Origin of the sequence: Streptomyces sp. NPDC048191 (assembly GCF_040652655.1) — a bacterium.
GTDB lineage: Bacteria > Actinomycetota > Actinomycetes > Streptomycetales > Streptomycetaceae > Streptomyces.
The window spans coordinates 1-40961 of sequence record NZ_JBEZMO010000049.1 but is presented as its reverse complement, the minus strand read 5'-3'; the positions used below and the strand labels follow the sequence as shown (position 1 = coordinate 40961).

The 40961-nt window shown below is 69.6% G+C and carries 41 protein-coding genes, 5 pseudogenes and 1 riboswitch; of the genes and pseudogenes, 20 read left to right on the top strand and 26 right to left on the bottom strand.

What is annotated here, in order from left to right; all coding sequences use genetic code 11:
• A partial coding sequence (locus tag AB0D93_RS39685) for a zinc ribbon domain-containing protein (RefSeq protein ID WP_362131020.1) occupies positions 1-211 on the top strand: 211 nt, incomplete at its 5' end.
• 61 nt (positions 212-272) lie between these two features.
• Here AB0D93_RS39685 and AB0D93_RS39680 read toward each other — a convergent pair.
• Positions 273-1172, bottom strand: a complete 900-nt coding sequence (locus AB0D93_RS39680) for an amidohydrolase family protein (RefSeq protein ID WP_362131017.1) — start codon at positions 1170-1172, stop codon at positions 273-275.
• A 452-nt stretch (positions 1173-1624) separates the two neighbouring features.
• Here AB0D93_RS39680 and AB0D93_RS39675 point away from each other — a divergent pair, with 452 nt between their 5' ends.
• The 6 genes from AB0D93_RS39675 to AB0D93_RS39650 all read left to right on the top strand — a co-directional run bounded on the left by AB0D93_RS39675 (position 1625) and on the right by AB0D93_RS39650 (position 8695).
• Positions 1625-1951 carry a putative quinol monooxygenase gene (locus AB0D93_RS39675; protein WP_362131014.1) on the top strand — a complete coding sequence of 109 codons (327 nt, stop codon included), beginning with the start codon at positions 1625-1627 and terminating at the stop codon, positions 1949-1951.
• 682 nt (positions 1952-2633) lie between these two features.
• Entirely contained in the window at positions 2634-3653 is a 1020-nt protein-coding gene (locus tag AB0D93_RS39670; protein ID WP_362131011.1) for a LacI family DNA-binding transcriptional regulator, read from the top strand.
• 198 nt (positions 3654-3851) lie between these two features.
• Complete coding sequence (locus AB0D93_RS39665; RefSeq protein WP_362131007.1) at positions 3852-5210, top strand: extracellular solute-binding protein; 1359 nt, start codon at positions 3852-3854, stop codon at positions 5208-5210.
• A 52-nt stretch (positions 5211-5262) separates the two neighbouring features.
• The gene (locus AB0D93_RS39660; RefSeq protein ID WP_362131004.1) at positions 5263-6204 is read left to right on the top strand and encodes a sugar ABC transporter permease; all 942 of its coding nucleotides are present in this window, start codon (positions 5263-5265) and stop codon (positions 6202-6204) included.
• Complete coding sequence (locus AB0D93_RS39655; RefSeq protein ID WP_362131001.1) at positions 6201-7067, top strand: carbohydrate ABC transporter permease; 867 nt, start codon at positions 6201-6203, stop codon at positions 7065-7067. Before AB0D93_RS39660 ends, AB0D93_RS39655 begins: the two co-directional genes overlap by 4 nt.
• A gap of 26 nt (positions 7068-7093) precedes the next feature.
• Entirely contained in the window at positions 7094-8695 is a 1602-nt protein-coding gene (locus AB0D93_RS39650) for a glycoside hydrolase family 13 protein (RefSeq protein WP_362130998.1), read from the top strand.
• A 252-nt stretch (positions 8696-8947) separates the two neighbouring features.
• On the opposite strand, the gene AB0D93_RS39645 is transcribed toward AB0D93_RS39650, so the two are convergent.
• The 6 genes from AB0D93_RS39645 to AB0D93_RS39620 form a co-directional block, all read right to left on the bottom strand.
• Entirely contained in the window at positions 8948-9937 is a 990-nt protein-coding gene (locus AB0D93_RS39645) for a zinc-dependent alcohol dehydrogenase family protein (protein ID WP_362130994.1), read from the bottom strand.
• Positions 9934-10803, bottom strand: coding sequence for a carbohydrate ABC transporter permease (locus AB0D93_RS39640; protein ID WP_362130991.1), 870 nt, complete (start codon positions 10801-10803; stop codon positions 9934-9936). Before AB0D93_RS39640 ends, AB0D93_RS39645 begins: the two co-directional genes overlap by 4 nt.
• Positions 10803-11765, bottom strand: a complete 963-nt coding sequence (locus AB0D93_RS39635; RefSeq protein WP_362130988.1) for a sugar ABC transporter permease — start codon at positions 11763-11765, stop codon at positions 10803-10805. The genes AB0D93_RS39640 and AB0D93_RS39635 overlap by 1 nt, the downstream gene beginning before the upstream one ends.
• Positions 11766-11849: 84 nt before the next feature.
• The gene (locus AB0D93_RS39630) at positions 11850-13214 is read right to left on the bottom strand and encodes a sugar ABC transporter substrate-binding protein (RefSeq protein ID WP_362130985.1); all 1365 of its coding nucleotides are present in this window, start codon (positions 13212-13214) and stop codon (positions 11850-11852) included.
• A 161-nt stretch (positions 13215-13375) separates the two neighbouring features.
• Entirely contained in the window at positions 13376-14137 is a 762-nt protein-coding gene (locus AB0D93_RS39625; protein WP_362130981.1) for a DeoR/GlpR family DNA-binding transcription regulator, read from the bottom strand.
• A gap of 744 nt (positions 14138-14881) precedes the next feature.
• Positions 14882-15988 carry a HoxN/HupN/NixA family nickel/cobalt transporter gene (locus AB0D93_RS39620; RefSeq protein ID WP_362130978.1) on the bottom strand — a complete coding sequence of 369 codons (1107 nt, stop codon included), beginning with the start codon at positions 15986-15988 and terminating at the stop codon, positions 14882-14884.
• 26 nt (positions 15989-16014) lie between these two features.
• Positions 16015-16204: riboswitch (cobalamin riboswitch) on the bottom strand.
• An 80-nt stretch (positions 16205-16284) separates the two neighbouring features.
• Between AB0D93_RS39620 and AB0D93_RS39615 the strand changes: the two genes are divergently transcribed.
• Positions 16285-16692: a metalloregulator ArsR/SmtB family transcription factor gene (locus tag AB0D93_RS39615; RefSeq protein WP_362130974.1), complete on the top strand. Its 408-nt coding sequence runs from the start codon at positions 16285-16287 to the stop codon at positions 16690-16692.
• A gap of 206 nt (positions 16693-16898) precedes the next feature.
• On the opposite strand, the gene AB0D93_RS39610 is transcribed toward AB0D93_RS39615, so the two are convergent.
• Together AB0D93_RS39610 and AB0D93_RS39605 are read right to left on the bottom strand one after the other, a co-directional pair.
• The gene (locus tag AB0D93_RS39610) at positions 16899-17606 is read right to left on the bottom strand and encodes a hypothetical protein (RefSeq protein ID WP_362130971.1); all 708 of its coding nucleotides are present in this window, start codon (positions 17604-17606) and stop codon (positions 16899-16901) included.
• A 146-nt stretch (positions 17607-17752) separates the two neighbouring features.
• On the bottom strand, positions 17753-18127 hold the full coding sequence (locus tag AB0D93_RS39605) for a hypothetical protein (protein ID WP_362130968.1): 375 nt from the start codon (positions 18125-18127) through the stop codon (positions 17753-17755).
• Positions 18128-18613: 486 nt separating this feature from the next.
• Here AB0D93_RS39605 and AB0D93_RS39600 point away from each other — a divergent pair, with 486 nt between their 5' ends.
• From AB0D93_RS39600 to AB0D93_RS39585, 4 genes are all read left to right on the top strand, one after another.
• Positions 18614-19273 (top strand): ricin-type beta-trefoil lectin domain protein, encoded by a 660-nt coding sequence (locus tag AB0D93_RS39600; RefSeq protein WP_362130965.1) that lies wholly within the window; start codon positions 18614-18616, stop codon positions 19271-19273.
• Positions 19274-19526: 253 nt separating this feature from the next.
• Positions 19527-20273, top strand: coding sequence for an aminoglycoside phosphotransferase family protein (locus tag AB0D93_RS39595; RefSeq protein WP_362130962.1), 747 nt, complete (start codon positions 19527-19529; stop codon positions 20271-20273).
• Positions 20274-20486: 213 nt separating this feature from the next.
• A complete protein-coding gene (locus AB0D93_RS39590; protein ID WP_362130959.1) occupies positions 20487-21050 on the top strand; it encodes a GNAT family N-acetyltransferase in 564 nt (187 codons plus the stop codon).
• A gap of 40 nt (positions 21051-21090) precedes the next feature.
• Positions 21091-21654 (top strand): dihydrofolate reductase family protein, encoded by a 564-nt coding sequence (locus tag AB0D93_RS39585; protein ID WP_362130956.1) that lies wholly within the window; start codon positions 21091-21093, stop codon positions 21652-21654.
• A 103-nt stretch (positions 21655-21757) separates the two neighbouring features.
• Here AB0D93_RS39585 and AB0D93_RS39580 read toward each other — a convergent pair whose 3' ends face one another.
• Positions 21758-22039 (bottom strand): hypothetical protein, encoded by a 282-nt coding sequence (locus AB0D93_RS39580; RefSeq protein ID WP_362130952.1) that lies wholly within the window; start codon positions 22037-22039, stop codon positions 21758-21760.
• Positions 22040-22740: 701 nt separating this feature from the next.
• Here AB0D93_RS39580 and AB0D93_RS39575 point away from each other — a divergent pair.
• Positions 22741-22862, top strand: a pseudogene (locus AB0D93_RS39575) (IS110 family transposase); the annotation flags it as partial.
• A 16-nt stretch (positions 22863-22878) separates the two neighbouring features.
• On the opposite strand, the gene AB0D93_RS39570 reads toward AB0D93_RS39575, so the two are convergent.
• The 5 genes from AB0D93_RS39570 to AB0D93_RS39550 form a co-directional block, all read right to left on the bottom strand.
• The gene (locus AB0D93_RS39570; RefSeq protein WP_362130949.1) at positions 22879-23493 is read right to left on the bottom strand and encodes a GAF domain-containing protein; all 615 of its coding nucleotides are present in this window, start codon (positions 23491-23493) and stop codon (positions 22879-22881) included.
• Positions 23456-24079: an ATP/GTP-binding protein gene (locus AB0D93_RS39565; protein ID WP_362130947.1), complete on the bottom strand. Its 624-nt coding sequence runs from the start codon at positions 24077-24079 to the stop codon at positions 23456-23458. Before AB0D93_RS39565 ends, AB0D93_RS39570 begins: the two co-directional genes overlap by 38 nt.
• Positions 24057-24446 carry a DUF742 domain-containing protein gene (locus AB0D93_RS39560; RefSeq protein ID WP_362131027.1) on the bottom strand — a complete coding sequence of 130 codons (390 nt, stop codon included), beginning with the start codon at positions 24444-24446 and terminating at the stop codon, positions 24057-24059. The genes AB0D93_RS39565 and AB0D93_RS39560 overlap by 23 nt, the downstream gene beginning before the upstream one ends.
• A complete protein-coding gene (locus tag AB0D93_RS39555) occupies positions 24446-24838 on the bottom strand; it encodes a roadblock/LC7 domain-containing protein (RefSeq protein WP_362130944.1) in 393 nt (130 codons plus the stop codon). Before AB0D93_RS39555 ends, AB0D93_RS39560 begins: the two co-directional genes overlap by 1 nt.
• Positions 24839-24912: 74 nt before the next feature.
• The gene (locus AB0D93_RS39550) at positions 24913-26382 is read right to left on the bottom strand and encodes an ATP-binding protein (RefSeq protein ID WP_362130941.1); all 1470 of its coding nucleotides are present in this window, start codon (positions 26380-26382) and stop codon (positions 24913-24915) included.
• 892 nt (positions 26383-27274) lie between these two features.
• On the opposite strand from AB0D93_RS39550, the gene AB0D93_RS39545 reads away from it, so the two are divergent.
• Together AB0D93_RS39545 and AB0D93_RS39540 are read left to right on the top strand one after the other, a co-directional pair.
• Positions 27275-27490 carry a DUF6417 family protein gene (locus AB0D93_RS39545; protein ID WP_362130939.1) on the top strand — a complete coding sequence of 72 codons (216 nt, stop codon included), beginning with the start codon at positions 27275-27277 and terminating at the stop codon, positions 27488-27490.
• Between the two features lie 323 nt (positions 27491-27813).
• Complete coding sequence (locus tag AB0D93_RS39540) at positions 27814-28554, top strand: alpha/beta hydrolase (protein WP_362130936.1); 741 nt, start codon at positions 27814-27816, stop codon at positions 28552-28554.
• 446 nt (positions 28555-29000) lie between these two features.
• On the opposite strand, the gene AB0D93_RS39535 is transcribed toward AB0D93_RS39540, so the two are convergent.
• The gene (locus tag AB0D93_RS39535; protein ID WP_362130934.1) at positions 29001-29321 is read right to left on the bottom strand and encodes a hypothetical protein; all 321 of its coding nucleotides are present in this window, start codon (positions 29319-29321) and stop codon (positions 29001-29003) included.
• Positions 29322-29347: 26 nt separating this feature from the next.
• Here AB0D93_RS39535 and AB0D93_RS39530 point away from each other — a divergent pair, with 26 nt between their 5' ends.
• Entirely contained in the window at positions 29348-29689 is a 342-nt protein-coding gene (locus AB0D93_RS39530) for a helix-turn-helix domain-containing protein (RefSeq protein ID WP_362130931.1), read from the top strand.
• A gap of 443 nt (positions 29690-30132) precedes the next feature.
• On the opposite strand, the gene AB0D93_RS39525 is transcribed toward AB0D93_RS39530, so the two are convergent.
• The gene (locus AB0D93_RS39525; protein WP_362130928.1) at positions 30133-31161 is read right to left on the bottom strand and encodes an aldo/keto reductase; all 1029 of its coding nucleotides are present in this window, start codon (positions 31159-31161) and stop codon (positions 30133-30135) included.
• Between the two features lie 106 nt (positions 31162-31267).
• On the opposite strand from AB0D93_RS39525, the gene AB0D93_RS39520 reads away from it, so the two are divergent.
• Entirely contained in the window at positions 31268-32206 is a 939-nt protein-coding gene (locus AB0D93_RS39520; RefSeq protein WP_362130925.1) for an AraC family transcriptional regulator, read from the top strand.
• A 200-nt stretch (positions 32207-32406) separates the two neighbouring features.
• On the opposite strand, the pseudogene AB0D93_RS39515 reads toward AB0D93_RS39520, so the two are convergent.
• From AB0D93_RS39515 to AB0D93_RS39500, 4 genes and pseudogenes are all read right to left on the bottom strand, one after another.
• Positions 32407-32699 (bottom strand): annotated as a pseudogene (locus AB0D93_RS39515) (DUF1330 domain-containing protein).
• A gap of 33 nt (positions 32700-32732) precedes the next feature.
• Positions 32733-34166 (bottom strand): MFS transporter, encoded by a 1434-nt coding sequence (locus AB0D93_RS39510; protein ID WP_362130922.1) that lies wholly within the window; start codon positions 34164-34166, stop codon positions 32733-32735.
• Positions 34163-34525 carry a MarR family transcriptional regulator gene (locus AB0D93_RS39505; RefSeq protein ID WP_362131024.1) on the bottom strand — a complete coding sequence of 121 codons (363 nt, stop codon included), beginning with the start codon at positions 34523-34525 and terminating at the stop codon, positions 34163-34165. The genes AB0D93_RS39510 and AB0D93_RS39505 overlap by 4 nt, the downstream gene beginning before the upstream one ends.
• 143 nt (positions 34526-34668) lie before the next feature.
• Positions 34669-34934 (bottom strand): annotated as a pseudogene (locus tag AB0D93_RS39500) (IS5/IS1182 family transposase); the annotation flags it as partial.
• Here AB0D93_RS39500 and AB0D93_RS39495 point away from each other — a divergent pair.
• Entirely contained in the window at positions 34881-36074 is a 1194-nt protein-coding gene (locus AB0D93_RS39495) for a relaxase domain-containing protein (RefSeq protein WP_362130919.1), read from the top strand. The pseudogene AB0D93_RS39500 and the gene AB0D93_RS39495 overlap by 54 nt on opposite strands.
• Here AB0D93_RS39495 and AB0D93_RS39490 read toward each other — a convergent pair.
• The 4 genes and pseudogenes from AB0D93_RS39490 to AB0D93_RS39475 all read right to left on the bottom strand — a co-directional run.
• A pseudogene (locus tag AB0D93_RS39490) lies at positions 36075-36242 on the bottom strand (ISL3 family transposase); the annotation flags it as partial. It lies immediately after the preceding gene.
• 117 nt (positions 36243-36359) lie between these two features.
• Positions 36360-37865, bottom strand: a complete 1506-nt coding sequence (locus tag AB0D93_RS39485; protein ID WP_362130917.1) for a UbiD family decarboxylase — start codon at positions 37863-37865, stop codon at positions 36360-36362.
• Positions 37840-38442, bottom strand: coding sequence for a UbiX family flavin prenyltransferase (locus AB0D93_RS39480; protein ID WP_362130915.1), 603 nt, complete (start codon positions 38440-38442; stop codon positions 37840-37842). Before AB0D93_RS39480 ends, AB0D93_RS39485 begins: the two co-directional genes overlap by 26 nt.
• 29 nt (positions 38443-38471) lie before the next feature.
• The gene (locus AB0D93_RS39475) at positions 38472-39344 is read right to left on the bottom strand and encodes an NAD(P)H-binding protein (protein ID WP_362130912.1); all 873 of its coding nucleotides are present in this window, start codon (positions 39342-39344) and stop codon (positions 38472-38474) included.
• Between the two features lie 161 nt (positions 39345-39505).
• On the opposite strand from AB0D93_RS39475, the gene AB0D93_RS39470 reads away from it, so the two are divergent.
• Positions 39506-40402, top strand: coding sequence for a LysR family transcriptional regulator (locus AB0D93_RS39470; RefSeq protein WP_362130909.1), 897 nt, complete (start codon positions 39506-39508; stop codon positions 40400-40402).
• 102 nt (positions 40403-40504) lie between these two features.
• Here the strand turns inward: AB0D93_RS39470 and AB0D93_RS39465 are convergent, their stop codons facing one another.
• On the bottom strand, positions 40505-40639 hold the full coding sequence (locus AB0D93_RS39465) for a hypothetical protein (protein ID WP_362130906.1): 135 nt from the start codon (positions 40637-40639) through the stop codon (positions 40505-40507).
• A 30-nt stretch (positions 40640-40669) separates the two neighbouring features.
• Here AB0D93_RS39465 and AB0D93_RS39460 point away from each other — a divergent pair.
• Positions 40670-40961, top strand: a pseudogene (locus AB0D93_RS39460) (hypothetical protein); the annotation flags it as partial.

The window sequence follows — 40961 nt, the reverse complement described above, 5'->3', positions numbered from 1 at the left end:
CGCGCACACCACGATGGACTGCGCAACGTGCGGAGCGAGAACCAAGCACGCACTGCCTCTGGCGATGAGAACGTATGCCTGCACCGTGTGCGGAGCTGTGTCCCCCAGGGACAAGAACTCCGCGCGCGTGATGCTGGTCCGGGCAGGTTGGAACCCGGACGGTGTGGAGGGCGTAAGACCACCGGGGCCGCCGGCCCAGGTGGCAGCCTGAGCCGTACATCCCCACTCAACCCTGGAGGGTAGAGAATCCCCTCCCTCATGGTGGGGAGCCTTCAAAGTCCGAACAACCATGCCGCGTTGTCGTGGCATACGGCCCGCAGCCACTCCTGTCCGAGATCCAGGCGTTCCAGGGCGTTGAGCTGGTGGACGTAGGAGTAGGGGATGTTGGGGAAGTCGGAGCCGAGCAGGACGCGGTCGCCAAGGTCGGCGAGGCGGGGCAGGGCACGGCGGGGGAACGGCATGAAGTCCTCGGTGAAGTCGGTGAACGCCATCGTCGTGTCGAGGCGTACCTCGCCGTACCGTTCGGCGAGGCCGAGGAACTCCTCGTACTCGGGCATCCCCAGATGCGCCACGATCAGTCGCAGGTCCGGGTGCCGCGCCAGTACGCGCGCCACCGGCTCGGGTCCGGTGTACTTGCCGGGTGCGGGGCCGGAGCCGCAGTGGATCACCACGGGAATCCGCGCCTCGGCGAGCAATCCCCAGACTGGCTGGAGGAGTTCGTCGGCAGGATCGTAAGCCCCCACCTGTACATGCGCCTTGAACACGCGCGCGCCCGCTTCGACGGCCTCGCGGACGTACGTCTCGACACCCGGCTCGGGGAAGAGAGTCGCGGTGTGCAGACAGTCGGGGGTACGGCGGGCGAAGTCGGCCGCCCATCCGTTCAGCCACCGGGCCATGCCGGGCTTGTGCGGATAGAGCATCGCGGTGAAGGCCCGGACGCCGAACTCCCGGAGCAGGGCTGTGCGCTCCGCCTCCCCTTTCCGGTAGGAGATCGGCCACTCGATGCCTCCCAGCAGTGGTCCGCTCGTGTCGAAGTAGTCCCAGACCTTGTGCAGGACCCGCTCGGGCATGAAGTGCGTGTGGACGTCGATCAGCCCGGGCAGGCCGAGCCGGTCCCAGAAGGAACGGACCTCATCGGCCTGTTCGCCGCCGGAAGCCGCGTCCTCGCTCATGGCCGCCGGCACTCCCGTGGCTGCACTCGGCCTTGGTGATCCGGGGCCGTGGGCGCGGTCGGGTTCGGTGGAGCCGGCAGGGGCGAGGGGTGCCTTGCGGTGATCGTCCATGCCGCCCACGATCGACCCTGGTGGGGGAGCGGGTCCACCCTCGGCCGCAACGGGAGGATGAGGGGTACGTCACCCGGGCCAGGGCGGTGTGGTGCCGCACGAGGCCTCCGCCCGGGGCCTGACGATCGGTGTCACGGGCCCGAGTGGACGACCCACTGAGCCGGCGGGGCGGCACCGGCGGTTCCTCCATGGGCGTCAGGAGGTGCCGGCGGCGCCCGTCTCCGTCGTGGCCGGGAAGAGCCGTGGAGGACGGTCGATGGGCCAGGCTCCTCGCGCTACCGCACGGTGGCCGTCCGTCGTCCTACGATGGGTGAAGATCACATGTGACCAGGGAGCGTGAAATGATCTTCATCACGGCCAAGTTCCGGATCAAGCCGGAGTACGCGGAGAGGTGGCCCGAGATCTCCCGTGAGTTCACGGAGGCCACTCGCAGTGAGCCGGGCTGTCTGTGGTTCGATTGGTCCCGCAGCCTCGATGATCCGACCGAGTATGTGCTCGTCGAGGCGTTCCGCGACGGTGACGCCGGTGCCGCGCATGTCCAGTCCGACCACTTCAAGTCGGCGCAGCAGACCCTGCCACCTCACCTGGTCGAGACGCCGCGAATCGTCAACGCGATCCTGGAGCAGGATGACTGGTCCCTGCTCGGGGAAATGGCCGTCCAGAGCTGACGGAGTCGCGGAGGGGCGGGAATCATGACGGCCACCTCCTCCTCCCGCGCCAGGACATGTCACCCACCGCCGCCCTGTGCGTGCGGTGCCCGGGCCTCACCCACCGCCTCGAACGCTCGGCATGGGAAACGGTTACGGCGATGCCGGGCCAGGCCGCCTCTACCGCGCCGAGGGTTGGACTGGTGGGGCTCTCCCGGGCGTTCGCCCTCGCGGTCGTCCGGGCTGGCGCGACGGTGAACAAACATCTCGACTCCCGCTGATGCGGCGGCACGGCGGAGGAGATCGCGGCGTGTGTGCTGGTCCTGGCGCACGAACCCGTTGTACGCAACGTCCTCTTTCCATGCGCTGGGCCGTAGCCTTGAGGACGACCTTGCCGACGCTGTGGCTCTGGCCGAGGTCGACGCTGGGCCCCAGCGGGACGAGCCGTCGGTGCCTTCCCGGTAGCTCGACGAACCGGAGTCCGGGATGCTGTGCCGGGGTCGATCGAGTTCGGGACCGGGAACAAGGGGTGCTCCTCGGGACCGAAACCGTCGTGAGGCGTGCCGCCGCGTCCAGCACCGTATGGCCCGCGCCGCGTCGGCTGACCTGCTCGCGGCGATCGTCCGAGGCGCTTGCTGCAAGATCTGACGAATTTTTGCGCCAGACCGTAAGCGGATTGCGGATCATGCCCTAGGCTTGAGCCATGACACGACGACTTGCCGAGGTGGCCAGGAAGGTCGGGGTCAGCGAGGCGACGGTCAGCCGGGTGCTCAACGGCAAGCCCGGTGTCTCCGAGCAGACCCGCGAGGCCGTGCTGACCGCCCTGGATGTGCTCGGCTACGAGCGTCCGACCCAACTGCGGGGCGAGCGCTCGAGGCTGGTCGGGCTGGTCCTGCCGGAGCTGCAGAACCCCATCTTCCCCGCCTTCGCCGATGTGGTCGGCAGCGCACTGGCGCAGCAGGGCTACACGCCGGTGCTGTGCACGCAGACGGCGGGCGGTGTCTCCGAAGCCGACTATGTGGAGCTGCTGCTCCAGCAGCAGGTCTCGGGCGTGATCTTCTTCGGTGGCCTGTACGCCCAGGCGGAGTCCCCGCACGAGCACTACGAGCGGCTGTCCCGCCGCGGCCTGCCGACGGTGCTGATGAACGCCGCCATACCCGACCTGGACTTCCCGCAGGTCAGTTGCGACGACGCGGTCGCGGTGGAACAGGCCGCCGGACACTTGCTGTCGCTGGGCCACCGGCGGATCGGCCTCGTACTGGGACCGCCCGATCACATGCCGTCGCGACGCAAGCTGGCGGCGGCTCGCACGGTACTGGAGAGGGCCGGGCTGGAGTTGGAGGAGGCGGATGTCGCGCACGCGCTGTTCTCCCTGGAGGGCGGTCAGGCCGCGGCCGCGCGCCTGCTGCAGCGGGGTGTCACCGGCGTCATCTGCGCCTCGGACCCGCTGGCCCTGGGGGTGGTGCGCGCTGCCCGCAGGCGCCGGCTTGACGTGCCCGCGGACGTGTCGGTCATCGGTTACGACGATTCCTCTTTCATGACCTGCACCGATCCGCCGCTGACCACCATCCGTCAGCCCATCGAGGCGATGGGCCGCGCCGCCGTGGAGCTGCTCGTGGGAGAGCTGGCCGGCGCCAAGGTCACCCACGACGAGCTGCTCTTCGAGCCGGAGCTCGTGGTGCGCGGATCCACCGGTCTGGCGCCGAGAGAGCCCAGCCGCTGACAGAGCGCCAACCAACAGCTGTGACAAGGGCCGTACCCCCTGGGGTGCGGCCCTTGCGTTGTTCACGGCGCGCCGCATCACGCTTCCGCGTTGGATTTTTGCAATCTTCCGTCGAGATATTGCGGCGCAGTCAAGGTCAGTGCTTAAGTGAGGCGCGCCACATCCCACGCACTCCGCCCATGAAGGGGTCTTCCACCCATGCGCAGATCCGCAGCGCTGCTGATCGCCGGCGCTCTCACCCTGACCGCTGTCGCCTGCTCCAGCTCCTCCGACGGCGGTGCCAAGTCGAGCGATGGCAAGATCACGCTTTCCATCGACTGTGCCCCGCCGAAGAGCCGACCGACACAGCGCAAGCAGTGGGCCGATGACGTCGCGGCCTTCGAGAAGCTGCACCCGGACATCACCGTGAAGAGCATCGACACGTTCCCGTGCGAGACGCCGGAACTGTTCACGGCCGCGCTCAAGGGCGGCACGGAGCCCAACGTCTTCTACACCTACTTCACGGACAAACAGCAGGTCCTGGACGCCGGCCAGGCAGCCGACATCACGAAGTACGTCACCTCCGAGAACCTGCCGGTGAAGGACGACATCATGTCCTCGGTGTGGGACACCCAGAAGGCCGACGGGAAGATCTACGGCATACCGCGCACCAACTACACCATGGGTGTCATCATCAACCGGAAGCTCTTCCAGAAGGCCGGACTCAACCCCGACCAACCGCCGCAGACCTGGGTCGAGGTCGAGGCCGACGCCAAGAAGATCACCGCCCTGGGCAAGGGCATCGCGGGCTACGGCGACTACAGCGCGGGAAACAACGGCGGTTGGCACTTCACCGCCGAGATCTACGCCCAGGGCGGCCGGATGGTGAGCGACGACGGCACCACGGCGGCCTTCAACAACGCCCAGGGCCTGGCCGTGCTGCAGAACCTGCACAAGCTCCGCTTCGACGACAACGTCATGGGCAGCACCCAGCTCTACAAGTGGGGCGACCTCCAGAAGCAGATGGCCGCGGGCAAGCTGGGGATGTACATCGCCGCACCTGACGACATCACCTACATGGTGCAGAGCCTCGGCGCCCACTACGAGGACTTCGGCATGGGCCCGGTCCCCGGCCAGAACGCACCCGGCGCCGGCACCCTCACCGGGGGTGACGACTACATGTTCAACGTCAAGGACACCCCCGAGCAGATCAAGGCCGGGATCCAGCTGCTCAGTTACCTGTGGCTGACGGAGGGGCAGGGCCAGCAGTACAACTACCCTCGCTCCAAGTCCTCCGGCCAGGCGGTCGGACTGCCCCAGCCGCAGCTGTTCCAGGGCGCCACCGCCACCAAGGACACCCAGCTCAAGGCCGCCAACGCCACCATGTCCGTGAAGGCCTTCGAGCCCTTCGTGAAGGCCAACGTCCCCGGCGTCACCGAACCCGGCAACGCCCAGGCCATCTACAAGATCCTCGACACGGCGATGGCGTCCACGCTGACGAACCCTCATGCCGACCTGCAGAAGGTGCTGGACACCGCCGAGCAGCAGGTCAACCAGGTCCTCGCCAACGCCCAGTAGTCGCAGGGGGCGCCAGGCCCCGGGACGAGCAGCCTCCCCAAGGAGATCGACGATGGCGGTCGCGACCGCATCCTCCGGAACCGACGCGCCGCCCGCCAGGGCGGCCGACCGGACCGCGGCACTGCGCAGGTCCGTTCAGCGCAACCTCACCGCACACGGCTTCCTGATCGGCGCGGTGCTCTGTTTCGCCTGCTTCCAGTGGTATCCCATGGTCCGCGAAGTGATCATGAGTTTCCAGAAGGCGAAGGCGGGCAGGACCACCTGGGTCGGCCTGCACAACCTCGACCAGATCGTGAACGACCCCAGCTTCTGGCCGGCCTGGCGGAACACCGCCGAGTTCACCGGCCTGGCCCTGCTGTTCGGCTTCGCGCTGCCGTTCGTCACGGCCGTGGTGATGAACGAACTGCGGCACGCACGGGGTTACCTGAGGATTCTGGTGTACCTGCCGGTGATGCTTCCGCCGGTGTCCTCACTGCTGCTGTTCAAGTACCTCTACAACCCCGAGTACGGGCCGATCAACCGGTCGCTGCAACTGCTGCACCTGCCCACCTCCGGCTGGCTGCAGTCCCCGGACATGGCGATGCTCGCCGTCGTCATCGCCTCCACCTGGATGAACATGGGCAGCGCCACACTGATCTACCTCGCGGCGCTGCAGAACATACCCGGTGAGCTCTACGATGCCGCCGAACTGGACGGAGCGGGACTGCTGCGGCGCGTGTGGCACGTGACGATCCCACAGACCCGGCTCATCCTCTCGCTGATGCTGATGCTCCAGATCGTCGCCACCATGCAGGTCTTCGTCGAGCCCTTCATCCTCACCAACGGCGGCCAGGGAGTGGAGGGTTCGACCACCACCGTCGTCTACCTGATCTACCAGTACGCCTTCAACTTCTCCAACTACGGCGCCGCCTGCGCCCTCGGGCTGCTCCTGATGCTGGTGCTCGCCGGGTTCTCGGTGATCTACGTGCGACTCAACCGGAGGCTGGAGTCATGAACGACACCCGCACTCTGATCAATCCAGCCCAGCTGAACCGCACGCTCTACCGCGCCACGCTGATCCTGGTCGTCGCCGGCTTCACGCTGGCCTTCCTCGGCCCCCTCTACCTGCTGGTGACGGGCGGACTCAAGGGCACCACCGAGTCCATCCAGACCCCGCCCACCTTCTACCCGCACCACATCGAGGCCGCCAACTACAGCGACGCGTGGACTCGCCTCAGCATCGCCCACCTGCTGCTCAACACGCTCTGGTACGCCGTCGGGGCACTCGCCTTCCAGCTCGTCCTGGACGTCGCCGCGGCCTACTCGCTGTCCAAACTACGGCCGGCGCTCGGCAACGCGATCCTCGGCCTGATGCTGGCCACCCTCATGATCCCGGCCATGGTGCTGGTCGTCCCGCAGTACCTGACCGTGCTGGATCTGCCGCTGATCCACCAGAACCTGCTCAACTCCCCTTGGGCGATCTGGCTCCCGTCGGTGGCCAACGCCTTCAACATCTACCTGCTGAAGCGCTTCTTCGACTCGGTGCCCCAGGAACTGCTCGACTCCGCCGCCATCGACGGCGCCGGACCACTGCGCACACTGCTCTCCATCGTGCTGCCCATGTCCCGGCCGATCATCGGTGTGGTGTCCATCTTCGCCCTGGTCAACGTGTGGAAGGACTTCCTCTGGCCGCTGCTGGCCGAGCCCGACCCGACCAGGCAGACGCTCAACGCCGGCATCTACTCCCTCTCCCTGGGCGTGCCGGAGAACGTGCTGATCGCCGCCTCGGCCATCTCCGCCGTGCCGACGGTGCTCTTCTTCCTGATCTTCCAACGCAACATCATGTCCGGGCTCACCGCCGGCAGCCTCAAGGGCTGACACCGTCTTGCGAGGAGACTTCTACCGTGCACCAACCCCACGAGTGGTGGCGTGGCGCCGCGATCTACCAGATCTACGTGCGCAGCTTCGCCGACGCGGACGGCGACGGAACGGGCGACCTGGCCGGCGTACGGTCGCGGCTGCCGTACCTCGCCGAACTCGGTGTCGACGCGCTCTGGTTCACCCCTTGGTACGCCTCACCGATGGCCGACGGCGGCTACGACGTCGCCGACTACCGGTCCATCCACCCGTCCTTCGGGAGCATGGGGGAGGCCGAGAAACTGATCGACGAGGCAAGGGCGTCGGGTATCCGCACCATCGTCGACATCGTCCCCAACCACGTCTCCGACCGGCACCGCTGGTTCGAGGAAGCACTCGCCGCAGGCCCCGGCTCGCCGGAGCGCGATCGGTTCTGGTTCCGTGAGGGGCGAGGCGAGCGGGGCGAACTTCCTCCGAACAACTGGATGTCGCAGTTCGGCGGCAGCGCCTGGACCCGTGTCCCGGACGGCCAGTGGTACCTGCACCGCTTCGCCTCCGCCCAGCCCGACCTGAACTGGCAGCACCCCGAGGTGCGCCGGGAACACGAGGAGGTACTGCGCTTCTGGTTCGACCGCGGCGCGGCCGGCGTCCGCATCGACTCCGCCGCCGAGGTCATCAAGGACGCGGCGCTTCCCGACCTGGTGGACGGCGCGGACCCGCACCCCTACCTGGACCGCGACGAGATCCACGAGGTGTACCGGGTCTGGCGCAAGGTCGCCGAGTCCTACACCCCGCCGCGCGCCCTGATCGGTGAGGTCTGGCTGCCCGACCCCGAGCGCTTCGCCCGCTACCTGCGCCCCGACGAACTGCACACAGCCTTCAACTTCGGTTTCCTCACCTGCCCTTGGGACGCCGTGCGGCTGCGCGAGACGATCACGACCACGCTGGCCGTGCACTCGCCCGTCGGCGCGCCCGCCACCTGGGTGCTGGCCAACCACGACGTGACCCGGACCGTCACGCGCTACGGCCGTGCCGACACCGGCTTCGACTTCGCGGCCAAGGCCCACGGCACCCCCACCGACCTGGAACTGGGCACCCGGCGCGCCCGGGCGGCAGCGCTGCTGAGCCTGGCCCTGCCCGGCTCCGTCTACCTCTACCAGGGCGAGGAGCTCGGCCTGCCCGAGGTCGAGGACCTGCCGCACTCGGTCATCGAAGACCCGATGTTCCACCGCACCCAAGGCGCCGACCCCGGCCGGGACGGCTGCCGCGTGCCGCTGCCGTGGAGCGGTGACGCCCCGCCGTTCGGCTTCGGCCCCGAGGGCACGCAGCCCTGGCTGCCCCAGCCTCGGCACTGGTCGGCGGTGACGGCGCAGCAGCAGGCGGCGGACCGCGACAGCATGCTGACCCTGTACCGCACGGCACTGCGCCTGCGCCGGAGCGAGACCGCCCTCGGCGACGGGCGGATGACCTGGCTGCCCAGCGGCCCCCAGGTCCTCTCCTTCACCCGGGACCCCGGCTTCGGCTGCGTCGTCAACCTGGGCCCGGAGCCGGCACAGCTGCCACCGCACCAGCAGGTCCTGCTGAGCAGCGCACCGCTGACGGACGGGCAGCTGCCCACCGATACCGCGGTCTGGCTGCGCCTGTCCTGACCCGCACGCGGCCCGCCCCTTCGGTGGCGAAGAACGGCCGCAGCCCTGGCGGTCGTGACCGTGACGGCCGGGCTCACCGTCGTGCCGGCCGACGTTGTGGCGGCGGCACCGACCGGATGCCGCCGGTGAGACGCAGGCCGCGCCGGTGAACCCGCGCCGGGCCGGTGCCCCCGTCCTGGTCGCCGGTCGTGGAGCCGACCTCGGCTTCCGGGAGCACGAAGCGCGGCCCGCGTCCGTGGGCGGTGGGCCTGGTCACGGCAGTACCTGGATCTTCCGTCCCTTCCCGGCCTGGAACTGCCGCAGGGCCTCGGCGTAGTCCGCCAGCGGCAGCCGGTCGCTGATGAAGATCTCCGGGTCGAGCACGCCACCCGCGAACAGTTCGGCGGCGCGCTCGTAGCTGTGCAGGACCGCCATCGAGCCGGTGATGGTGATCTCTTCGTTGTAGATCCGGTACGGGTCGATGGTGGCCCGGGTCGCGTAGTCGGCGACGCCGAACTGGAGGTACGTGCCCCCCTTGCCCACGCGGCCGAGGGCGTCCTGGATGGCGTGGGCGTTGCCGGTGGCGTCGATGACGACGTCCCAGCCCCGGGGGCGTTCGATCGCGTCGGCGGTCGTCACGGCATTGCTGCAGCCGAGCGTGCGCGCGGTGGCGAGCCGGTCCTCGTTGATGTCGACCATGTCGACGGTGGCCGCGCCGGTGCGCTTGGCGAGTTCGAGCATCATCAGGCCCATGGTGCCCGAGCCGTAGATCAGCACATTGCTGGCGAGTGTGGAGCGCAGGATGTCGTAACCGCGTACCGCGCAGGACAGCGGCTCGATGAGGGCGGCGTCCTCGGAGCGGACGTGCTCGGGCAGTTTGACGCAGTTGGCGGCGGGGGCGGCCGTGTACTGTGCCGCGCCGCCGGAGACGGTGACACCGATGGCGTTCCAGTGCTCGCACATGTTGCCGCGCCCGATACGGCAGTAGTGGCACTCGTGGCAGTACAGAGAGGGGTCGACGGCGACCCGGTCGCCGACGGCCAGGCCGCGTACGCCGGAGCCCAGGGCGACGACCTCGCCGGCGAACTCGTGCCCGGGAACGATGGGCAGCGTGGGTGCGAACTCACCCTGCAGGATGTGGAGATCGGTGCCGCACAGGCCGCAGGCGGAGACCCCGATCACCACCTGCCCGGGGCCGGGTGTGGGGTCGTCGACGGACTCGACGCCGACCTGGCCGGGCGAGTGGATGACGGCGGCTTTCACTTGACTGCTCCAAGGGACAGGCCCTGGACGAGTTTGTCCTGGGCGGCGAATCCGGCGATGAGGACCGGCAGGGAGACGCACACGGCGGCGGCGCACACCTTGGCCAGGAAGAGGCCCTGGCTGGTGACGAAGCCGGTGAGGAACACGGGTGCGGTGCCGGCGACGACGCCGGTGAGCACCCGGGCGAAAAGAAGTTCGTTCCAGCTGAAGATGAAGCAGATCAGCGAGGTGGCGGCGATGCCGGGCGCGACGACCGGGGCGACGATCCGGGCGAGGACGGTGGGCAGTCCGGCGCCGTCGATGGAGGCCGCCTCCAGGATCTCGACGGGGACCTCGGCGAGGAACGAACGCATCATCCATACCGCGATCGGCAGGTTCATCGAGGTGTAGAGGATGATCAGCAGCGCGACGTTGTCGAGCAGGCCGCTGTTCTTGGCGATCAGGTAGATGGGCAGCAGTCCGGCCACCGCGGGCAGCATCTTGGTGGACAGGAAGAAGAACATCGCGTCCGTCCACTTGCGCACCGGCTTGATGGACAGCGCGTAGGCGGCCGGGATCGACAGCACCAGCACCAGGAGCGTCGACATGAGGCTCGCGGAGAAGGAGTTGATCAGGGGCGGCCAGGGGGAGACGCCGGTACTCGCGCCGAAGAACTCCCGGTAGCCCTGGAGGGTCAACGGTGCCCCCAGGCTCGGTGGGTTGGTCGCGGCGTCGGATTCGCTGTGCAGTGAGGTGAGCACCATCCACGCGACCGGAAGGAAGAACACGACTCCGCAGAGCCAGGCCAGCAGGCCGAGTGCGCCGCGGCGGCGCCGGGCCGTGCCGCCGGGGCTGCCCGTGGGGTGGGGGGCCATGGTCGCGGCCATCAGCGGGTCTCCTCTCGGAGCAGTGACGAGACGGTCCTGAGCGCGAAGCTGCCCACGAGAAGGGAGCAGAGGACGACGATGACGCCTTCCGCGGAGGCCTGCCCGTAGTCATGCGCCTGGTAGAAGGTCTCGTAGACGGTGTAGGGCAGGTTGGCGGTGCCCAGGCCGCCGCCGGTGAGCGTGAAGACGGCGTCGAAGTTCTGCACCACATAGATGCTGCCGAGCAGTGCGGCCAACTCGAGATAGCGGCGCAGGTGCGGGAAGGTGAGGTAGCGGAAGACCTGCCAGGTCGTCGCACCGTCCACGCGGGCCGCCTCGACGGCGTCCATGGGGCGGCTCTGCAGCCCGGCCAGCAGGATCAGCATCATGAAGGGCGTCCACTGCCAGATCAGCGATGCCTCCACGGACATCAGCGGCAGCGAGGACAGCCAGTCGGGCTGCGGTGCGTTGTCGCTGCCGAACAGGCTCCACAGCCAGGTCAGTGTGCCGTCGATCAGCCCGTAAGTGGCGTTGTACAGCGCGTGCTTCCACAGCAGCGCGGAGGCCACGGGCACGACGAGGAACGGTGTGATCAGCATGGTGCGGACGATGCCGCGGCCGCGGAACCGACGGTCGAGGAGCAGGGCCAGCCCCAGGCCCAGTACCAGGCTGACCAGCACCACGGTCACCGTCAGGATGACGGTCGTCAGGAGGGAGGAACGCAACTGCGGGTCGGTGACCGCGTCCTGGTAATTCCGCAGCCCCGCGAAGGCCCGGTTGCCCGGGTCGAGGGCGTTCCAGCGCATGAACGAGATCACCAGAGTGCCGACGAACGGCAGCTGGGTGACCACGATCATGAAGATCAGGGCCGGGAGCAGCGGGGCCCGCCGGGCCCATGCCCCTCGGGATCGCCGTGGGGGTGCCGCCTGTTGGGCGGTCTGCCGTGCCCGGGTACGCCTGGTGAGCGAGTCAGTGAGGGTCATCGGTGTGTCTCCGCTGTGCTCCCGCCCCCGGTCCCGCGTGGGCGGGACCGGGCGGTCGGGAACGTCGGGTGGATCGGGCAGGGATCACTTGGCCGCGTACTTGGCGGCGACCTTCTCGGCGAGCGCCTGGCTGGACTTCAGTGCCTGATCGACACTGGTCTTGCCGGCGATGGCGGAGCTGATCTGCTGGGAGACCTGCGTGCCCAGGTCGGTGAACTCGGGGATGCCGACGAACTGGATACCGGGCGCGGGCCGGGGCTGCACACCAGGGTTCTGCGGGTCGGCGGCCTTCAACGCGTTCGCGGTGGCCCCTGCGAAGGCCGACGCCGCGGCGACGTACTGGGGGTTGGTGTAGGTGGAGCTCCGCTTGCCCGCCGGGACCCGGGACCAGCCGAGCTTCTTGCCCACCAGGTCCTCGTACTGCTTGCTGGACGCCCAGGAGATGAACTTCCAGGCGTCGTCCTGGTGCTTGCTCGCCTTCTGCAGGCCCCAGGCCCAGGTGTAGAGCCAGCCCGAGCTCTTGGTCTGGTCGACCGGCGCGGGAGCGTAGCCCATCTTCCCGGCCACCGGCGAGCCGCCGGCTTCGAGCGACCCGGCCGCGGAGGTCGCGTCGTACCACATGGCGACCTTGCCCTGCTCCATGTCATTGAGGCACTCGGCGAACCCGGACTGGGGAGCGCCCGCCTCACCGTGGGCTCGCACGAGGTCGACGTAGAACTTGGTCGCCTTGGTGAAGGCGGAGCTGTCGACCTGGGCCTTCCAGTCCTTGTCGAACCAGGTGCCGCCCATGGTGTTGACCACCGTGGTCAACGGGGCCATCACCTCGCCCCATCCCGGCAGACCACGCAGGCAGATGCCCTTCATCCCGGACTTGGCGCCGTCCGCCTTGGCGGCCAGGGCGGCCACCTGCCGCCAGGTGGGGTTGGCCGGCATGGTCAGCCCCTTCTCCTTGAAGACGTCCTTGCGGTACATCAGGAAGGACGACTCACCGTAGAACGGCTCGGCGTATATCTGGCCGGACGCGGTCAGCGACTGCTGCATGGCGGGCAGGATGTCGCTCTGGTCGAAGGCGGTGTCCTTCTTCGCATACGAGGTCAGCGGGGCGAGCCAGCCGTTCTTGGCGTAGATCGGTGTCTCGTAGTTGCTGATCGTCGCCACGTCGTACTGGCCGGCCTGGCTGGAGAAGTCCTGGGTGATCTTGTCACGGACGTCGTTCTCCGGCAGCACCGTGAAGTTGACCTTGATGCCGGTCTGCTTGGTGAAATTGGCCGCCGTGAGCTTCTGCAGGTCCGCCATCTGCGGGTTGTTCACCATCAGTACGTTGATGGAGTGCGAGCCGGAGCCGCCCCCCGCGCCGCCGGCGCCCGCGCATGCCGTGAGCAGCGCGCCGCACACGGCGAGCGCGCCGAGCGGCACAGCGCGCCGCAGAACAGTCGGTCTTGAAGTCATGATCGTCCCTTTCATGAAATGTCGGGTGTAGGCAACAAGGGGGAGGGGGTGAATATGGGCTCGGACATGCGGCGGGTGTTGCGGCTGCGTGGGCAGCGGGTGCCGTCGGGGCGGCTCCGGCGAAGTCGTCCCTGGCGGTGGGGGATTGCGGGCTGAGCGGGTCAGACCCGGTGGACGCGGGGTCCCATCAGTGAGTAGCGGTGTGCCTCGGCACTGGACAGCCCCATGTCGGTGACGATCGCCTCGAAGTCGCCCACGCCGGCGAAGCGGCAGAAGCTGCTCGCGCCGAACTTGCTGTGGTGCCCCATGAAGACGCGTCGGCGCGACACTGTCAGCGCCTTGGCCTTGACGTCGGCCACAACCGGATCGGGGGTGGTCAGGCCAAGCTCCCGGGAGATCCCGTTCGACCCGAGGAAGGCCAGGTCGATCACGAATCGCTCGAGCATGGCGCACGCCCATGAGCCCACCGTGGCCAGGGTCCGCGACCGGACCCGGCCTCCGAGGAGCAACACGGTGACGTGCGGAGAGTCCACGATCGCGGCTGCTGTGGACAGTGATGCGGTGACCACGGTCAGGGGCCTGTCGCCCGGGAGGAGCGCGGCGAGGAGCTGCGGGGTGTAGCCCTCGTCCACGAACACGGTCTCCGCGTCACCAAGGAGCTTGACCGCCTCCGCGGCGATGCGGCGATTGTCCTTGACGTGCAGGGCCTCTCGTTCGGGGAGGCCCGTCTCGAAGCCCGCGCCCTCCACGGGGTAGGCGCCGCCGTAGGTGCGGCGGAGCAGGCCCCTGCGTTCCAGGACGCTGAGGTCACGACGGATGGTCTCCGGCGCGACAGCCAGATCGACGGCCGTGGTGGTGACCTCGACACGCCCCTGGTGACGGGCGAGCGCGAGAATCCGGCTCTGACGCTCCTCGGCGTTCATCGCTCACCTCGCCTTCCATACCCGGTCCGGGCACGGCGCGCCCGGTCTTGCCGCACATTTATACCAATCGCCTTTTGCAGCAAACCCGCCCACAATGGGCCTGAAACCGCCCGATGATGCCTGGAGTGATTGAGTGAATCCCCAGGTCAGGGCGCCCGCAGTGAGTTTTGCCCGTTTGCCGGTGCCCGTGTGGGCCGCCTGCAGTGCCCGGTTCGGGCGGACGGCGAAGTGCGGCTGCCAATGATCACGGGCCCGGCAAGAGGTCCGCGAACCGCGAGGGCCCGCTCCGCACGACGTGTCCGCGGAGCGGGCCGGTGTTGGCGCCGCGTGTTCATCAGGCGCATATCGGCGAGTTGGAGACGGTGTCGGGTGGGCTCGTCCGAGGCGGGTGTTCCCAGTCCTGGGGACTGCGGAGGGGGAGAGCGGCCGGTGGCGTACGTACCGCTGCCGTCGGCCCGGGTCTGCAACGTGAGTCGACGGCGAACGCAGCACGTGCCCGGCAGCAGGGCACCGGCCGGCCAGGGCAGACTTCGGCGCGCAGGAGGCGGCGCCAAGCAGGGCCCGTACCCGCTGGGGCACCTCCCCGCCGGTGACAGCGGGGGCGGCGCGGCCGCCCCCCGGCGACGGCCGCCCGGTCGCCTGCCTGCGTGGCGGCCTCCTCATCCGGCCGGCGCTCCAGGACGAAGGCACCTGCTCCTGGGCAGCCGGCGCCGACTCCTGGCCGAGCCGTCGGGTGCTCCTCGGTCAGCCGGCGTCAGCGGTCCGGGCGTTCCAGCGGTCCTCGACCTTGGCGAGGCGCCAGTACGCGATGGCCATGGCCCAGACCACCACGAACAGGCCGACGATGACGTAGCCGACGTTGTCCAGGTTCAGGTCCGCGATCCAGCCGGTGACACCGTCGTCCAGGCCGAGCTTGTCGTGCAGCACGCCGACCAGCTCGATGGTGCCGACGAAGAAGGCCACCACGATCGACAGGCCGGTGATGGTGAGGTTGTAGAAGACCTTGCGGACGGGGTTGGAGAAGGCCCACTGGTAGGCGAAGTTCATGAAGGTGCCGTCGAGGGTGTCGAACAGGCTCATGCCGGCGGCGAAGAGCAGCGGCAGGCACACCACCGCGTACCAGGGCAGTCCGGCGGCGGCGCCGTTGCCGGCCAGGGCGAGGAGCAGCACCTCGGTGGTGGTGTCGAAGCCGATGCCGAAGAGGAAGCCGAGCGGGAACATCTGGCCGGGCCGGCGAATGGACTTGGTGAGCCGGCCGAGGAGACGGTTCATGAAGCCGCGCGACTCGAGGTGGGCCTGCAGCTCGGCCTCGTCGTAGCGGCCGACGCGCATCGCCCTGAAGACGCGCATGATTCCGAACAGCGCGACCAGATTGAGGGCGGCGATGAGATACAGGAAACTTCCGGAGACCGTGGTGCCCACGGTACCGAGGACTTGGTGGGTTCGCGAGCCGTCGTTCATCAGCGTGCCCGCGAGCTTGGCGCCGCCGGCGACCAGCACGGCCATGACGACCACCACGCTGGAGTGCCCGAGCGCGAACCAGAAGCCCACCGACACCGGACGCTGACCGTCGGCCATCAGCTTGCGGGTGGTGTTGTCGATCGCGGCGATGTGGTCGGCGTCGAACGCGTGCCGCATACCAAGGGTGTAGGCCGTGATGCCCAGCCCCACTCCGAACGCCTTGGAGCCGACCTCGTAGTGGTGCGGGACCACGAGCAGGAAGAGGATCCCGAAAGCCACGACGTGCAGAGCGACGATCACGCCCAGGAGGCCGGCCGTGCGGAGGGTGTCCTCACGGCGCCAGCGGAAGGAAGGGGCGTCGGTTTCGGGCACGCCTCGGGACACGGTCATACAGTCACGCTCCAGCACCTCGTGGATCAGTCTCGTGCTGTCGTGGCCGGTCTCCTGGCTGACGGGTCATCGTGCCCGCCCCTGCCTTCCCAGCCGTGAGGCCAGTGGCAATGCATGGGTGGGAACTCCCCGATCACAGTGGCGAGGGCCGCTCCGGACTGAGCCTTTGAGGGGCTGTCACCGGTCTTCCCGAACACCACGACCCGCCCACCCTAGAAGGCTGAAGACGGAGGCTGCAAGATTGCACAACTGATCAGGTGTCCGGCTGGAGCGCCGGCGACTGCGATGATGAGGGCATGCATCTCGTCCCCGCGGAACGTGCCGGGCAGCGGATCATCGACGACCATCGGGTCTGCGATGCCATCGCCGCTGTCGGCGCGCCCGAACGCGTGCGCGCTTGGGCCGACCGCTTCTCTCTGCTCTCCGATCCCGGGCGCCTGTCCCTGCTGCTGGCTCTCCATGAGGCGGGCGCCATCGCCGTCTCCGACCTGGCCGTCGCCACCGGCATGCGGGACACGGCCGTGTCCCAGGCCCTGCGCCTGTTGCGGACCGCCGGCATCGTCCAGGGCGAGAAGGATGGCCGAATCGTGCGCTACCGGCTCATCGACGGCCCGATCTCAGCTTTGCTGGAACACTGCGCGTCACGCGATACGAACGTCGGCAGCACGCCGTCAGGAGGAGCGAGTAGCACGGGAGGACAGTGAGGACCCGTAGCTGCGCGCAGTCGCGGCGAGCCGTCCGCAGGACCAACCGCGGCGGTTGCACACGAAGTCGGCCGAGCCCACGATCGGGCGCCGGCGCCAACTCGGCCGCCCCAGAGGCCGCTGTCCCAGGGGCTTGCAGCACACCGCTGCCCGGACCTGGAACAGGCGCTACGCCCTACAGGTCCGGGCAGGGTCCCGCGATGGGGTCAGCTGCCGTCTCCGGTGTCCGAGCCTCCGGTGTCCGAGCCTCCTGTGTCTGAGCCTCCGGTGTCCGAGCCCCCGGTGTCGGTTCCTCCGTTGTCCGTTGCGGCGGGTGCTCCGGTGTCCGTGCCTCCGTTGTCGGTTGCGGTGGGGGCCCCGGTGTCCGTCGCGGTGGGGGCTCCGTTGTCCGTTGCGGTGGGAGTTCCGTTGTCCGTTGCGGTGGGGGTTCCGGTCTCCGTCGCGGTGGGGGACCCGGTCTCCGTCGCGGTGGGCGAACCGGTCTCCGTCGCGGTGGGCGAACCGGTCTCCGTCGCGGTGGGCGAACCGGTCTCCGTCGCGGTGGGGCTCGGCTGTTGCGGCGTGGGGCCGGTCTCGGGCGGACTCGTGGCCGGCGCCGGTGATGTCTCGGTCGGACGGGGCAGTGACGGTACGACGATGATGGCCGGCGGGTTCTTCGGTATGGGAACCCGCACGAGGACGATCACGATGACGTCACGGCCGTTGTGGCGTGCGTGTCGCTTCTTGACCTCGTAGCAATGGATCGCCTTCGGTTCCTTGTGCGTCCGGTAGCACTTGATGACCTTGGCGCTGGGCGCGCGATCGGGTGCCTTCGTCGCCGCACCGGCGTCTGTTTCCGCCATGGCCCAGGCGCCCGCCACCAGGCAGGAGGTGGCCGTCACTGCGACACCGATTTTCCTGAGTTTGTTGTCCATTTTTCAAACTCCCGTTCGTGTTGGCTGCGGGGACACACGTGAGCGTCACTTCCGGTCCTCGGGAGATCCAGCGGCAACAAACCCAGCCAGGACGAGGACTCTTTTCCTGCGGACTCCGCGGTCGTCATCCCCCCAAGCGGGTGGTGTCACGGAATTCGGTTCCGGGTTTTGATTTCGAGGGTGGCGTCCAGCTTGCGGCCGTTGGCGCACTTCCCGCCCAGGGCATAGGAGGCCGGCGGGACGGAGTTCGGGATCCGCAGTGTGCCCTGGACGTCCTCCGGGTGGGTCTGGCCCCGGGACGTCAGACGCACCGTCCCGGCGTCGAGCACCTGGGCATAGACGATGGCCGAGCTGTTGCTGCCGCATTCCGAGCTGTTGAGGTTGACCGTACTGCCCGGATAGGCGGGGTTCGGTGTGACCTCCAGGAGGCCGAAGTCTCCTGCGTACGCGGTGGTGTTCGGGATGGCCAGTAGTGCCGTAGCCGCAGCCGCTGCTGCAGGGAAAAGGCGTGCCGTCCGCATCCCGTGCTCCTCTCGCGTGGCTGAGCCGGGGGGCCTGCCGCGCAGCCGGAGAGACCGGCCCCTGTCTCCAGCACACGTGTGGGAGCCGCAGTCCGCACATCCGGGGCTCGCGCTGCGTGTTGCCTCGAATACAGGGCAGGGCTCGCGGTCGTGTCAGCAAAGGCCTACAGGCATCCCACGTATCCGAGGGCGGGGTCACCCATTCGGGCTAGTCTGGCTTCGCAGACCGCCCCACGCAGGGCGCGGTCGTCACCCTCACCGACGAGGAGGCCGGGTAGACGTTGACGACCTGGCCGGACGGGCCACCCTCGCGTGCGTGAGCCCGTACACGGTGAGTGACGGGAGTGAAGCCCCGAGCTGGAGGGGCGTGACGGCGGTGCCCAGGGTGCAATGGAGACACAAGCGGCTAGCCGACCGTGTCTACGAAAGACTCGGGAACGGGAACGGTCAGCCTTTCTCCTGTCGCTCAGAGAAAAGACCCCCGCCATGTCTCGTATCGCCAGGACCCTGAGCCTCGTGCTCATCGGTGCCGTCGGAGCCTTGGCCTGCGGGCTGTCGCCGGTCAGAGCCTCCGCAGACAGCGCCGATCCCTGCGCCCAATTCGCGAACGGCTGTCCGCCGTTTTCGAACCCCCATGACCCGCCTGATCTGAGTGGCCATGGCCAGCTCTGGATCATCAAGAGCGCCTGGACCACCGACCTGGCCATAACGGTGAACGGCCGCAGTGTCAGCCTCCAGCCGAACACGGAGCAGCACAGCCAGATATTCCGCTTCGTGAAATACCCTTCCGGCGTCTACATGATCCAGCTTTACAGGACTCTGGCAGAAGTACAGCTCGGGACCCCGAGATTGTGCCTGAAACAGCTGGGCTCCGACCGCGATGGACCTCCGGCGGTGCTGGACCAGTGTGATGAGGAGGACAACTACCAGTACTGGGAGGTCGAACCCAACCCTTCCGGCTTCTTCTGGATCAGGCGGTCCACCGGGGCTCTCAGCTGCCTCGACGCAGACAACCCGATGCTGACCGCACCCTCCCCAGGGGCCCGCCTTCTGACCTGGGGTTGTCATGACTTTGGGGCCCGGAATCAGGCGTGGGCCTTCCAGAGCGTGTCCGATCCAGGTTTGCGGCCGCGGCCGATCCACTGACAGCACGAATCGGCCACGCAGCGCCTTGACGGAGTCGACGCGGAGGCCGGGCAGGTGTCGACGGCGTGGCCGGGGGAGTCGTAGCCGTCAACTCCGCCGCGTCGAGGGCCTGGTGCCCGCATCACAACGCGCCGGTCGATGCGGGCGCCGATCTCCTCGGAGGTGCAACGAACATCTGGGACGCGGTCAGCCGCGCGATCGCACGCGACAAACCCGGCGACGCCGGCGATCATCCCCGGGATACTGGTCGCCCATGGATGAGGTCAAAGTCGTCGTCGCTCATTCCGAGCGTGCGACTCTGCGCGTCGGCGACGTGTTCCTGAAGGTGGACGCCGATCAGGCGCGTATCGACGTCGAGGTCGAGGCGATGTCCCTCGCGCCGGTGCCGACCCCCGAGATCCTGTGGCGCAAGCCCCCCGTGCTCGCGATCGCCGCACTCCCCGGGACGACGCTTGGGCGCCTCGGCGGGCCGTCGACCGGGTCGCCGGCGGCGTGGGCCGCGGCGGGCGCCGCCATCCGGAAGCTGCACGACGCGCCGCTGCCGTCCCGGCCGGGCCGGGCCGGCCGGAGCATCGTCGCGCTGGCGGCGGAACTCGACGACGAGTGCGAGTTGCTCGTGACGAACGGAGTCCTGCCCGCCGACCTGGTCACCCGCAACCGCCAGGTCGCCGAGGCCGCGCTCCGGCCGTGGACTCCGGCGTTCACGCACGGCGACCTGCAGATCGCGCACGTCTTCTTCGACGGCGACGAGGTCACGGGCATCATCGACTGGTCCGAGGCGGGCCAGGGTGATGCCCTGTACGACCTCGCCACCTTCACGCTCGGACACGAGGAGCACCTCGACGACGTCATCGCCGGCTACGGCAGCGACATCGACCTTGACGTGATCCGCGCGTGGTGGTCGTTGCGAAGCCTGCTGGCGGTTCGCTGGCTGATCGAGCACGGTTTCGACCCGACCGCGCCGGGCTGTGAGGTCGATGTGCTGAGATCCCGCATGTGAGGGTGCGCGGCCCGACCGCTGCGAGTCCCGATCCTTCGAGGCAACGGGCAACGGGCAACGGGCAACGGGCAACGGGCAACGGGCGACAGGCAACGGGGAGAGGCACGGCATCAGGCCGCACCCGTCTCTCCATCCTGCGACGTCATGGCAAAGCCCCGAGTTGTCGAGGAAAACCGTTGGGCTGCCCGGACTTGCTTCAGGCATGATCGACCAGTGGACGCCTACCTGGAGACCGAGCGCCTGACCCTGCGCCGCTTCACTGCCGATGACGCGGACCTGCTGATCGAGCTGGACAGCGACCCGGCGGTGATGCGCTACCTGAGCGGCGGCAAACCGACCGCGCCGGAGCTCGTCCGCGAGCGCTACCTGCCGAACATCCTCGCCGGTTACCAGAAGTGGGGCGGCGACCTCGGCCTGTTCGCCGCCCACGAGAAGGACGGCGGCGCGTTCATCGGCTGGTTCATTCTGCGTCCCGAGCCGGAGGGACCGCTGGACGAAGTCGAACTCGGCTACCGTCTGCGGCGGGCGGCCTGGGGCAAGGGGTATGCCACCGAGGGCTCGCGGGCCTTGCTCGGCAAGGCGTTCACGGAGCTCGGTGTGCGCATGGTCTGGGCTGAGACGATGTCCGTGAACCACGGTTCGCGCAACATCATGGAAAAGCTCGAAATGATGCTCGCGCGCACCATCCCCACTCCCTCCGACATGGAGATGGTCGAGGGCTCCGAGCAGGGAGGCGTGCGGTACGAGATCACCAAGGAGCAATGGGAGCAGCATTGACGTCAACGCGCCGCGCCGGTACGGGTACCGGTGACTTCTGATGCGCAGCGTGACCTATTCGATGAGCGTCTCACTTGACGGCTACATCGTCGGGCCGGACGGCGGCTTCAACTGGACGGTGCCCGACGAGGAGGTCTTTCGCCTCGCCACGGACGAGGTGCGAGAGGTCGGCGTCCACCTGTTGGGGCGACGGCTGTACGAGACGATGCTGTACTGGGAGACAGCCGACCAGAATCCGTCGCTCGCATTCTCGACGCTCGAGTTCGCCGGGATCTGGAAGTCGCTCCCCAAGGTGGTGTTCTCCACCACCTTGTCGGCGGTCCAGGGCAATGCCCGGCTGGCCCGCGGCGGCCTGGCGGAGGAGATCGAGCGGCTGCGAGCCGCTCCGGGGAAGGGTCACATCGCCATCGGCGGCGCGACTCTCGCCGCCGAAGCGGCAGCGTTGGATCTGATCGACGAGTACCGGGCCAGGGTGTACCCGGTGCTGGTTGGCGGTGGCATTCCGTTCTTCCCCCAGCGCGAGCGCCGCGTGGATCTCGAACTCGTCGACACCCGCACCTTCAGCTCGGGAGCCGTCTACCTCCGCTACCGCGTGGTGCGCTAACCGGCTCGTCCACGCTTCCCCAGGGACGAACGGGCCAGCCGGAGGGCAGGTTGTGAGACCCCCCGATCGGAGCGCTCAGCCTTCCGGTGCCGGGCCTTGTCCACTACCAGGTGGACGAGCAGTCCTCGTCGTTGGGGTAGGAGTTGTCGCAGGCGAAGAGCTGGACCGTGGACTCGTCGGAGTAGGAATACGTCTTGCCCTCGGTGGGCAGGTACTTGGTCTTGTCGCTGGTCCAGAGGACCACGTAGACGGAAACGCCATGGCTGGCCGCGGTGAAGCCGTAGTGACCGTGGTAGCGGCCGTCCGAGTTGCGGTACCAGGTCCTCCAGACCGTCGCCGTGCGCTTGCCGTCCGGCAGCCACAAGGTGGTGGACCGGTAGGTCATCGGCTGGAGGGCCGTATGAGGCGCCGTCACCGCTGCTTGAGCCGGAACTGTCGCACCCATCAGTGCGGCCGCGACACCGAGTGCACCTACCGCACCGGCACATCGCCTGATCGTCTTCCGCATGCTTCCCCCTTCGGATCGAGTCCCTGCGTGGGACGTCACTTGGGTTCATGCTCCACAGCCGTGCTCACGGCTCACAGTGGCGGCCGGTCAAAAGGCGCGTTTTTGGGAAGTCCCACGTCCTGACCTGCGCTGACGAGGCGTGGGGTGGCATCCGCGCGGGACGGCGGAAGGCGGCGTTTCGGTCCGGGTGGACGCAGGCGCTGGTCATGCAGGCCGAGAACACACCACGGTCACCGCCCGAGCCGGCTCCCACGTGGTGGGCCCGGTGAACGCAACCGCCACAGCCCTCCACCACGCCGACATCGCCGTCGTCGTCACGAACGGCCACATCACCCGCGACGCCAACCCGTGGCCAGCGTCACCGCATCCCGCTGCACGAACTGCGGCGGCTACCGGCCGTACGGCGACACGGGAAACCCCTGCGCCTGGCCCGAGGCGCGTCGTCCTCAACGTCCACGACGAACTGAGTACGTGGGGCAGCCGGGGCCGGGGTTCCCGCACCCACTGCCGTACAGGTTGCGCGTCTGTACGGCCGTCGGTGCAACTCCCGAACCAAGGCACAGACCGCGCCCCTCCCCGTGGACGCCGAGGCCGATGCCGGCCACCTGGCCCCGGCAGCCGGACCGATCCCCGCGACTCCGCACGACGGACCGGGAACCCGCACCGGCCCAAACACTTCAGCCCTCGTCTGCGCAGAGTCCTCTCGACTGCGCCGGTCAGCTGCGACGGTGCGCCGACTCCTCCAGCCGCTCCACCAGTTCGGCTGCCATCGCCTTGATGGTTTCCAGCCCCTTGCGCCCCCACGGCTGTGGATCCTGGTCGACCACGCAGATCGTCCCGAGCACCACGCCGGTGCTGTCTATCAGCGGCGCGCCCAGGTAGGAGTGGACGCCTATCGCGTCGACCACCGGGTTGCCGGCGAACCGCGGGAAGTCCCGGATGTCCTCCAGCACCAGCGCCCGGCGGCGCTTGACCACGTGCGGGCAGATGCCCATGTCGATGTCGCGGGGCATGACGCGGCCGGGCACCGGGTCCTCCAGCAACGGCGGTCCCACGTGGACCGTGCCGTCCTGGGCGGCGCTGTACAAGCCTGCGAAGTACTGGCGGTCGGCGTCGAGGAAGAAGTTGACCCCGGCGTAGCAGCCGCCGGTATGGTGGGCCAGTTCCCGTGCGAAGGCGTCGAGTTCCGCATCCGGACGGGCGTCGATGCCCAACTCGCGCAGCCGCTCGGAGCGGGCACGCACCTGTGGGTCCTCCGGGGGGAGGAGCAGGTGGCGCAGGGCGATCCCGGATTCAGGCCCGGATGAGGGGTTGGTCGGTGTCCCTGCCATGGGAACTCCTTGTCGTGAGCAGATGCTGAATCAGTTCGAGCAGCACACGGATGCCCGAGCTCTGGACGCGGGCGTCGCACAACACCACCGGCACCTCTGGGCTGAGGTCGAGCGCGGCCCGCACCTCCTCCCCGCGGTAGCGGTGGGCGCCGTCGAACTCGTTGACGGCAACGACGAAGGGCATGCCACGCCGCTCGAAGAAGTCCACCGCCGCAAAGGAGTGGTCCAGCCTGCGGGTGTCGGCGAGAACCACCGCCCCGAGCGCTCCCTCGGAGAGTTCGTCCCACATGAACCAGAAGCGCTCCTGTCCGGGGGTGCCGAACAAGTACAGGACATGGGACGGACTGAGCGTGATCCGGCCGAAGTCCAGCGCCACCGTGGTCGTGGCCTTGTCCTCCACTCCGTCCAGCCGGTCCGTGGCGGCGCTGACGGCCGTCAGCATCTCCTCGGTGCTCAGCGGCTCGATCTCGCTGAGCGCGTTGACGAGGGTGGTCTTGCCCACGCCGAACCCGCCGGCGATCAGCACCTTGATCCCCACCGGCAGGACTTCGGCGGGCAGCAGGTCACAGTCGTTTGAGGAGGCCATCGCGTACCGCTTCCAGGAGGTCCCGATCAGGTTGTGCGTCGCGGCTGCCCGGGGACGCCGGTGGCGCATCTCCTGCGACCACCGCACCTCCCTCGGCCAGATCGGACAGCAGCACCTTGACCACGGCGGCGGGCACCTGCATCCGGGCCGCGACCTCGGCGACGCTCACCGGCCGCTCGCACAGCGCCAGCACCTGCGCATGGTCCAGTCCGAAGGCACCGTCCGTCTGGGCGCCAGTGGCCCGCACCATCGTCACCAGCGTGAAGTGGGACGTGGCTCTGGTCCGGCCGTCGCTCACCGTGTAGGGACGGATCAGCCGCCCGGCCGCTTCGTTGACCAGCGGTCCGTCCGGGAGGACCGGCGCCATCATCCCACCGGGTGCCGGGGCGGCGTGGCCAGGTGCGGGCGCACGCTCTTCACCATCATCCCCATCTCGTAGCCCAGCACCGCCGCGTCCGCCTCACGTCCGGCCAGCACCGCCAGCACCGCGCCGTGCCCGGCGGCCGAGACGAACAGCAGCGAACTGCTGAGCTCCGTCACGATCTGTCGTACGTCCCCGCCGTCGTCGAAGTGCCGGCCCGCGCTGCGCGCCAACGAGTACAGCCCGCTGGCGAGGGCGGCCAGCTGGTCCGCGGCGTCCTCGTCGAGCCCCTCCGCTGCCTTCACCAGCCCGTCCGAGGACAGCAACAGGGCGCTTCGTGCGTGCGGCACCCGGTTCACCAGACCCGTCAACAGCCAGGAAAGGTCTTCGCTCGCCACGATCGTGTACTCCTCTTCGACGGAAGGAAACAGCTTGCTGGACGGGGCCCCGGGCCTTGAGGGCGGCATGGCTGTCAGGGCGTCTCCGCTTCCTCGGCCCTGCGCAGTCCGGTCTGGAATGCGGCCATCAGCCCCGGGTCGTGTGCGATGTCCTCGGAGGTACCGGCGCTGGGGACCGGGTGCGGCCGTTCGGCGGGGCGGTCCTGGCGGCGGCGCTGAGGCAGCTGCGGGCGGTCGGCCTCGCTGTCGGAGGTCACCGGGATGGGCTGGCGTTCGGATTCGGATACGCGCGGATCCCCAGCGACGGCCATCTCGGTCGCCCCGGGGTCCTCCGCCTCGGCCTCCACTGCGTCCTGCACTGCCGCGTCAGGGGTCGGGACGGTGTGGTGCGCGGGCGCGGGAGCTGTCGGCTGAGGGCCGAGCAGTGCGCTGGGCAGCACCATGACGGCCTGAGTGCCGCCGTAGACGTTGCTCAGCAACTGCACGGCGACGTCGTGCCGCTGGGCCAGGACGGAGACCACGTACAGGCCGATCCGGCCGTCCTGCAGCAGCTCGCCGACGGAGACCTTGTCGGGTGCGCTCAAGACGGTGTTCATCTGGTTGCGCTCTGCCGGGGACATGCCCAGGCCCCGGTCCTCGACCTCGATCGCCACCCCCGCGGCGACGGGCTCCACCCGCACGTGCACGGTGGTCTGGGGCGGCGAGAAGATCGTCGCGTTCTCCAGCAGCTCGGCCAGCAGATGGACGACGTCGACCACGGCGTGGCCGCTGACCGTTCCCTCGATGGGCGGGACCAGCTTGACCCGGGCGTACTGGTCGATCTCGGCGACGGCGGAACGCAGCACGTCGGTCAGGCCGACGGGGCGGGTCCACTGGCGGTGTGTCTTCGCGCCGCCGAGCACGGCCAGGTTCTCGGCGTAGCGGCGGATCCGGGTGGACAGGTGGTCTACCCGGAACAGCCCCTTGAGCAGGTCGGGGTCCTCGACCTCGTTCTCCAGGGTGTCCAGCAGGCCGATCTCGCGGTGCACCAGCGATTCGAGGCGGCGCGCCAGGTTGGCGAACACCTCGAACTGCTCCAGCCGGGAGGCGTGTTCCACACCCACCGCACGGGCGGCGGTCTCGAGCAGAGCTGCCTCCGCCTCCTGCCGGGCCGCAGCGATCTCGAACCCGAGGCGGGAGAGTTCGTCCGGGCCGGTCGGCGGCGGCAGTTCCGGCCGACGCCGCACAGGGCGCTCCCCGGCCCGCAACCGGCGGCACAGCGACTCCAGTTCCGTTCGGCCGTCGGCTGTAGCACGGGTGAGCTCAGCCAACTCGGCACGGTTCCGGTCGGCCGAGCGGGACAGCTCCGCCCAGTGCTCGGTGACTGCTCGTGCCTCCGCCGCAGCCCGTATGCCCGCGATCCCGGCCGCCATGGCGCCGACGAGGACCACGCCGCCGAACACCGCGCCCTGGCCCGCCCGGTCCAGGTGGCCGTCGCTGACCAGCGCGGTGGCCACGGCACCGGTCACGGCGACCACGCCCGGCGGCAGCACGGATGACAGCACCAGACGCCGCCTCAAGGACCCGGCTCGCGACTGGGCCGGCACATGGGAGGGCGCGGGCGACGTCGGCCGGTCGTCCGGCGGAATGGAAGGATCAGGCATAAAAGTCCCCGGACAGTACGATGATCGGGTCGAGCGCGCACGTTATCGCGCACCAGGACCTCGGTGTCAGCCCCTGGCGCGTACAGAAATCGAACCGTTGTCCTCAGGCGACGGCTGTCACCAGCAGTCTGGGAGACAATCGCCACGCCTCCACGAGAAAGTCGCCACGCCTCCACGAGCCATCCGTGCCGTCGATGTCGGCGTCCCTCGTCGCCACTGCGCCTGCCGGACGACGGCCGAGGTGGCCCGTCGAGCGTCCGTCGGGAAACGGCCGCTGGTGCAGGCCGTGCCCCCTGAGCCCGCACGCGTCGGTGATCTTTCGTCTGTTCGGGCGCGGTCGCCGGGGCGCGGCTCGTAGCGTCGTCGCATGGGTGCCGGTCGCGCGAGGGGCGGGGTGGGCTGCATGCGGGACAGGAAGGCGTGGTTGGAGGCGCTGAGGGTTCTGCGCGACCTGGAGCGGGAAGCCGAGTGGGGCTGGGTGCCTTCCGGTGACCTGCGGCCGCATCATCAGCAGGGGGGTGGAGACCGCCGTCGGACACGGCTTGGTGGAGCTGGCGGATGTATTGATCCGCGCGGAACTGTCCGCTCATGCGGGCCGGCCCATCCTGTGGGCGGCTCGGCTCACCGCGTGCGGCCATGACGTTCTGACGTACGCCGACGCAGTCCCCACCCTGCCCCCACAGCAAAGTCCGGCCGAGGGTGAGCAGTTGGTCGAGCTGCGGCCGGCGGAGATGGGGGCGCTGCGCGTCTACGTGGGCCTGGAGACGCGGCTGCGGGTGCCGCGGCCGAGGGTTTGGCGGAGCGGGTGCGCACGGCGTGCTTCGACCGGCCCGGCAACCGCTGGCAGTTGTGCCTGACGCCGGCGCAGACCGAGTCGGTCGCCTATGCCTTCCACCTGCGCGCCATGGGCGGCTCGGTCGCGGAAGCCAACCGGTTCGGCCGACAGTACGGTGTCGCCTTCCGCGCCGACCGGCCCGCCGGCACGCTGCGCCTGAATCACCCGAGCTGAGCCCCGAGGCCGGCGACAACACCAGTACATGAGGCTGGGGGCGTCGGTCTGCGCGTCCTGCTCGTTGTTCCCTAGAAGCGACAGCGCGGCGCGCCCAGCCGGCGCAGGGCCTCGCCTCGGGAAGTCGTGACGAGGCCCCCATCAGCTCTGCAAAAACCGATTGGCGGACCACGGCAGCCGCTGCTACTTTCGCGGAGGCCGTGCGAGAGAACGAGGAGGTGGTACCCGTGAACGTATCGACATGGGTGCTCTCCTGCGGGGTCACGGTCGGGCGATAGGTCGTCCGGGAGCGCCGTTCAAGCGCACTCCCGAAAGGCACGACCATGGCCCTTCACTTCACTTCCGAACAGCGCCTCGACGACGGCGTCCTCGAACGCGAATTCACCCTCGGCGAGATCCCCGGCATCCTGTGGACGCCCACATCCGCGTCCGCCCCGGTGCCGCTGATCCTGCTCGGCCACCCCCCGCTCGGGCTGCACAAGATGTACCCCCGACTTGCGGCGCGGGCCCGGCAGGCCGCGGCCGACGGCTTCGCCGCGGCCACCATCGAGCTTCCCGGCAGCGGTGAACGGCCCCGCTGGGCCGCCGCAGAGCAGGCACGCGCCGACCTGCGCCGAGCCAGGGAAGCCGGCGAGCCGGTCAGCGACGAGATGATCGAGGCTCTCGTCCTCCCGCTCGTCGACAAGGCGGTCCCGGAATGGCAGGCCGCCCTCGACGCCCTCCTGTCGCTCCCGGAGATCGGCGGCCCGGTCGGGTACTCGGGGGGAGTGATCTCCATCGGCGTTCGCCTTGCGGTGGTCGAGCCGCGCATCGTCGCCGCCGGTTTCTTCGCGGGGAGTTTCGTGCCTCGCGCCATGTTCGAGGAGGCTCGCCAGGTCACCATCCCGCTGCACGTCCTGCTGCAGTGGGACGACGAAGGGAACGACCGGCAGGCGGCCCTGGACCTGTTCGACGCCTTCGGCTCCCAGGAGAAGTCCCTGCACGCCAATATGGGCGGGCACACCGGTGTCCCGCAGTTCGCGGGGGAGGCCGCGGCCGAGTTCTTCACCCGGCACCTGAAGTGAGGCCAGGCCGCCAGGCCACCAGCAGACGGTAAGCCATGTGGACCAGGATTCTGCTCGTCCAAGCCAGGCCACGGCGCTCCTCTGCTGTTCATGCCGCGGGCCCCTGCCAACTCGCAGGGGCCCGTGCTTCCCGAAGCCATGGACACGGCTCTGGCCGCTCGTGAATCACCTCAAGGAGAGGGCGCGGGGCGCCGATTTCGACGGCCGTGGCCACACACCGTCACATGTGCTCGTCCGCCGAGGCGGTGATGACAGCCTCGCGGTCGGTGGGCAGGAGTTCAAGCACCAGGGCCACAGCCTCTTCGGCGGTCTCGACTCGCCGATCACGGCGAAGGGACTGCGTCGGCGAACCCTGCCGCGGCAATGTCGGGCAGAACTGGTCGTGGAAGCAGGGGCAATCGCTCCCCAGGGGCTGTGGTCACGCGATTCCCCATGACCTGGCGGGCTCAGACCTCATCGAATGGTTCGTCACTCCACCTGAACCACGCACGTCCGTCGCTGATGTGCAGAAGAAACTCCGCGACCGGGCCTGACGGGGCCACCAGCGACAAGGTGTCCGCGATCCGGTCGTAGGAGTCGTCGAACCGCTCGTACTCCTCCGCCTCCATCAGAGCCAGCGACTCGTCGAACCACGGCTTCACCTCTCCGAACGTCGGCGTGGGAACGAAGCGACCGTTCAACCAGGGAAAGTCGGCCTCATCGATCACGATCTCGCCGAGCAGATCCTCCTGCCGCATCAGTCGCCAGACTTCGCCCTCGAAACCCATCCCGCCCGCTCTCCATCCATGTCCTGGTGTCGCCGGGCAGCCTCTCACGCCGCAAGGACAACGAGGCACGAGCCCTACTGAGGTTTCGCCCCAGGGAGACGGTGAATTCGCTGAGGGGTGTATCTCTGGGGGATGCGGCACCCGATGGGGGTGGCCTGACCGCGAAGCAGCGGGCCCGGCGGGAGCAAGTGCGGTTCGAAGCTGCCGAGTTATTCACGCAAGGGGTGACGCCGCCGCAGGTCGCGCGGCGTTTGCGCGTCTCGCGGAAGCCCGCCTATACATGGCATGCCCGCCAGCGGGGCGGCGGTGTACAGGCCCTGCGGTCCAAAGGGCCGTCCGGGCGTCCGTCACGGATGAAGCCCGAGTGACGGGCCCGGCTGGCGGCGGAGCTGGAAAAGGGACCGGCCGCGCACGGCTGGACGGAGGGCCAACGCTGGACGGGTTCATCGCCGAGACCGGGCTGATCACGACGCCGCCATGACGTCACCCTGGGGCGAAAACCTCAGTAGCTGAGCGGAGGGCCCCGCCAAGGCGGACCGACCTTCAGGTGCGGCCTGGTGGGGCCGTCGCCGGAAGGTTTCACTGGGCCACGCTGCCGGGCGGGGACACTTCTGGTTACAGCACGCCCGTGCCAGCCTGATCGGTCGGGAGGCCCGACCAGCTCATAGGTGGAGCGGCACGGGCAGCAGTGCGCTGCACTCCCGGAAGCACCCCCACTGACGGTCAGACGCGCTTCGTAGTGACGCTTTCGCTGTGCCTCACACCAGATGGGGCGACACGGGCACAGGCAGGGCTCCGGCCGGAGCCGACGTCATGCCGCCGCGCGCTCGGCGGCCGGCCGGCGGCGCAGTTCGGGGCGCTGGAGGGCCGACGGCTGGTAGGTCATGTCCAGCGTGCCGGTGTCGGTGCCGGGCGGCACGATCGCGTCGATCCGGTCCAGCACGTCGTCGGTGAGGGTGACGTCGACACCCCTGAGCAGGTCGTCCAGGTGCTCCATGGTCCGCGGTCCGAGGAGGGCGGACGTCACGCCCGGGTGGGCGAGTACGAAGCCCATCGCGAGATGCGTGAGCGGCAGGCCGGCCTCCTCGGCCAGCGGGATGAGCTGCTCGACTACGTCGAGCCGACGGTCGTCCGTGAGGTGCCGGAAGCCGTACCTAGACCGGTGTGTCGCGGCCTCCTGGCCCTTGCGGTACCGCCCCGTCAGCAGGCCGCCGCCGAGGGGCGACCAGACCAGGGTGCCCATGCCGAACCCTTGCGCCACCGGGAGCACCTCGCGCTCGATGCCCCGGTTCAGGATCGAGTAGACCGGCTGCTCGGTGCGCGGCCGGGCCAGCCCGCGCCGCTCGGCGACCCAGTGCGCCTGGACGATGTCGGAGGCCGGCAGGGCCGACGTGCCGAAGGTGCGGATCTTGCCGGCCCGTTGCAGATCGGTGAGGGCCGCGAGGGTCTCCTCGATGTCCGTGTCGGGGTCTGGGCGGTGGATCTGGTAGATGTCCACGTAGTCGGTGTCGAGGCGGCGCAGTGAGTCCTCCAGCGCGCGCACCAGCCAGCGCCGGGACGCGCCCTGGTGGTTCGGCTCGTCGCTCATCGGGTTCCGGGCCTTGGTCGCGAGCACGACGTCGGTCCGCCGTCCCTTCAGCGCCCGGCCGACGATCTCCTCCGACTCGCCGTGCGCGTACATGTCGGCGGTGTCGACGAGATTGATGCCGGCGTCGAGCGCCCGGTGGATGATGCGGACGCAGTCGTCGTGGTCGGGGTTGCCAAGGGCACCGAACATCATCGCACCGAGGGCGTAGGGGCTGACCTTGATCCCGGTCCGGCCGAGGCTGCGGTAGCGCATGGTGTCTCCTTCAGGTCTTCCTGCTGTGTCGCTGACACCAGCCTGTCTGTCGTTCGCCGGACTATGAATACTTGTGAATCCAGATTTCTTGCGCGAGAGTACGGACATGGATCCCGACCGACTCTCCGAGGCACTCGACGTGGTTGAGGTGCGCAGCGTGCTGACCGGCGGCGTCGCGGCCCGCGGCGGTTGGTGGGCCCGCGGCCCGCTTGCCGATCCGGTCAAGTTCTTCGCGATGGTGAGCGGGCGTGCCCGGCTCACCACCGACGGCGTCGTCGAACCGATCGACCTCGTGGCGGGTGACGTGGCAATCCTCACCGGGCGCTCGTGGGTGGCCTTCGAGGCCGGCGCGACGCCGCGCCACGAGGTCCAGCCGGAGTCGGACTTCTCCACCGCCCGCTTCGCGGGCTCGGACCCTGCCGTCGACGACGTTGTGATCGGCGGCTGCGTCAGCGTGAACGAGGCCGGGCGGACGCTCCTGCTGGAGTCGCTTCCGCCGGTGGCCCACATCCGGTCCTCCGCCGCCGCAGACGGGGACCGGCTGCTCGCCGCCCTGCTGCGGCTCTTCGACGAGGCGACCGGCGACCGGCTCGGCTCGGCCTTCGCGATCCGGCAGTACGGCCAACTGCTCCTGCTGGAGGTGCTGCGCTGCTACGTCGACCAGACCCTCCTGCCCTCCGGCTGGTTGCGCCTGCTCGTCGACGAGCGCCTGCGCCCCGCCGTCGACCTGCTCCACGGCCGCCCCGAACACGCATGGGGGTTGGAGGAGTTGGCGCGCGCTGCATCGATGTCCCGGACCACATTCGCGGAGCGGTTCCGCGAGGCCGCCGGTGTACCGCCGCTCACCTACCTGGGCCGGTGGCGCATGCTGCTGGCCCAGCGCGCGCTGCGGAACGGCGACGCCCGCGTCGCGGCGCTCGCCGCCGAGCTGGGCTACGGCTCGGAGAGCGCGTTCAGCACGGCGTTCAAGCGCGTTGTCGGGGAGTCGCCGCAGCGCTACCGGGCGCGCGTGCGCCAGGAAGCCGTTCCGATCACGGGCCGGTGACGGAGATCAGCCCTGAACGGAGCCGGCGCGCCTCGGGTACCTGTCCGGGCTCAGGAGAACTCGCGGTATGTCGCACAGTGGGCGAGAGGCCGCCCCGTCTGCTCAGTGGCGGTTCGACGGACTCTTCTACTTTCGACGGACCCTTCTTCTGCTGAGCGCACGTGGTCTCCGCCTTGGGTGAAGATCCGACCGGACCGCGGTCAGTCGATGCCCTCGACGATGCGGAAGTCGCGCTCGACGCCGTGGAGAGGACGACCAGCGCCTCCTGGTAGGCCGCACTCTCGCGCACCGCGACGGCCTGCTCGAAGCTGTCGAACTCGATCAGCACGGTGCGCTCGGCGATTCCGGCGTCGTGCGCCACGACCCGACCGCCGCGAACGAGGACCCGACCGCCCCCGGCCTCGACGGCCAGACGGGCCAGCTTGTTGTAAGCAGCCAGCTTCTCAGGATCTGAAATGGTCCGGTAGACGCTGACCCAGTAGCCCTTGGGCATGGAACCTCCAGTGTGGGGATGAGTGCATCTGACTTACGGGTTGGTCTCGGACGAGCGTCGGCGGGCGAGAACGAGGCTTGTCAGCGTCGTGATCGCCATGGCGCCGATGCCGACCAGCGCCGCGGTGGTGTAGGCGCTGTCGTCGGGGAAGAGGCGGCCGGGGCCGGTGCCCACGGCGAGGATCAGGCCGCCGAGGGCGCTGCCCAGGGAGTACCCGACGCTGCGGACGACGTAGTTGAAGCTCATGGCGCTCGACGTCTCGCTCTTGGGGGTGACGGCCAGGATGACGCCGGGCATCGCGGCCGAGAAGCCGCCGACCCCGAAGCCGAGCACGCCCATCGCCGCGAACAGTTCGGCCAGGTCCGACCGGGCCGCCGCGAACAGGGCGAACCCGCCGCCGACCACGACGGCGCTGCCGGCCAGGAGCAGGGGGTCGGCGATCCGCGTCCGGACCCGCGGCGTGAGCTTGCCGGCGACGAACCCCAGCACCGAGAACGGGATGAGGACCAGCCCGGCGACGAAGGTCGTCAGCCCGAAGCCGTAGCCGGCGCCGTGCGGCGTCTGCGCGTACCGGGTGATGAGCGTGAGCAGGAGGTACATGCCGATCCCGCCGACGAACATGGCGAGGTTCGCCCCGGCGACCGCCGGGTGCCGCACCGCCCGCACATCGACCAGGGGTGTCGTGCTGCGCAGCTCGATGACGGCCCAGACGCAGAGCAGCACCACCGCGCCGACGGCGAGGCCCGCCGCCACGGCCAGGTGTCGGCTCCACAGGTTCCGTTCGCCGGCGAGGAACAGCACCAGGAGCAGCGCAGCGGCCAGGACGACCGCGCCTGCCACGTCCACGTGGGCGGAGCGGCCTTCGGGGGCTTCGGGAATGGAGCGCCACGCGGTCAGGAGGGCGGCGGTGGTGACGACCAGGCCGAGGCCGTAGGCGGCCCGTACTCCGCCGAGTTCGGCGAGCAGTGCGGCCAGCGGGTAGCCGACGCCGGCCCCGATGATCGAGACCACCGAGATCAGGGCGATCACGGCCGCGCTGCGCTCCTCGGGGAGGTGGTCCCGGGCCACGCCCATCATCAGTGCTGTCAGCCCGAGCCCGAGGCCCTGGGCCGCCCTGCCGGCCAGCAGCCACGCGAACGGCAGCGGCAGCACGGTGAGCGCGCTGCCGGCGACGACGACCGCCAGCGTGGCGAGGATCGTGGCCCGACGGTGCGGGCCGGCTCCGAGCCGGCCCAGGACCGGCGTGGCGACGGCGCCGCTGAGCAGCGCGACGGTCAGCGTCCACTGCGCGCTGCCGAGCGAGACGTGGAACGAGGTCGCCACGCTGGTGATGAGCGGCGTCCCGAGGCTGGCGACCGCCGCCACGACCAGAGCGATGAACATCAGGGCGGGGACCAGCAGTCGCGCCTCGGACGGCGCCGCCGGGAACGCCTTCGCCGCGACCCCGTCGGCCGGCTGCCCGGTCACTGCTTCGGCCCTTCGCGGTCCTGGCTTTCGAGCTCGGCCAGATGCTTCAGCGCCGGAAGGGCCGCCACCAGCGCCTCGACCTCGTCGCCGGTGAGCTCGCCGATCAACCGCTCGAACGCGTGGACGCCCGCCTGGTGCCGCGTCCGGACATAGGAGGCGCCGGCCTCGGTCAGGCACACCAGCGTGACCCGCTTGTCGGACGCGTCGCCCCGCCGCTCGACCAGACCGGACTCCTCCATCACCCGGACCAGGGCGGTCATCGCGGGCTGGGTGACCCCCTCGACCGCGGCCAGATCGGTGATGCGTCGCGGGCCGGTCCGGTCCAGGGTGGCCAGGGTGGCGGCGGACGTCAGGCTCATGTCACGGGGCAGGCGTCTCGCGGCCCTGGTGGCCAGGCCGTAGAGGGCTGCCCCGATGGCGGCGGACGCGCCAGGAGCGGTGTCGTGACGACTCATGCTCGAAGCATAACACTTTTATATTCACAGTTTATGGAAATGGTCGACCAGGAGGCCGTCGCTTCAACGACCCAGCGGTGGCGGCCAGTCGTGCGGAACACGTGATGCCCTTGCGGCCGATGCGACGGCGGATACCTCTCTCGCTCAGCCGACGGCGCAGGTGGTCGCAGTCGTATCCCTTGTCGGCGTGGAGCTTGACCGGGCGACGGCGACGTGGGCCACGTCCGGATCGGACCGGTGGGACGCCGCGCGTGAGTGGTTGCAGGCCGAGGCTGTCGTACATGTTGGCGCCGGAGACGCCCAGGGACAGCGGTGGTCCACAACTCGTCCGGCACCAACCGCTCAGTCCGTCAAAGCCCAGCGCCCTGATGGCAAGTGGGGCTCGGTGCACTCCGAGGTCCTGTACGAGCACGCGGTGGCCGCCTCCGCGCTCTACAACGAGCTGGTGATGGCCGAGGCGTGCGAGGCGCTGGGGCTGGCCTCCGAGCCGCGCACCGTCACCGCCGGGCGCCGCCCGGTCATGGAGATCGCTGGGGTGCCGCACGAGCTGATCCGCTGGACCTCCCGGCGCAGCGACCAGATCGCCGCCTGCCTTGAGGGCCTGGAGCACGAGTACGTCACCGCCGTCGATGACGGCGAGCCGCGGTTCCTGCCCGTGGTCACCGAGCGGGCTCGCGCCAAGCTGAACCGGATCGCCGCGAAGACGGCGCGCCCGCCGAAGCAGCAGGCCTGCCCGTTCGCCCAGCTGCGCGCATGGTGGAAGGCGAGCGCGCTCCGCACCTCCGGGGTGGTCGCCGACGTCATCAACTCCCTCCTCGAGCACGCCCGTGCCGCAGCGGCAGCGATCCGGGCCCGGGTCGCCGCCGTGGTCGATGTCGCCGTGGCGGCCGTCGACGTCGCCGCGACGGTGTTCGTGATGAACAGCGGCGGCCGGTTCCACCGCCGGCATCTGCTCGCCGAGGCCCGCCGTCACCTCGCTCTCGTCCTGCGCGGCCGCCGCCGCGAGCCGGGCCTGGACGAGCACATCGTGGACGCCGCGCTCGCCACGTACTGCGTGGACATCAGCGAGCCGAAGACGCTGCGCGGCCTGATGCCCGCCTACCGCCTGTACACCGCCCGCTGGTCACTGGCCGACCTCACCTCCGACCGCCGGCGCCCGCCCACCACCGCCCCCGACCGTCAGCCACCGGCCGACCCGAGTGCACTCGCCGCACCCCGGCCTCCGGGCCTGGAGCTGGGGGAGTGGGAGATAGCCCGCGTGCCGTTGCAGTACGAACGGGCCGCCCTCGCCGGCGCTGCGGTCCGCGAGAAGCTGCGCTCCACTGCCGCGCGGGGCCGGGTATTCGACGTCGTCGCGCATCAGCAGGCGGCGATGCCCGAGCAGCTGCTTGCACCCGAGGACCCGCGCCCCGGCGACCCGACCCGCTGGGACTGGTGTGGCGACACTCCCTGACCGGCGGCCGTCGACCGGCGCGTCCCCCACCGTCCGGCGGTGATAGGCGTGCACCTTTGCCGCCGGCGTCCCGCACACCGGACACGGCACCGCCACATCCCGAGTGCGGGCCGCGACCACCACCGCATCACCGCCGTCCGCCACATGCTCAACGACCAGCGCCGACAGCCCGGAAACACCGTTCCCACAAGGGAGTTGACGTCTACCGCAAGATCATAATCGTGGACGGCCACTCGGCGTCACCACCGACTACGGGCCAGACCCGTTCGCTGGACACACCCATCCCTACTCTCCCGGCCGCTCCGGGTAGCCGTACGAGGTGGTCCAGTTCGCCAGGATGCGCTCGCGGATGTGGGCCGGCCAGCCGTTGGTGAAGCTGCCTTTGACCGGGCGCTGGTCCTTGGGGAAGCGGTCGGCGAGCAGGCAGTTGTGGACGACCTTACCGGCGCGGTAGGTGTGCTGTTCTTCCTCGGTGAGGTAGACGGAGAGTGCGGCGGTGGGTTTGGCGGGGAAGTGGACTTCGCCGCGTTCGGGGTGGGTGCGAGTGGCGAAGGCCCAGACGACGTCGTTGACGTCGGTGATGTCGATGTCGTCCTCGACGAGCAGTACCTTGGGGACACCGAAGCCGGCCTTGCCGGTGAAGACGATGTCGCCGACCCGGCGGGCGAGTTCGGGGGAGGACGTGGCGAGCGTTTCGTGCCAGTCGGGGGTCACGGAGACGATCAGCCAGTGCAGGGCGGACTCGTAGGAGAACCAGGCGGAGGCTGCCGGCAGGCCGGCCTTGCGGAGTTGGTAGAGGATCTCGGCTGCATGCATGGTGCCGGTGCCGGTGTGGTCCTCCTCGACCGGCGGTCCGGCCGCGACGACCGGGAGGATCGCCCCGTGCCGGTGGGTGATCGCGCTGACGTGGAAGACCGGCTTGGGGGAGGCCTCGAAGCTGTTGTATCCGGGGTACTCGTTCATGGGGCCTTCGTCGGCCGTCTCGTCGAAGGCGATGTGTCCTTCGATGACGATCTCGGCGGTGGCCGGCACGGACAGGTCCACGGTCTCCGCGGGGACGACCGCGATGCCTTCGCCGAACAGGGCCCCGACGAAGTGGCTTTCGTCCGCTCCTTCCGGCAGCGGCATCGCGCCCGCATACGGCAGTGCCGGCTCGACCCCGAGTGCGAGTGCGATCGGCATCGGCTCGCCGCGCTCGGCCCATTGGGCGCGGATGATGCCGAGGTGCTGGGGTCCGGGGATGAGGCAGGCGAGCCGGTTCTTGCCGGCGATCATCATGCGATTGATGGACCAGTTCGTCCAGGAACCGTCGGGCGTGCGGGCGATGTTCATGCCGTAGGTCTGGATGTACCGTCCGCCGTCGTTGCCGTGGATCAGCGGGGTCGGGAAGGCGAACAGGTCGATGGCGTCGCCGAGCAGGACGTTCTCCTTGCAGGGGGCTTTGGCTGCCGGGACCTGGATCGGCGGGATGCCGGGGCGGGCGCGGGCGGCGACCACGGCCTCCATGATGTCTCTGCCGGAGGTTTCGGCGGGCAGGCCGAGTGCGAGGGCGATCCGGGCGAGCCGGTGCCGGGGCCCGGACAGGCCGCCGGGCGCGCCGAGCACCCGGAGGCCGGTGCCGGTGTAGCCGGTGATCGTGTTGAACAGCGGGGCGGGGGCCTTGAGGTCGTAGGAGCGGCGGACGATCGCGCCGATCTCCAGGTTCCAGTCGACCTCGGCGTCGATCTCGTTGATCTCGCCGATCGCGTCCAGCTCCGCGATGAACTCACGCAGGCTGCGCAGATGGTTCATGGGATTCCTCGTCGTTCGGTCGCCGGGCGGCACCGCCGTCCCAGCGCGCAAGCTCGGACACCTCGATGCCCAGCAGGTCAAGGGCGCGGCCGACGGTGTGGTCGATGATGTCCTCGACCGTGCCGGGCCGCAGGTAGAACGCGGGTACCGGAGGCATGACGATCCCGCCGGCCTCGGTCACCGCGGTCATGGCGCGCAGATGGGTGAGGGTCAACGGGGTCTCGCGGACCATCAGGACCAGGCGGCGGCGTTCCTTCAGCGTCACGTCCGCGGCGCGGGTGAGCAGGTTGTCGCCGCCCGCGAAGGCGATCGCGGACAGGGTGCGCACGGAGCAGGGCGCCACGATCATCCCGTCGGCGGGGAAGGAGCCCGAGGCGATCGCCGCCCCGATGTCGGCGGGCCGGTGGCTGACGTCTGCGAGGGCAGCCAGGTCACGGGCGCTCAGATCCGTCTCGTACGCCCTCGTCCGCTGGCCCGCAGGGGTCACGACCAGGTGCGTCTCCACACCCGCCTTGCGGGCCAGTTCCAGCACGCGAACGCCGTAGGCGATGCCGGTCGCGCCGCTGATGCCCACCACCACACGACGCGGCCGGCCTGTCTGGCTGTTCAGTGGTCCGCCCCGCTCTGCCAGGCGGCCGCGTGTTCGGCCGCGAAGGCGGCGAACGACCGCGCCGGTCGGCCGGTCAGCTTCTCCACGTCCGTCGTGACGGCCGACGCGCCGTCGGCCGCGTACAGCCCGTACAGCTCGACCATGCCCTGCGCCCGCCAGGGATCCCACCCGCCGGCGAGCAGCCCGGCCAGAGCCGCTTGCGGGTCCGCCGCCTCGTACGTCACCGGGTGGCCGGCCGCCTGGCCGAGCACCCCGGCGATCTCGGCGTGCGTCAGCGCGGCCGGGCCGGTCAGCGTGTAGAAGGCGCCGTCGTGGCCGTCGCCGGTCAGCACCGTGACCGCGGCCTGCGCGACGTCCCGCGTGTCGACGTAGGACACCGAGCCCGTTCCGGCCGGCAGCGCCAGCCGGCCGCTGCGCACCGCCTCGGCCATGCCCAGGAAGTTCTGGAAGAAACCGTTCGGCGCCAGCACCGTCCAAGGGAGCCCGGACGCGCCCAGGTGCGCGAACCCGGCGGTGTGCGCGGTGAGGAACCGCACGCCCTCGCCATGCTGCCCGACCCCGGCGGCGGCGTGCAGCACGATCCGCGGGTGCCGCCCGGTGCGTGCGGCGGCGTCGATCACGTTCCGTTCGTGCGCGTCCATCTCCGGGTGGACCGCGACCAGCAGATAGACGACGTCGGCGTCGGCCAGGGCCACGTCCAGCGAGGCCGGGTCGGTGAAATCGGCGGCCATCACCTCCACACCGGCGTCCCATCCGGCCGGTACCGCCGAGCCTGCCCGCACCAGCGCCCGGACGTGAGCGCCCTGCGCCCGCAGGAGGGCGACGACGTCCGATCCGACGGTCCCGGCCGCTCCGGTGACGACGATCATTCATTTCCCCCTGAGTCGACTGCCGCAGTGGTGCCTCGAACACCGCGGGGGACCGATCCAGCCGCCCGCGCCAACCAGACGATCTCAGCCGGGAGTTGATGGAACAAGGCAGAATCGGTACACAATCCATCAGCCACACTCATTGATCAGGGGGCAGTGGAGTGGACCTGACGGAGATAGAGGCCTTCCTCACGCTGTCGGAGGAACTGCACTTCGGCCGTACCGCCGAGCGGTTGCTGCTGTCCCAGTCCCGGGTCAGCCAGCTGATCCGGTCGCTGGAACGCCGGATCGGCGCACCGCTGTTCACCCGCACCAGCCGCCGAGTCGCCCTGACCCCGCTGGGTGAGCACACCCGGCACACCCTCGGCGCGGCCTACACAAATCTCAGAAAGAGCTACGACGAGGCGTGCGCGATCGCCCAGGGCGTGACCGGCACGCTCTGCGTCGGCTTCCTCGGCTGCCTCAACGGGCCGCCGCTGACCGAGCTGATGCTCGACTTCGGCCGCCGGCACCCGGCCTGCGAGATCACGGTTGCGGAAGTGCCCTGGACCGACCCGTACGGACCACTGCGCAAAGGCGAGATGGACGTCGTGTTCACCCTGCTGCCACTGGACGAACCGGACCTGAAGGTGGGGACGGTCCTGGTGTCTCATGGCCGCGTGCTGGCCGTGGCCCGCGACCACCTGCTGGCGCGGCGGGACTCGGTAGATATCGAGGACCTGGCGGACTGGGTGCTGCTCGACGGCCCCGCCGAACTGCCCGAGGCCCTGCGGCACGGCTTCTGCCCGCCCTTCACCCCGCTGGGCCAGCCCCTGCGGCGCGGTCCGGGCGGCCGCACCTACCAGGAGGCGCTGCACCGGGTCGCCACCGGGGAACGCGTGTGGACCACTCACCAGGGGCTCTTCCAGACTTACGCGCACCCCGGAGTGATCCACCGTACGTTGACCGGCCTACCCCCGGCCAGCGGCGCGCTGGTGTGGCGTGCGGACGCGGAAACCGCCAAGTTACGCGCCTTCACGGCGCTGGGCACGCAGATGGTCTCCGGCTGGACCGGGTGAGGAGCCGGGTCGCCGGGTTCTCCGCGACGTCCAGGGCGCGTTACCAGCCGAGCAGCAGCACGACCTTGGCTGCCTTCTCCGGCGCCTGCAGAAAACGGGCGCTCACGCGGAGGCCCTCACCGGCACGGCTGGGGTCTGCAGCTGGGCGGAAAGCTTGGCCACGGCCTCGGGGAGCACTCGGTAGCAGACCCAGGTGGCGCGCCACTCGGAGTCGGCCAACACGGCCTCGCGCAGCACCGTCAGATGGTGGGAGATAACGAGGGCGGCATGAGCGTGGACCGTGCGGTGCGCAGGGCGCTGGACGCCCTGTGCCCAGGGGCGATCGTGCAGGTGCACATCGGTACGACCGAGGGCCAGGGCGAGGTGATCGACGCGGAGGCATTGCCACGGATCCTCGACGCGATCGCCGCCCACGGCTACCGCGTCATCGACCTTCGCACCCTCCTCGCCGGGGTGTCTCTCCGGCGCTTGCCTGTTTCGCCTTCGTGGCGGTCGAGTTCGGTCAGCAGGCGCCGTAGTGATGCCCTGGTGGCGTGGATCTCCTCGTCGGGGATGGCTG

Coding starts and splice junctions, on each gene's coding strand:
- AB0D93_RS39680 (WP_362131017.1), bottom strand. CDS start 1,172: ATGAGCGAGGACGCGGCTTCCGGCGGCGAACAGGCCGATGAGGTCCGT.
- AB0D93_RS39675 (WP_362131014.1), top strand. CDS start 1,625: ATGATCTTCATCACGGCCAAGTTCCGGATCAAGCCGGAGTACGCGGAG.
- AB0D93_RS39670 (WP_362131011.1), top strand. CDS start 2,634: ATGACACGACGACTTGCCGAGGTGGCCAGGAAGGTCGGGGTCAGCGAG.
- AB0D93_RS39665 (WP_362131007.1), top strand. CDS start 3,852: ATGCGCAGATCCGCAGCGCTGCTGATCGCCGGCGCTCTCACCCTGACC.
- AB0D93_RS39660 (WP_362131004.1), top strand. CDS start 5,263: ATGGCGGTCGCGACCGCATCCTCCGGAACCGACGCGCCGCCCGCCAGG.
- AB0D93_RS39655 (WP_362131001.1), top strand. CDS start 6,201: ATGAACGACACCCGCACTCTGATCAATCCAGCCCAGCTGAACCGCACG.
- AB0D93_RS39640 (WP_362130991.1), bottom strand. CDS start 10,803: ATGGCCGCGACCATGGCCCCCCACCCCACGGGCAGCCCCGGCGGCACG.
- AB0D93_RS39635 (WP_362130988.1), bottom strand. CDS start 11,765: ATGACCCTCACTGACTCGCTCACCAGGCGTACCCGGGCACGGCAGACC.
- AB0D93_RS39630 (WP_362130985.1), bottom strand. CDS start 13,214: ATGACTTCAAGACCGACTGTTCTGCGGCGCGCTGTGCCGCTCGGCGCG.
- AB0D93_RS39625 (WP_362130981.1), bottom strand. CDS start 14,137: ATGAACGCCGAGGAGCGTCAGAGCCGGATTCTCGCGCTCGCCCGTCAC.
- AB0D93_RS39620 (WP_362130978.1), bottom strand. CDS start 15,988: ATGACCGTGTCCCGAGGCGTGCCCGAAACCGACGCCCCTTCCTTCCGC.
- AB0D93_RS39615 (WP_362130974.1), top strand. CDS start 16,285: ATGCATCTCGTCCCCGCGGAACGTGCCGGGCAGCGGATCATCGACGAC.
- AB0D93_RS39610 (WP_362130971.1), bottom strand. CDS start 17,606: ATGGACAACAAACTCAGGAAAATCGGTGTCGCAGTGACGGCCACCTCC.
- AB0D93_RS39605 (WP_362130968.1), bottom strand. CDS start 18,127: ATGCGGACGGCACGCCTTTTCCCTGCAGCAGCGGCTGCGGCTACGGCA.
- AB0D93_RS39600 (WP_362130965.1), top strand. CDS start 18,614: ATGTCTCGTATCGCCAGGACCCTGAGCCTCGTGCTCATCGGTGCCGTC.
- AB0D93_RS39595 (WP_362130962.1), top strand. CDS start 19,527: ATGGATGAGGTCAAAGTCGTCGTCGCTCATTCCGAGCGTGCGACTCTG.
- AB0D93_RS39585 (WP_362130956.1), top strand. CDS start 21,091: ATGCGCAGCGTGACCTATTCGATGAGCGTCTCACTTGACGGCTACATC.
- AB0D93_RS39580 (WP_362130952.1), bottom strand. CDS start 22,039: ATGACCTACCGGTCCACCACCTTGTGGCTGCCGGACGGCAAGCGCACG.
- AB0D93_RS39570 (WP_362130949.1), bottom strand. CDS start 23,493: ATGGCAGGGACACCGACCAACCCCTCATCCGGGCCTGAATCCGGGATC.
- AB0D93_RS39565 (WP_362130947.1), bottom strand. CDS start 24,079: ATGGCCTCCTCAAACGACTGTGACCTGCTGCCCGCCGAAGTCCTGCCG.
- AB0D93_RS39560 (WP_362131027.1), bottom strand. CDS start 24,446: ATGGCGCCGGTCCTCCCGGACGGACCGCTGGTCAACGAAGCGGCCGGG.
- AB0D93_RS39540 (WP_362130936.1), top strand. CDS start 27,814: ATGGCCCTTCACTTCACTTCCGAACAGCGCCTCGACGACGGCGTCCTC.
- AB0D93_RS39535 (WP_362130934.1), bottom strand. CDS start 29,321: ATGGGTTTCGAGGGCGAAGTCTGGCGACTGATGCGGCAGGAGGATCTG.
- AB0D93_RS39525 (WP_362130928.1), bottom strand. CDS start 31,161: ATGCGCTACCGCAGCCTCGGCCGGACCGGGATCAAGGTCAGCCCCTAC.
- AB0D93_RS39520 (WP_362130925.1), top strand. CDS start 31,268: ATGGATCCCGACCGACTCTCCGAGGCACTCGACGTGGTTGAGGTGCGC.
- AB0D93_RS39505 (WP_362131024.1), bottom strand. CDS start 34,525: ATGAGCCTGACGTCCGCCGCCACCCTGGCCACCCTGGACCGGACCGGC.
- AB0D93_RS39485 (WP_362130917.1), bottom strand. CDS start 37,865: ATGAACCATCTGCGCAGCCTGCGTGAGTTCATCGCGGAGCTGGACGCG.
- AB0D93_RS39475 (WP_362130912.1), bottom strand. CDS start 39,344: ATGATCGTCGTCACCGGAGCGGCCGGGACCGTCGGATCGGACGTCGTC.